This window comes from Paraburkholderia sp. (assembly GCF_035501035.1).
In the GTDB taxonomy this organism is placed as follows: domain Bacteria; phylum Pseudomonadota; class Gammaproteobacteria; order Burkholderiales; family Burkholderiaceae; genus Paraburkholderia.
Genome location: NZ_DATJWR010000325.1, coordinates 1 through 55,463 on the forward strand (window position 1 = coordinate 1; position 55,463 = coordinate 55,463).

General features: G+C 65.3%; 53 protein-coding genes and 3 pseudogenes (1 of these 56 running past the window's edge). 31 read left to right on the top strand and 25 right to left on the bottom strand.

From position 1 onward, the window contains the following. A partial coding sequence (locus VMJ11_RS23905) for an AraC family ligand binding domain-containing protein (RefSeq protein ID WP_325622405.1) occupies positions 1-218 on the bottom strand: 218 nt, incomplete at its 3' end. A 253-nt stretch (positions 219-471) separates the two neighbouring features. Here VMJ11_RS23905 and VMJ11_RS23910 point away from each other — a divergent pair. Then, the gene (locus tag VMJ11_RS23910; RefSeq protein WP_414694461.1) at positions 472-1,101 is read left to right on the top strand and encodes a YceI family protein; all 630 of its coding nucleotides are present in this window, start codon (positions 472-474) and stop codon (positions 1,099-1,101) included. A 13-nt stretch (positions 1,102-1,114) separates the two neighbouring features. Here VMJ11_RS23910 and tdh read toward each other — a convergent pair whose 3' ends face one another. After that, positions 1,115-2,146 (bottom strand): L-threonine 3-dehydrogenase, encoded by a 1,032-nt coding sequence (gene tdh, locus VMJ11_RS23915; protein WP_325622409.1) that lies wholly within the window; start codon positions 2,144-2,146, stop codon positions 1,115-1,117. A gap of 17 nt (positions 2,147-2,163) precedes the next feature. Beyond that, entirely contained in the window at positions 2,164-3,363 is a 1,200-nt protein-coding gene (locus VMJ11_RS23920) for a glycine C-acetyltransferase (protein WP_325622411.1), read from the bottom strand. 279 nt (positions 3,364-3,642) lie between these two features. On the opposite strand from VMJ11_RS23920, the gene VMJ11_RS23925 reads away from it, so the two are divergent. From VMJ11_RS23925 to VMJ11_RS23935, 3 genes are all read left to right on the top strand, one after another. Next, positions 3,643-4,293: an XRE family transcriptional regulator gene (locus VMJ11_RS23925; protein WP_325622413.1), complete on the top strand. Its 651-nt coding sequence runs from the start codon at positions 3,643-3,645 to the stop codon at positions 4,291-4,293. A 98-nt stretch (positions 4,294-4,391) separates the two neighbouring features. Next, the gene (locus tag VMJ11_RS23930) at positions 4,392-4,799 is read left to right on the top strand and encodes a DUF2471 family protein (RefSeq protein WP_325622415.1); all 408 of its coding nucleotides are present in this window, start codon (positions 4,392-4,394) and stop codon (positions 4,797-4,799) included. 89 nt (positions 4,800-4,888) lie between these two features. Beyond that, positions 4,889-5,881: a tyrosine-type recombinase/integrase gene (locus VMJ11_RS23935; RefSeq protein ID WP_325622418.1), complete on the top strand. Its 993-nt coding sequence runs from the start codon at positions 4,889-4,891 to the stop codon at positions 5,879-5,881. 99 nt (positions 5,882-5,980) lie between these two features. Here VMJ11_RS23935 and VMJ11_RS23940 read toward each other — a convergent pair whose 3' ends face one another. Both VMJ11_RS23940 and VMJ11_RS23945 read right to left on the bottom strand, forming a co-directional pair. After that, complete coding sequence (locus VMJ11_RS23940; protein WP_325622540.1) at positions 5,981-7,183, bottom strand: DNA-binding protein; 1,203 nt, start codon at positions 7,181-7,183, stop codon at positions 5,981-5,983. Between the two features lie 650 nt (positions 7,184-7,833). Further along, on the bottom strand, positions 7,834-7,989 hold the full coding sequence (locus VMJ11_RS23945; RefSeq protein WP_325622420.1) for a hypothetical protein: 156 nt from the start codon (positions 7,987-7,989) through the stop codon (positions 7,834-7,836). Positions 7,990-9,069: 1,080 nt separating this feature from the next. On the opposite strand from VMJ11_RS23945, the gene VMJ11_RS23950 reads away from it, so the two are divergent. Beyond that, on the top strand, positions 9,070-10,428 hold the full coding sequence (locus tag VMJ11_RS23950; RefSeq protein ID WP_325622422.1) for a replication initiation protein: 1,359 nt from the start codon (positions 9,070-9,072) through the stop codon (positions 10,426-10,428). Positions 10,429-10,531: 103 nt separating this feature from the next. Here the strand turns inward: VMJ11_RS23950 and VMJ11_RS23955 are convergent. The 3 genes and pseudogenes from VMJ11_RS23955 to parA all read right to left on the bottom strand — a co-directional run. Then, a pseudogene (locus VMJ11_RS23955) lies at positions 10,532-11,401 on the bottom strand (ParB/RepB/Spo0J family partition protein); the annotation flags it as partial. 89 nt (positions 11,402-11,490) lie between these two features. Then, positions 11,491-11,599: pseudogene (locus VMJ11_RS34535) on the bottom strand (chromosome partitioning protein ParB); the annotation flags it as partial. A 24-nt stretch (positions 11,600-11,623) separates the two neighbouring features. Then, positions 11,624-12,286: a ParA family partition ATPase gene (gene parA, locus VMJ11_RS23960; protein WP_325622426.1), complete on the bottom strand. Its 663-nt coding sequence runs from the start codon at positions 12,284-12,286 to the stop codon at positions 11,624-11,626. A 482-nt stretch (positions 12,287-12,768) separates the two neighbouring features. Here parA and arsC point away from each other — a divergent pair, with 482 nt between their 5' ends. After that, positions 12,769-13,122, top strand: coding sequence for an arsenate reductase (glutaredoxin) (arsC, locus tag VMJ11_RS23965; RefSeq protein WP_325622428.1), 354 nt, complete (start codon positions 12,769-12,771; stop codon positions 13,120-13,122). 345 nt (positions 13,123-13,467) lie between these two features. Here the strand turns inward: arsC and VMJ11_RS23970 are convergent, their stop codons facing one another. The 3 genes from VMJ11_RS23970 to VMJ11_RS23980 form a co-directional block, all read right to left on the bottom strand. After that, positions 13,468-14,175, bottom strand: a complete 708-nt coding sequence (locus VMJ11_RS23970; protein WP_325622430.1) for a hypothetical protein — start codon at positions 14,173-14,175, stop codon at positions 13,468-13,470. Between the two features lie 138 nt (positions 14,176-14,313). Continuing rightward, the gene (locus VMJ11_RS23975; RefSeq protein ID WP_325622432.1) at positions 14,314-16,599 is read right to left on the bottom strand and encodes a hybrid sensor histidine kinase/response regulator; all 2,286 of its coding nucleotides are present in this window, start codon (positions 16,597-16,599) and stop codon (positions 14,314-14,316) included. A 39-nt stretch (positions 16,600-16,638) separates the two neighbouring features. Continuing rightward, complete coding sequence (locus tag VMJ11_RS23980) at positions 16,639-16,884, bottom strand: hypothetical protein (protein WP_325622434.1); 246 nt, start codon at positions 16,882-16,884, stop codon at positions 16,639-16,641. Positions 16,885-17,208: 324 nt separating this feature from the next. Between VMJ11_RS23980 and VMJ11_RS23985 the strand changes: the two genes are divergently transcribed. The 8 genes from VMJ11_RS23985 to VMJ11_RS24020 all read left to right on the top strand — a co-directional run bounded on the left by VMJ11_RS23985 (position 17,209) and on the right by VMJ11_RS24020 (position 24,877). Next, positions 17,209-17,577, top strand: a complete 369-nt coding sequence (locus VMJ11_RS23985) for a response regulator (protein WP_325622436.1) — start codon at positions 17,209-17,211, stop codon at positions 17,575-17,577. Continuing rightward, positions 17,570-18,193, top strand: coding sequence for a chemotaxis protein CheC (locus VMJ11_RS23990; RefSeq protein ID WP_325622438.1), 624 nt, complete (start codon positions 17,570-17,572; stop codon positions 18,191-18,193). Before VMJ11_RS23985 ends, VMJ11_RS23990 begins: the two co-directional genes overlap by 8 nt. Next, positions 18,190-19,134 (top strand): diguanylate cyclase, encoded by a 945-nt coding sequence (locus VMJ11_RS23995; protein WP_325622440.1) that lies wholly within the window; start codon positions 18,190-18,192, stop codon positions 19,132-19,134. The genes VMJ11_RS23990 and VMJ11_RS23995 overlap by 4 nt, the downstream gene beginning before the upstream one ends. A gap of 206 nt (positions 19,135-19,340) precedes the next feature. Next, positions 19,341-20,192, top strand: coding sequence for a presqualene diphosphate synthase HpnD (hpnD, locus tag VMJ11_RS24000; RefSeq protein WP_325622442.1), 852 nt, complete (start codon positions 19,341-19,343; stop codon positions 20,190-20,192). After that, positions 20,192-21,457, top strand: a complete 1,266-nt coding sequence (gene hpnE, locus VMJ11_RS24005; protein ID WP_325622444.1) for a hydroxysqualene dehydroxylase HpnE — start codon at positions 20,192-20,194, stop codon at positions 21,455-21,457. The genes hpnD and hpnE overlap by 1 nt, the downstream gene beginning before the upstream one ends. Beyond that, complete coding sequence (gene shc, locus VMJ11_RS24010) at positions 21,457-23,559, top strand: squalene--hopene cyclase (protein WP_325622446.1); 2,103 nt, start codon at positions 21,457-21,459, stop codon at positions 23,557-23,559. Before hpnE ends, shc begins: the two co-directional genes overlap by 1 nt. Positions 23,560-23,573: 14 nt before the next feature. Then, entirely contained in the window at positions 23,574-24,278 is a 705-nt protein-coding gene (locus tag VMJ11_RS24015) for a phosphorylase (protein WP_414694460.1), read from the top strand. A 119-nt stretch (positions 24,279-24,397) separates the two neighbouring features. Further along, complete coding sequence (locus VMJ11_RS24020) at positions 24,398-24,877, top strand: acyl-CoA thioesterase (RefSeq protein ID WP_325622448.1); 480 nt, start codon at positions 24,398-24,400, stop codon at positions 24,875-24,877. Positions 24,878-25,141: 264 nt separating this feature from the next. Here VMJ11_RS24020 and VMJ11_RS24025 read toward each other — a convergent pair. From VMJ11_RS24025 to VMJ11_RS24035, 3 genes and pseudogenes are all read right to left on the bottom strand, one after another. After that, positions 25,142-26,171 (bottom strand): annotated as a pseudogene (locus VMJ11_RS24025) (IS110 family transposase). A 169-nt stretch (positions 26,172-26,340) separates the two neighbouring features. Further along, positions 26,341-27,408: a VacJ family lipoprotein gene (locus tag VMJ11_RS24030; protein ID WP_325622450.1), complete on the bottom strand. Its 1,068-nt coding sequence runs from the start codon at positions 27,406-27,408 to the stop codon at positions 26,341-26,343. Continuing rightward, entirely contained in the window at positions 27,405-30,032 is a 2,628-nt protein-coding gene (locus VMJ11_RS24035) for an MMPL family transporter (RefSeq protein ID WP_325622452.1), read from the bottom strand. Before VMJ11_RS24035 ends, VMJ11_RS24030 begins: the two co-directional genes overlap by 4 nt. 213 nt (positions 30,033-30,245) lie before the next feature. Here VMJ11_RS24035 and VMJ11_RS24040 point away from each other — a divergent pair, with 213 nt between their 5' ends. Then, positions 30,246-30,854, top strand: coding sequence for an ABC transporter substrate-binding protein (locus VMJ11_RS24040; RefSeq protein ID WP_325622454.1), 609 nt, complete (start codon positions 30,246-30,248; stop codon positions 30,852-30,854). Between the two features lie 118 nt (positions 30,855-30,972). Here VMJ11_RS24040 and VMJ11_RS24045 read toward each other — a convergent pair whose 3' ends face one another. Continuing rightward, on the bottom strand, positions 30,973-31,617 hold the full coding sequence (locus tag VMJ11_RS24045) for a response regulator transcription factor (protein ID WP_325622456.1): 645 nt from the start codon (positions 31,615-31,617) through the stop codon (positions 30,973-30,975). Further along, positions 31,614-33,086, bottom strand: coding sequence for a cache domain-containing protein (locus VMJ11_RS24050; protein ID WP_325622458.1), 1,473 nt, complete (start codon positions 33,084-33,086; stop codon positions 31,614-31,616). The genes VMJ11_RS24045 and VMJ11_RS24050 overlap by 4 nt, the downstream gene beginning before the upstream one ends. A 158-nt stretch (positions 33,087-33,244) precedes the next feature. On the opposite strand from VMJ11_RS24050, the gene VMJ11_RS24055 reads away from it, so the two are divergent. The 3 genes from VMJ11_RS24055 (at position 33,245) to VMJ11_RS24065 (ending at position 35,996) form a co-directional block, all read left to right on the top strand. Then, positions 33,245-33,466 carry a hypothetical protein gene (locus VMJ11_RS24055; protein ID WP_325622460.1) on the top strand — a complete coding sequence of 74 codons (222 nt, stop codon included), beginning with the start codon at positions 33,245-33,247 and terminating at the stop codon, positions 33,464-33,466. A gap of 205 nt (positions 33,467-33,671) precedes the next feature. Next, positions 33,672-35,759: a carbon starvation CstA family protein gene (locus VMJ11_RS24060; protein WP_325622462.1), complete on the top strand. Its 2,088-nt coding sequence runs from the start codon at positions 33,672-33,674 to the stop codon at positions 35,757-35,759. Between the two features lie 30 nt (positions 35,760-35,789). Then, positions 35,790-35,996 (top strand): YbdD/YjiX family protein, encoded by a 207-nt coding sequence (locus VMJ11_RS24065; RefSeq protein ID WP_325622464.1) that lies wholly within the window; start codon positions 35,790-35,792, stop codon positions 35,994-35,996. A gap of 199 nt (positions 35,997-36,195) precedes the next feature. Here the strand turns inward: VMJ11_RS24065 and hpnH are convergent, their stop codons facing one another. Further along, entirely contained in the window at positions 36,196-37,347 is a 1,152-nt protein-coding gene (gene hpnH, locus VMJ11_RS24070; RefSeq protein WP_325622466.1) for an adenosyl-hopene transferase HpnH, read from the bottom strand. Between the two features lie 12 nt (positions 37,348-37,359). Further along, positions 37,360-38,298: a 4-hydroxy-3-methylbut-2-enyl diphosphate reductase gene (gene ispH, locus VMJ11_RS24075; protein ID WP_325622544.1), complete on the bottom strand. Its 939-nt coding sequence runs from the start codon at positions 38,296-38,298 to the stop codon at positions 37,360-37,362. Between ispH and VMJ11_RS24080 the strand changes: the two genes are divergently transcribed. The 3 genes from VMJ11_RS24080 to VMJ11_RS24090 all read left to right on the top strand — a co-directional run bounded on the left by VMJ11_RS24080 (position 38,194) and on the right by VMJ11_RS24090 (position 40,766). Continuing rightward, a complete protein-coding gene (locus tag VMJ11_RS24080; protein ID WP_325622550.1) occupies positions 38,194-38,418 on the top strand; it encodes a hypothetical protein in 225 nt (74 codons plus the stop codon). The genes ispH and VMJ11_RS24080 overlap by 105 nt on opposite strands. Before the next feature lie 303 nt (positions 38,419-38,721). Next, the gene (gene hpnC, locus VMJ11_RS24085) at positions 38,722-39,591 is read left to right on the top strand and encodes a squalene synthase HpnC (protein WP_325622468.1); all 870 of its coding nucleotides are present in this window, start codon (positions 38,722-38,724) and stop codon (positions 39,589-39,591) included. After that, positions 39,588-40,766, top strand: coding sequence for a glycosyltransferase (locus VMJ11_RS24090; protein WP_325622470.1), 1,179 nt, complete (start codon positions 39,588-39,590; stop codon positions 40,764-40,766). Before hpnC ends, VMJ11_RS24090 begins: the two co-directional genes overlap by 4 nt. A 187-nt stretch (positions 40,767-40,953) precedes the next feature. On the opposite strand, the gene VMJ11_RS24095 is transcribed toward VMJ11_RS24090, so the two are convergent. Both VMJ11_RS24095 and hpnA read right to left on the bottom strand, forming a co-directional pair. Beyond that, positions 40,954-41,622, bottom strand: coding sequence for a hypothetical protein (locus VMJ11_RS24095; RefSeq protein ID WP_325622472.1), 669 nt, complete (start codon positions 41,620-41,622; stop codon positions 40,954-40,956). A 112-nt stretch (positions 41,623-41,734) separates the two neighbouring features. Further along, positions 41,735-42,772 carry a hopanoid-associated sugar epimerase gene (hpnA, locus tag VMJ11_RS24100; RefSeq protein WP_325622474.1) on the bottom strand — a complete coding sequence of 346 codons (1,038 nt, stop codon included), beginning with the start codon at positions 42,770-42,772 and terminating at the stop codon, positions 41,735-41,737. A gap of 167 nt (positions 42,773-42,939) precedes the next feature. Between hpnA and VMJ11_RS24105 the strand changes: the two genes are divergently transcribed. After that, positions 42,940-43,236: an acylphosphatase gene (locus VMJ11_RS24105; protein WP_325622476.1), complete on the top strand. Its 297-nt coding sequence runs from the start codon at positions 42,940-42,942 to the stop codon at positions 43,234-43,236. A gap of 99 nt (positions 43,237-43,335) precedes the next feature. Here VMJ11_RS24105 and egtD read toward each other — a convergent pair whose 3' ends face one another. Further along, positions 43,336-44,340, bottom strand: a complete 1,005-nt coding sequence (gene egtD, locus VMJ11_RS24110) for an L-histidine N(alpha)-methyltransferase (protein ID WP_325622478.1) — start codon at positions 44,338-44,340, stop codon at positions 43,336-43,338. Between the two features lie 452 nt (positions 44,341-44,792). On the opposite strand from egtD, the gene rarD reads away from it, so the two are divergent. Further along, positions 44,793-45,686: an EamA family transporter RarD gene (rarD, locus tag VMJ11_RS24115; protein ID WP_325622480.1), complete on the top strand. Its 894-nt coding sequence runs from the start codon at positions 44,793-44,795 to the stop codon at positions 45,684-45,686. 144 nt (positions 45,687-45,830) lie between these two features. Here the strand turns inward: rarD and VMJ11_RS24120 are convergent, their stop codons facing one another. Further along, on the bottom strand, positions 45,831-46,388 hold the full coding sequence (locus VMJ11_RS24120; RefSeq protein ID WP_325622482.1) for a DUF962 domain-containing protein: 558 nt from the start codon (positions 46,386-46,388) through the stop codon (positions 45,831-45,833). 144 nt (positions 46,389-46,532) lie between these two features. Between VMJ11_RS24120 and VMJ11_RS24125 the strand changes: the two genes are divergently transcribed. The 3 genes from VMJ11_RS24125 (at position 46,533) to VMJ11_RS24135 (ending at position 49,429) form a co-directional block, all read left to right on the top strand. Further along, a complete protein-coding gene (locus tag VMJ11_RS24125) occupies positions 46,533-47,267 on the top strand; it encodes a Crp/Fnr family transcriptional regulator (RefSeq protein ID WP_325622484.1) in 735 nt (244 codons plus the stop codon). Between the two features lie 174 nt (positions 47,268-47,441). Beyond that, on the top strand, positions 47,442-48,083 hold the full coding sequence (locus tag VMJ11_RS24130; protein ID WP_325622486.1) for an HAD family hydrolase: 642 nt from the start codon (positions 47,442-47,444) through the stop codon (positions 48,081-48,083). 104 nt (positions 48,084-48,187) lie between these two features. Further along, positions 48,188-49,429, top strand: a complete 1,242-nt coding sequence (locus VMJ11_RS24135; RefSeq protein WP_325622488.1) for a dienelactone hydrolase family protein — start codon at positions 48,188-48,190, stop codon at positions 49,427-49,429. A gap of 33 nt (positions 49,430-49,462) precedes the next feature. Here the strand turns inward: VMJ11_RS24135 and VMJ11_RS24140 are convergent, their stop codons facing one another. Next, positions 49,463-49,723, bottom strand: coding sequence for a hypothetical protein (locus VMJ11_RS24140; protein WP_325622490.1), 261 nt, complete (start codon positions 49,721-49,723; stop codon positions 49,463-49,465). Between the two features lie 319 nt (positions 49,724-50,042). On the opposite strand from VMJ11_RS24140, the gene VMJ11_RS24145 reads away from it, so the two are divergent. The 3 genes from VMJ11_RS24145 to VMJ11_RS24155 are packed head-to-tail and all read left to right on the top strand — an operon-like array spanning position 50,043 to position 51,823. Further along, complete coding sequence (locus VMJ11_RS24145) at positions 50,043-50,246, top strand: hypothetical protein (protein ID WP_325622492.1); 204 nt, start codon at positions 50,043-50,045, stop codon at positions 50,244-50,246. A 2-nt stretch (positions 50,247-50,248) separates the two neighbouring features. Further along, positions 50,249-51,193, top strand: a complete 945-nt coding sequence (locus VMJ11_RS24150; protein WP_325622493.1) for a LysM peptidoglycan-binding domain-containing M23 family metallopeptidase — start codon at positions 50,249-50,251, stop codon at positions 51,191-51,193. 39 nt (positions 51,194-51,232) lie between these two features. Then, positions 51,233-51,823 (top strand): BPSL1445 family SYLF domain-containing lipoprotein, encoded by a 591-nt coding sequence (locus tag VMJ11_RS24155; protein WP_325622495.1) that lies wholly within the window; start codon positions 51,233-51,235, stop codon positions 51,821-51,823. A gap of 16 nt (positions 51,824-51,839) precedes the next feature. Here the strand turns inward: VMJ11_RS24155 and VMJ11_RS24160 are convergent, their stop codons facing one another. Together VMJ11_RS24160 and VMJ11_RS24165 are read right to left on the bottom strand one after the other, a co-directional pair. Continuing rightward, a complete protein-coding gene (locus tag VMJ11_RS24160) occupies positions 51,840-52,628 on the bottom strand; it encodes a DNA/RNA non-specific endonuclease (RefSeq protein ID WP_325622497.1) in 789 nt (262 codons plus the stop codon). 366 nt (positions 52,629-52,994) lie between these two features. Beyond that, entirely contained in the window at positions 52,995-53,354 is a 360-nt protein-coding gene (locus VMJ11_RS24165; RefSeq protein ID WP_325622499.1) for a DUF3564 domain-containing protein, read from the bottom strand. 304 nt (positions 53,355-53,658) lie between these two features. Between VMJ11_RS24165 and VMJ11_RS24170 the strand changes: the two genes are divergently transcribed. After that, on the top strand, positions 53,659-54,081 hold the full coding sequence (locus VMJ11_RS24170) for a rubrerythrin family protein (protein ID WP_325622500.1): 423 nt from the start codon (positions 53,659-53,661) through the stop codon (positions 54,079-54,081). A gap of 160 nt (positions 54,082-54,241) precedes the next feature. Then, positions 54,242-55,463, top strand: the 5' portion of a protein-coding gene (locus tag VMJ11_RS24175) for a heterodisulfide reductase-related iron-sulfur binding cluster (RefSeq protein WP_325622501.1). Its footprint extends 116 nt past the window's final position; the window shows 1,222 of its 1,338 coding nt (coding positions 1-1,222); it begins with the start codon at positions 54,242-54,244; its stop codon lies beyond the right edge, outside the window.

Consider the following 55,463-nt stretch of genomic DNA (forward strand, 5'->3'; position numbering starts at 1 on the left):
TCATGCACCTCGCCGGGATTGACGAGGATGAGATCTCCGGGCACGGCCTCGACCTGGCCTGCGTCGCTCAGCGACACATGGCCGCCGCGATCGATCACGCCAATGCCGTACTGATCGTGCGTGTGGCGCCCGAACGAGCGCGCCGTGGCAGCCGTAATCGCATCGACGTCGGGCACGAGCGTGGCGTGAAAACGCACGGCGTGGTTCGCGGCTGGCATGGGACGGTACTCCCGGGGTTTTCGGCTCCGATCCGCGCATCAAACCCGACTTTCGCGTGGCGCGCAACGGGCGTGCACCTATAGCGACAGGACAACGATCCGGCCCCGGCGCGCTATGCTGCCAGACCACGATGGAAGAAACGCGGGCCGCCGAACGTTCTGGAACGTAGCAGCCAATTGGTTTTGCATGGGAGAAGAGATGAATGACCGGCCACTTGCGCCCTTCGTTCGCGGCTCGCGCCGCGCTGTCTGCATGGCGCTATGCGCGCTCTGCCTCGCCGCGTGCACGCCGCTGCGCGTCGTCACGCACAGCGTAAGCCGCACCGAATCCGACGTGCCGACGGAGCGCTACGTGCTAGACGCGCACCACTGGAGCATCGTGTTCGACGTCGATCACCTGCATTACTCGCGCTTCGTCATGCGCTTCGATCGCGCCGAGGCCCAGCTCGACTGGCGCGCGGGCGGCCTCGAAGCAGCAACGGTCGAGGCGAACATCGACGCGACGAGCCTCGACACCAACGTCCCCGTGCTCAACGCCATGGTGAAAGGCCCGCAGATGCTCGACGTCGAACGCTACCCGCAGATCCGCTTCGTGAGCACGCATTTCGAGCGCACGGGAGAGGGGCGCGGCACGCTCACGGGCAATCTCACGATACGCGGCGCGACACAACCGGTCACACTCGCGGTGACCCTGAACGGCTATGCGCCGAATCCGCTCACGGAGCAGCCCACGCTCGGATTCACGGCCTCCGGCCATTTCAGCCGCGCAGCGTTTGGGCTCACGACCTGGTATCCGGCAGTGGGCGACGAAATCGACGTGCGCATCGAGGCCGAATTCGAACAGCCCGCGCCGGGCGGTGATGCGCAATCAGACACGCAGTGAAAGCGAGGCGCGCTCAGGCCGTGGTCCAGTCCAGGATTACCTTGCCGCTCTCGCCCGAGAGCATGGCTGCGAAGCCCTTCTCGTAGTCGTCCACGTTGAAGCGATGTGTGATGATCGGCGAAAGATCGAGGCCGCTTTGCAGCATCGCCACCATCTTGTACCAGGTCTCGAACATCTCGCGGCCGTAAATGCCCTTGATTTCCAGACCCTTGAAGATCACCTGGTTCCAGTCGATGGCGGTTTGCGCGGGCGGAATGCCGAGCAGCGCGACCTTGCCGCCATGGTTCATCGACTCGAGCAACGCCGTGAACGCGCTCGGCACGCCCGACATTTCGAGGCCCACGTCGAAGCCTTCGGTCATGTGGAGGTCGGCCATCACGTCGCGCAGCGACTCGCGCGAAACGTTCACGGCGCGCGTCGCGCCCATCTTGCGCGCGAGTTCGAGACGATAGTCGTTGACATCTGTGATGACGACGTTGCGCGCGCCCACGTGCTTGGCAATGGCCACGGCCATGATGCCAATCGGCCCCGCGCCCGTGATGAGCACGTCCTCGCCGACGAGGTTGAACGACAGCGCCGTGTGCGTGGCATTGCCGAACGGATCGAAGATCGCGGCGAGATCGTCGGAGATCTCAGGCGGAATCTTGAACGCGTTGAAGGCCGGAATCACGAGGTATTCCGCGAACGCCCCTTCGCGGTTCACGCCCACGCCCGTCGTGTTGCGGCACAAATGACGCCGCCCCGCGCGACAGTTGCGGCAAAAGCCGCAGGTAATGTGCCCTTCGCCCGAAACGCGGTCGCCAATCTGGAAGCCGCGCACCTCCTGGCCCATCTCGACGATTTCGCCCACGTATTCGTGGCCCACGTGCATCGGCACCGGAATGGTCTTCTGCGCCCAGTCGTCCCATTTCCAGATGTGGATGTCCGTGCCGCAGATCGCCGTCTTGCGGATTTTGATCATCACGTCGTTATGGCCGACTTCGGGCTTCTTCACGCGCGTGAGCGTGAGGCCGGGCGCGCTTTCGAGTTTGGCGAGTGCTTTCATTTGATTCGCAATCCTTGTTAAATCACGCCGAGGCTCTTGCCGACGCGAGCAAACGCGGCCACTGCGCGTTCGATCTGCTCGGGCGTGTGCGCGGCGCTCATCTGCGTGCGAATGCGCGCACGGCCCTTGGGCACGACCGGATACGAGAAGCCGATTACGTAGACGCCCTCGTACAGCAGCGCATCGGCCATCCTGGAGGCGACCTGCGCGTCGCCGAGCATCACGGGAATGATCGGGTGCTCGCCCGGCACGAGCGTGAAGCCGAGTGCGCTCATTTCGCGGCGAAACTGTGCGCCGTTCTCGCGCACGCGCTTGCGAAGTTGCGCGCCTTCGTCGCTCGCAATCAGTTCGAGCACCGTGAGCGAAGCGGCCGCGATGCTCGGCGTGAGCGTGTTCGAGAAGAGATACGGACGCGAGCGCTGGCGCAGCAGGTCGACCACTTCCTGCCTGGCCGCGATATAGCCGCCCGAAGCGCCGCCGAGCGCCTTGCCGAGCGTGCCGGTGATGATGTCCACGCGCTCTGCGACACCGCAGTGCTCGGGCGTGCCGCGCCCATGCTCGCCGATGAAACCGACTGCGTGCGAGTCGTCGACCATCACGAGCGCGTCGTAGCGGTCGGCAAGCTCGCAGATGCCCTTGAGGTCGGCGATGATGCCATCCATCGAGAACACGCCGTCGGTGGCGATAAGCTTGTAGCGCGCGCCGGCTTCGTCGGCTTCGCGCAGCTTCGCTTCGAGATCGGCGAGATCGTTGTTCTTGTAGCGGTAGCGGCGCGCCCTCGAAAGACGCACGCCGTCGATGATGCTCGCGTGATTGAGCTCGTCGCTGATGATGGCGTCTTCTTCGCCGAGCAGCGTTTCGAACAGGCCACCGTTCGCGTCGAAGCAACTCGAGTAGAGAATGCAGTCCTCGGTTTGCAGGAACGCGGCGAGCGCGCTTTCGAGTTGCTTGTGCACGGTTTGCGTGCCGCAGATGAAACGCACCGACGCCATGCCAAAGCCATCGCGATCGAGCCCGTCTTTCGCGGCGGCGATGAGGCGCGCGTCGTTGGCGAGACCGAGATAATTGTTGGCGCAGAAGTTGAGCACGTCGCTGCCGTCGGCGAGCCGGATGTCGGCGGACTGTGGCGTCGCGATCACGCGCTCGCGCTTGTAGAAGCCGTCCGCGCGAATCTGGTCGAGCGTTGCGCGCAGGTGGTCAATGTACGGGGTTCGCATGAATCGTGCTCCTGGCAATCCTGCATGGGACCGGAGTAAGTGCTCTGCACGGGCCCGGAGTCAAGTGCTGAAGCACTAACTCCGGCCGACAGCTAAAGCGCCAACTCTGGTCGACCGCCTTTTCAGGCATGGGACCAGCTTAAGGCGCTAACGCGCCAGTTCGGGTCGACACATAGCGGCTACGGCCTGCTATAGTCGCCGTCAGCCGCTGTCGAAAATATTCTTTATTTCGAACGTAATTTCGATATGTCGAACGCACTCTAAACGATGAGACCTTAAATGGCAAGCACCCGCAAATCGCGCGCCACACCGGCAGGCAAGCTTTCGGACGCAACCGCAACGCCGGGCGTCCCGGCCGTATCAACAGCGGCTGCCGCCGTTGCGCCACCGCGCGTCGGCGAGCAGATCCAGCGGCTGCGCAGCGAGCGAAAAATGACACTCGACGCCCTCTCACGTGCGGCTGGCGTCTCGAAATCCATGCTATCGGAAATCGAGCGCGACAAGGCGAATCCGACCATTGCGGTGGCCTGGCGGCTCACAAACGCACTGGGCGTCAAGCTCGACTCGCTGTTCGCCGCGCCGAAGGCGCCCGAGGCGATCGCCGTCGCCGGGCCGCACGACATCCCGACGTTGCTCGGCCACGAGGCCGGTTACCAGTTGCGCGTGTGGGGGCCGATCGAGCTCGCCGGCCATTTCGAATGGTATGAGCTGACGCTCAAGCCAGGCGGCGCGCTGGTATCGAGCCCGCACGAACCCGGCACGCGCGAGCATCTGACGGTGCTGCAGGGGAGCGTCGAGGTCGAGGCGGCCGGCGCGACGCAGCGTCTCAAGGCAGCGGACACGGCGCGTTACATTGCCGACCAGCCCCATGCGATCCGCAATGTGGGCAAGGGCGAAGCCCGCGCGTTGATGGTGGTGATTCACGGCTGAACGTACGCCTCACCGCGAAACCTGGCCGAACGGATGAGGCTGCGCGATCGGCTCGACTACTGTATATTTATACAGTGAAAGTCCGATCGGAGCCGTTGATGTCCCTCCCAACCGAACTACCGCTCGAGCACGACCTGGCGGCCTTGCGCTTTCAGGCCGCCGCACGCGACCTCGAACATATCGTCCGCAACATCGCGCAGCGCTATCTCGCGAAGCAGGTGCCGCTCACGTGGCGGCTGCTGCACGCAATCGAGGCTGAGGCGCTCGCGGACCTTGGCTTCGCCAGCCGCCACGACGCGCTCATGCTCGGCCTCTTTCAGCGGCCGGGCGACCTCACCTGGCCGGAAACAGACGAGACCGTCGACTTCGGGCAGTCGAATGCGCTGCCTGCGGTGTTCGCCTTCGCGGTCTCAGCCTATGAACGCGCCGCGCAAAGCGCCGAAGAGGCGCGCCGGCAGGCACGGCGCAACGAGGCCGTGCGGCGCGCGCGGGCCTGGGGCGGCTGAGTGCCCCGAAGGAACCCGGCACGCGCACCGGTCGCCCGGCAACGAACTCGCTATAATGCTTCCGCAATGCAACTAACGGAATGAGAGAGATGGCGTCTTCAACGACCTCACGCGACCTCTTCGACCAGCAACGTCAAGACTGGCAACGCGATCCTGTCGCCGCGTTCGATGCCTGGCTCGCCTCGCAAGATCTACGCCGTTCCTCTGCAGAGGTGTATCGCGTGCAATGGGGGCGCTTCCTCGAATGGCTTGCGCTCAAGCGCAAAACGATCATGACCGTGGACACCGGCACGATCGCCGAATTCGTCGCGGGCCTGGAAGTGAAGAAGCCACAGCGGCTTCGCTACCTGCGACTCATCGAGCGCGTACTCGATCACGTGCGGGAAATCGAACTCGCTTCCACGAATCCGGCGCGCTTCATCGCTCAGGACGGTGAAGCCGCGTGGCGCAATGCGCGCGAAAACGAGCCGACCGGCTTCCTCACTCCAGCCGAACGCGCCGCGATCATCGGGCAGTTGTTCTCACCCCTCGTCGATCAGTCGGCTGCGAAGCAATGGCGGGAACGCCGCGACCGCGCACTCGTCGCAATCTTTCTGGGCGGCGGCCTGAAAACGGGGGATGCCATCGCGCTGACGCTGGACTGCGTAGCGCTCGGCTCGGAATGGGTCACGATCGAAGCCGCCAATCCGGCTTTCACGCGCGTGACCCGTCTCGCGCCATATGCAGTCGATGTGCTCGGCGCCTGGCTCGAAGCCCGCCGGCTCGCCGGACTACCGGGGCAACTCGTGTTTCCGGGCTCCCCCTCGGGACGCCCGATGCACAAGGCCACGGTGTTGCGCGCCATCGACGCCTTGATGGAAGCAGCCGGTGTGGCCGAAACCCGCGCCGAGCGCGCGAGTCCGCAAACCTTGCGCAACACGTTCGCGGCTGATCTGTTCGAGCGCGGGGTAGATTCGGATCAGGTAGGGGAGTGGCTCGGTTTTCTGCAGCCGATTTCCGCCGGGCGGCTCCATCGAGCGTGGAAAACCTGGGCCGACCGGCAAGCGTCATTGGGCACTTCTACACAGAACGACAACGCTTGAAACATCGCACGGGCTTGCGATCGGCTGAAACGTACTATCGGCGCGATTCCCGTAAAGGCTCACGACAGAAAACCCCGCACGCTCCCGTAAACGCTCACCTCAAGCCTGCTCGCGCGAATGCTTGCCCGCCATGAAGCGGGCAAAAGCCTCCAGCTTCGATCCCCTCGCGCCCGAGGTGTAGTCGCACTCCGGGCAAGTGAACTCGAATCCATCATCCACTTTGGACAGTTCCGGCTCCCCCTCGTGACAACTCGGGCAACGCGCCGGCAGGGTGATATGGCCATCGGCCACCGTACCGAGGCGCGCCAGTTCGGCTTCTCCCAGTCGGCCCGCTTCGGCGAGGGAACACAACACGGCCGCCACGGACGCATCGAGCCCCTGCTGGCTGCGTAGCACCGACACCTGGCGCGTCAGCACATCGACTTCGTCGGAACGTTCGCGGACCAGCGCGTCGAGCCGGTCCGCGCGAGCCTTCGCGGTTGCCAACTGCTGGATGAATTCGAATTCCTTCTTGCTTGCGTCGCGCTGGGCCGCCTGCCAGGTGGACGACATCGAGCGCAACGAGTCAAGTTCGACCAGCATCGGCTTGACACGCCGTTCGGCTTCGGCGAGCGCATCCTTGATCTGCTGAGCGTAGTGCTCGGTACGCTTGCGCAACTCTTCATGCAAGCCGTCGATGCGGTCGCGCAATCCCGCATTGGTGGTCTGCTCTGCCTCGACCCGCTTGCGCAGCGATTCGTTTTCGGCCTCGATACGCTGGAGTCGCACCTCGCGGTTGCCCTGCGCAAGCGCGTCCTGGGCAGAAGCCGCTGCAAGCTGACTCTCGAGCTCACGCACCCGCGCATAGGCTGCCTCGATGCGTGCCTCGCCGCGTTGCAGCAGTTCGTCGGCCGCTGCGCGACGGGCTTCGGCATCACGCGCAGCCTGCTCTGCATCGAGGCGACCTGCCTCGAATTCTGCACGTTCGGTCTGCAATGCATCACGGGCGAGCGTCAAGGCGTTCTCGAAGAGCGCGCCGAGCAACTCGCCAGCGCGTTCTTCGAGCGCAGGTGGAATGGCCCCGGCGCCAACGCGCACTTTCGAAGCCGTACGGATGCGCTGCCAGAAAAGCTCGATGTCTTTGGGAATGTCGCTCGCACTACCTGTCTGCGTCAGCTCGCGGACGGCGGCCATCGACGGCTTGATCTCGAAATCGAAGAACAAGCGCTTGCAGGCGTGCAGGGATAGCTCCTGCCTCCGTGCACCGTTTTTGCGCAAATTATCGAGTTCTTCACGGATAACCTGGCGGTCCTGGTCTCTCATGTTCGTCTTCTCGGCAGGGGAGTGGACGAATAATAACAAATTACGTTTTATTTGCTACGTTTTTGCGTTCCAGGGAGATTCGCGCTATGGGATTGGGCTTCTAGGGGCATTTCGGGCGATGTGGACGGGGCTTGGCGACTGTTTTCCCGTGAAACAAATTGAATTTTGTTTCATAAGCCCTTGTAAACGCGCGATTTTTCCTGTGAATTTTACCGCGAAGTTTTGTTCCACGCGAGGCGCGACGGTAACCCGCGGCGGTTCGGTAGATTCAATTGTGGATATCCTGGAGAACTCGCGGGGGTAATCGTGCTTGAGAGTCATAAAAGTAAACACCCTTGATACCCGTTAAAAACGTTAACGCCACGGCAAATCCTTGCCTGGCGTGGCTTTGGGGCCGATCAGGTGAAGCTTTACGGGACCCTGGGTGAGGCCCTGCGGGAGGATTGGGTGACGGGCTTCGGGAAAGCCGGTGAGCCATTGCAGGAAAGGACGTGAGCGGGTTCGGGATCGGGGTGATTCTTGACTTCTCGGCAAGGGTGAGACGATACGGGAGTCGGTTGCCGGGTGGGTCCCAGTCTCCCGGGAGAGGGTGTGCTGTTACGCGAAATGCAACGGTGAGCGGATTCGGGACCGCGAATTCGCGCCGTTTTTCACGTAAATCGAGTGGCTGGAACGGCTTTGGTGAGAAGAATCGGGAAAAAATGCGGGTCGAAGGTGAAGTTTTTCGGGAGCCAAAGGCGGAAATCGGCAGAAATGAGCGCATCCAGGGCTTTCAGGTGAGGCTTTTCGGGAGTGGAAGTGCCCATCGATGTCGCCGGCTGGCCGACGTCAGTGGTTTTCGTGAGGGCTTACGCTGCTAAAGGTGAGCTTTTTCGGGGGATTTCCGCGATGCCGCGACACCGGATGCTCGCGTGGACCCATAAACTCCCAAGGTGAGCCTTTTCAGGATATGTTTTTGGCGAATCCAGGGCCTAAGGTGAGCTAATACGGGAGCAAGTTGGCGTTCACTGCGCCGGAGCCAGCGAAATTGCGTGGATGTGAACGGAGAACCGTGGCCTCAGAATTTCGCTTTGGTGAGGATATTCGGGAGTGCTTTTGCGGCAAGCGCGCGCTCATCCAATTTTCTCTACGTCATTTGAGGTGAGGTTATCCGGGAACGGGGCGCGCATTTGCCGCACTGCGGACGTGTGGATAAGTCACGGAATTTATTGATTTTTTCATTCCGGCATTGACTGGAGTGAGGTTTTTCGGGAGCAGGCGTGGCGGTGCAGTTGAGCGCTGGATCGACATTAAAGGTGAGTATTCTCGGGAGCAATTCTGCGCCGACCGGCGTAGGGACGGCCTTTCGAGGCCTATCGATTGGAGCGGCCAGGACGACCAAAGGTGAGAGCTTACGGGAGCGGCGACTGAGTTCTCAGTGTTGTACTGAAAGATTGGGACCTTCTACCCCCGAAAGCTTCGGACTTTGCTCCATTGACGGGGGCATTTCCGGCTCTTTTGAGCATTGCAGCGATGAGCGCACCTGAAGTTTTGGCGCACGACGGAGCCGGATCGAGATTTTCATGATTGCCTCGCTTCAGGAGGCCGCACGACCTCCTTTTCGGCGGCACTTTTCGCTGGCCAGCCGAAAATTTTTAAGGTGAGTCGATACAGGAGCTAACAAGGACCGTAGATACAAGAGGAAAAACGGCCGCCCGGGCCAGATCGCGCGATACATAAAGCGCCCCGCGTGACGGGCGTCTGGCGGGAGGTGAGCCGATACGGGAGAGCACCGTGGTGAGGGGCGTGTGCAATGCGCGCATCACCGGCAACGGTGAGCGACGCCCTATAGACGCCTATCACCACAGGCGGTATCCTTTCGCGAAAATCTCTCCTCGACCCGACGCATGGCCACGAAGCGCGTGAAAAAAACGGATGTGGTAAGTCCCAGTTCGGCGGAATTGCGCAAGGCCGTCGAGGCGATCGCAATCCAGCCGAAAAGCGGCAAGATCACCCTGCTGACCCGCAAGCTGTTTAACGTCCTGCTCGCTGTTGCCCAGCAAGCGGACGAATCCGGCGATACCTACCGGGCGCTGCTTTCCGACATCGTTGCCAATTCGGCGTTCGATTCGAACGATACCGCACTCGTGAAGGAGCATTTGCGCCGCATGGTGTCGGTGCAGGTCGAATGGAGCCAGGGCACGTCGAGCCAGAAGCCTGGGCGTAAGTGGGGCATCTCGACGCTGATCGCGGATGCCGAAATTCTCGAAGATCCGGCGACCCGTCGCGTCTGGGTGGAATTCTCGTTCGCACCGAAGATCAAGAAGAAGCTGCTGGACCCGGTCCAGTACGCGCGCTTGAGCCTGCAATTCCAGAGCCAGTTGCGCAGCAGCGCAGGCCTCGCGCTCTATGAAATCTGCGTGCGCTATCTGACGAACCCCAGTCATCTGACGATGCGCGAGACCTGGGAGTGGTGGCGCCCGATCCTCTCCGGTACGCCGGATACCGAAGCGGGCGACGAGGCCAAGCGCGAATACAAATATTTCAAGCGCGATTATCTGCGGCCTGCGATTGCCGAAGTCAACGCGGTCACGAACATCTTCGTCGAGTTGATCGAGCATCGCGAAGGGCGGCGTGTTGCCGAAATCCAGTTTCGGGTAACCGAGCGCAAGCAGCCGATGCTCGCGCTCGACGAGCATCCGAATGTCTTCGACAGCACGCTCGTCGACCGGATGGTGAAGATCGGCATTCCGCTCAAGGAAGCGCAATCGCTTTACGCCGATAGCGAGGAAAACCGCATTCGCGCCGCATTGCAGTTGACCGAGCAGCGCATGCGCAGCACGAGCCTGCCGCCGGTACGCAGTGCCGCCGCGCTATTCAAGGACGCGTTGAAGAAGGGCTATGCGCCGCCGGTTGAAACGGCGGCGGGTACTGCGCCGGCCGCTGTGCGCGGTGCTGCTGCGGCGGTTGCGGCCGATGATCCGAAGGCGCGTCTGCTCGACGAGTACGCAGCTTATCGGCGCAAGGAAGCGCGCTCACTTTATGAGGAGCAGGGCGACATGGAGCGGGAGCTTGCGCGTCAGTCGTTCGAGGCCGATGAACTGCCTGGACTCGGCACGCATTTGCGCGACGACTGGCGCCGGCGCGGGCTGGAGTCGAAGCTTGCGGACACGGCATTTTTTGACTGGCTCGCACGCAAGACTTGGGGCGAACCGACCGACGGCGATTTGCTGGCGTTCACGCTGAGTCAGTCGCGCGCAGCCTGATAGCGACAGGCCTCCAGCTCCGTGCAATGCGGTGCGGAGGCGCCGGGGCGGCGGCCGCGAGCGGTCCGCCCCCCGATGGCAACTACTGAAGCATTTTCCGAACTTATTTCGTTTTCAGGATCTGTTCGATCTGTTGAAGGATCGAATCGCGGCGATCCTTGCTGAGCCCTTTCAGGCGTAGTTCGAGTCGGTCGTCGCCATATGACTTCAGGTCGCCGACGGCTACTCCATCCAGCTTGATCTCCATCCTTTGCGCATAGCGCTGTCGCCCCGCCGGCTTGGGGCTCTCTTGCACGCTTGCCCGGCCTTTCACGATATCCGCGACCTGGCGCGTGCTCAGGTCGTCGGCAATGATGCGGTTGATGAGGCGCAGCGTAGCGTCGGTTCCTCGAGCCCCGTGATACCGGCCAACCTGATAGGCCATGTTCGAACCGAACCGCTCAGGGCGCACCACCATTTCCTGCATCACCGATTCAGGTAGCTTGCCGATTGATAGTGCGACGGCAACCGTCGATTCGTCGAGGCCGAGATGGTCAGCAAGCTCGCGCTGGCTCTGAAAGTGCTTTTCGTCGATGAATCGCTTCCACACCACCGCATTGTCGAAGACGGTTTGCGAATCGCGCTGAACGTTCAGGTCGTAACCCAGTTTGTAGCTCTGGATGCCAATCGGCAGATCGACGACGATCGCCTTCACGACCTCCTTATTGGCCTCCTTCAGCGCCCGCACGCGGCGGCCGCCGTCGCTTACGTAGTAGCTGCCGGGGGCCGTATAGTCGGGGATCACGTGAATCGCCTGCTGCTGCCCCTGCTTTGCGAGATTGACAGCAAGTTCTGCAATCGATGTCTTCAGATAGAAGTGACGCGGATTGAAGGGGCTCGGCTTGATGTCCTTGAGCGGCAAATCGATGATCTGTCCGGGCCGGTAGCCGTGTTCGATGCGCCAGGCACGGTATTCCGCGGATTCGTTTTCTGCGCCTGGCGCTGAATCCAGAACTGGCTCGACAACAGGCTCGAAAGGAGGCTGGCTCGCGCGCCCCGCAACGTCTCGCGCCTTTGGCTTGTCCTGGACGAGTCCGTCGATGGCGTTGAGGCGGTCGAGTGCAGTGCGCTTTTCGCTGCTCGTCGTATCAGGGCGTGCCTGAAAGCCTTTGGCGAATTGGGAGGGTTTCATTCAGGGTCCTTTATGCGCATAAAGTCAGGGAAGCATGGCCGCGATCTCGTCGGCGCATGCGCGGACTTCGATAGCGGCGAGGCGTGCGCCGCGGTCGTTCATCTGCAAAACCGTCTGGCCTAGCGCCATGGCCTGCTTGTACGCTTCGCGCGTGGGAATTTGCGTTCGGAGTAGCGGAAAACCGAGTTCTTCGAGAGCGCGCTTCAGTTCACGCGTGAGCATGCGCTTCTCTTCCGTCTTGTTCAGCAGGAATACCGCGCGCAAGTCTTCATTCATGACCTGGGCTTGCTGGATTAGTTTGACCAGGCCCACGCTTGACCAGTAATCAGCTGGGGAAGACGAAGTGGGAATCACTGCAACCGTGGCGGCTAGCAAGACGACGCCAGAGACTTTCTCTGTGATCGACGGCGGGCAGTCGACGACGATGATGTCGTAGTCGTTGATGAATTTCTTGATCTCGCGATGGATCTGGCCGCCGGCTTCGGAGAGGTTGACCACCGGGAACGGGATGCCGGCTTCGCCATCGGTTGACGCGCTGGCCCAGTGGACGAGCGTGTTTTGGCCATCGGCATCCACGACGAGAACCCGCTTTCCCTTCTCGTGGAATGCGGCGCCGAGATGCATCGCGATCGTGCTCTTGCCGACCCCGCCCTTTTGCTGCGTGACTGCGATTATCTCTGCTGCCAATTGATATTCTCCTTTTTGCTATTAGATTGGGATTTTACCTGGAATGTTTTTCGATTCAATGTTTTTTGGCGTGATTCGCTGTTGAATTAGCCATTTGGACAAGCTTTATGCGCATAAAGCTCGGTGGACGACTGCTGGACGCGACATGTCGGCAGGAGCCAGTTGTGGAATCAGCGGAGATGTCGGTATTGGTCTCGCGGCGTGTGTCGACAGAAGGCATCGCTCGCTGCCCGAGGCACGCAAAGCGCGGCTCCAAACCTTTATGCGCATAAAGTGCGTCCGCGGCAATGAACATTATGTATCGCGCCAATGCATGGGCCGGGCCGCTATCGCCCACCAGCCACCCCTCGGCACGACGCCCCCGATAGCCTGATCGCGTCGAGCCCACGCTTCATACTGCGCACGCGCGCCCGGTAAAATCGCAGATCCGCACGAGCCTCCTCAAAGGCCGCCAGCCACTCCCCTCTTGCACGCCAGAAATCATGATCACGATCTACCACAACCCCTGCTGCTCCAAATCCCGCGCTGCCTGCGACCTTGTGTCGAACGCCAATGCGAACGAGCCTGTCGAGATAATCGAGTATCTGAAGCAGCCACCCACCGTCGAACAGCTCAAGGCCCTGCATGCCATGCTCGGTGGTCCGCTGCGCGACATGATTCGCACCGGCGAGACCGAGTACGCAGAGCTGGGCCTCGACGCCGCCAGCGTCACTGATAATCAGTTATACGAAGCAATTGTGCGACATCCGATTCTGCTGCAGCGACCCATCGTGGTACACAACGGCCGGGCCGCGATCGGTCGCCCGACGGAAAACATCGAAGCATTGTTCGACTGAAGCGGACGCCCGCAGGCGATCGCTTCGGTTGATCAGTACATCCTGATGCTTTCGCGCGAACACATCCGCGCACCCAGATCGGCACAACGGCAACGTGCATGGCCGGCGTACACACGCCCCCCACGCACGCGCTAAAGCTGCATCTTTGCTAACGTGGGGCCGAATCCCACGGAAGCCCCGGAAATATCGGCTTTCGAGGCAAGTTGTCCACAAGCTTGTGCACGAAAATTGTGGATAAGATCGCGAGGCGTCCGGTTATCCACAGCAGAAGTTCAAAGCCCCTTCGCTTGCGCATCGTCGAGATAGCCGATCCGGACCAACGTCACACGCGCCGCGCGCCCCGGCTCAGTGCAACGTGCGCTGCTGCCCCGGCATGTCTTTGTGATGCTCGGGCGAGTCCTCTTCGTACTCGAGGAATTCGTCCGGAATCTGCGGTGCGACACCGGCGGTGGGACGCGTCGCCTCGGGCGCGGCAGGCACGTCCACATGAGGGGCGCCCATTACCGCACCTGCGCCCGGCACGCTTGCCGAAGTGAGCACGGTCGTCTCGGCCTCGCTCGTTGGCCGCGTGGGCGCGGCGGGAACTGCCTCCCGCGCAGCTTCCTGGGTTTCCGCTGTCTGCGTGGTGCGGCGGCGCATGGCCTCAGCGATGTCGGCGAGGCCCAGTTCATCGAGCGCCGAATGCTCGCGTGCGACCGGGCGGTTCGTCGCGGGCCATGCCCACGGCGAGCCACGCAGGGCAACTTCCATCGCATGCTCGCCGCGCAGTGTCTCGCGCGCAAGGTCGGCGTGCGCCTCGTCGCTCACGTGCACGCCAATGCGCACCGCTTCGCCCGGCGGCGGCGTCATGCCGGACTGGGCCTCGGTGGTTCGGCGCGCGTCGCCGGTCGTCGAGAAAAAGCTCGTCACAAGACGCTCGATGCCAGCCAGGACACCCTCGGTGTGCGCGGGCAGTTCGATGTCGCTTGCCGCGAAGCCGCGTTGCAGCAGCGCTTCCTGCGCGTGGCGCGCTTCGTCGTAGGTCTTGAAAAGGCCGGTCACGGTGTGTTTCATGGCACCCTCCTTCGCCAGGTGGCTACGCCCGCGTACATGATGCGCCGAATGACGCACGCTGTGCGCCGCACTCGAATGCCCGTTTTTGCGGGCGCGCGACATCAAGCGCAAGCTTCGTGCCCCGCCCCGCCGTGAGGGTCATGCTTGATCGCGGTCCGCCGGCAGCGTCACGTCGCGTTCTTGCTTGGCGCGCGCCTGCCGGTCCTCCCGGATCGCTTCGAGCGTTTTCTCCAGGAGCGCGATGTCGAACGGCTTCGAGAGCACGCGCACATCCACGTGACGCGCGCGATCGAGTTCCTCCGCGTAGCCGGTCACGAGGATCACGGGCAGCGCCGGTTCGAGCCCCTGCAGCGCTTCGGCCAGATCGATGCCGTTCATCGTCCCCGGCATGTGGATGTCCGATAGCACGAGATCGAAGCGCGGCGTGTGCGCGCCGTCGGCGCGCGGGGCCTCGATGAGTTGTAGCGCACTCGCCGCGTCGCTCGCGCAGGTCACGCGGTGGCCCATCATCTGCAGCAGCGCCTCGGTGCCGGCGGCGACCTCGTCGTTGTCCTCGACGAGCAGCACGTTCAGGCCTTGCTGCACCTGGGCGCTCTCCGGGCGTGGCTCGCTCGGGCGCTGCGCGGGCGGCTCGGCGAGCGAGCGCGGCAGATACAGATGCACAGTCGTGCCCGCGCCGATCGCGCTGTCGATCGCGGCGAGTCCGCCCGAGCGCTCGCAGAATGCGAACACCTGCGGCAGCCCGAGGCCGGTGCCAGTGCCTTTCGACTTGGTCGTGTAGAGCGGCTCGAACGCGCGCGCGAGCACGTCCGGCGGCATGCCGGAGCCGGTGTCCTCGAGCGTGACGTGTACGAAATCGCCATCGAGCGGAAAGCCTTCGTCGGGCCGGAAGCTGATGTTGCGCGCACGCACGGTGAAGCGGCCGCCATTGGGCATCGCGTCTCGCGCGTTGACGGCGAGATTGATGAGCGCAAGCTCGAATTCGGCCACATCGACGAGCACGGGCCACACACCGTCCCCCACGTCGACGACGAGCGACACCTTCGCGCCCAACGACGCGCGTAGCAACTCGCGGCACGCGGGCAGCCAGCGCCCGACGTGGATCGTCTCGTTGCGCAGCGGCTGCTTGCGCGCGACGCCGAGCAACTGGCGCGTGAGCGACTGGCCGCTCTTGAGCGCGCGCTCGACCGCCGACAGCTCACGCTCGAAGCCCGTCACGCCACGCCGCCGCGCGATCTGCACGTTGGCCGAGACGATCATCAGCAGGTTGTTGAAGTCGTGCGCGACGCTGCCCACGAGGTTGCCGAGCGCTTCCATCTTGCGCGATTGCCGGTAGGCGGACTCGATCGAGCGGCGCATCGAGGCTTCGGCATGCCAGCGCTCCCAGGCTTCCTCTTCGGCGGCGAGGCGCCGCAGTGAGAGCCAGATCACGCACCACAGCGCAATCGACGGCGTGAACATCGAGATGAGAAGCACGCTCAGGTGCCGGTACCAGGCCGCCCAGATCGCGTGCGTGCGGTAGGCGCAGGTCACGTAGACGGGGTACCCGCCCACGCGCCGGAACGCGAGGATCACGTTGCTGCCGAGCAGTTCCGAATGCATGCGCACGACGCCGGATTCGCTGCCGCGCGCGAGCGCCACGCCGAGCGGCGAGCCTGGCGTGACGCTGGAGGCGAGTGCGCGCGGTGGCGGATCGAAGGCGAGGATCGCACCGTCGCTGCGCACGAGGCCGAGCGCCATCGGCGAATCGGGGCCGAGCAGGTCGCGGTAGAACGCGCTGAAATAGCCGGGACGCAGCGCGACCGAGACGAGGCCCGCGAACTCGCCGGCGTCGTCGCGGCGCGCCACGCCCATGTTGAACACCGTCTCGCCGCTCACCTGGCCCTGCATCACGCGCGAGACGTGGTCGATCACGCGGCCGCCGCGGATGCCGGTGAAGTCGTCGCGCGCGACGATCGACACCGACGGCGGCGGCGAGTAGCGGCTGCTCGCGAGCAGCTCGCCGTCGCGCCCGAAGATCGAGACTGCCGCCACCTGCGGATAGCCGCCGCCGATGGCGTCGAGCTTCTCGTGGATCTGCGCCTCGCTGGCGCGCACGCCGTCGTCGTTGAGCCCCTGCACGAGGTCGATGACGCGCGTGTCGAGCGCATCGTTCATGTCGAATACCTTGAGCGCGTGCTCTTCGGCCACGCGCACGGTGCGCAGCGTGATGTCGGTGGCGTCGGCCTCGCGCGCGCGCAGGTCGTTGTATGCCATGGCGGCCACGTACACGCACGGCAACACGATCGCCGCGACGAGCAGCGCGAGCAGCGTGCGCCGGCGCACCGTGAAGTCGTGTCCCGGCGCAGCCGGAAACGGCGCGTCGTCGGTGGGGGGCTGCGGGGAAGTGCGTTCGTCTGGCCGCTCGGGCCTGTCAGCAATCATCGTACGAAAAAGCAGGAAAAGGCGGCAGGGCTTCCGACATCATAAACGACCGCGATGACGCGCCGCCGGCCAACCGGTAGTGGAAGCACGAGGCGAATATTTGCGCAGGCATTCCATCCAGGGAATTTCCTCTTCCCTCGCGCCGAATTCGCGAAAATCGGCGAAGCGCAAACGTACCACAAAGCGATAATCGACGGTCTTTATTTCAGGGATGGATCGTTTATTTCGATAAATTAGCCAATGTGAGTCGATTTTGTTCGCTGATTGATTATCGGCGAGTTGCATTTGATTCAAATTGATTCGAGAATCGCATGCACGAAAAATAACGCGTTCGCATGAAAGCCGCGCCGCCGGATCGGGCGTACGGCCATGCTACGGGGTGGCTGCAGGCATGCAGATGAAGGTCTACAGGGCCGGCGCTCGGGGCGTCGGCAATCCGTCGAGCGACGGCGCGGCCGCCCGCCTTGCGTTGGCGTGGGCCGCTGCGCTGGCCCGTTCATGCGTCGTGCATCGTCTGGCGCATGTGCATTTTTCCCTAAAGTAATCGCGCGCGCGGCCGTTAATCCGTCAAAGCGCACTCCGTCCAACGCACACTCATTCAGCATACCCATGCCCTTGCCCATCGTGATCGCCGATGATTCGCTGCTAGCCCGCAAGGTGCTCACGAAGGCGTTGCCCGAGGACTGGGACGTCAATATTTCGTACGCGTCGAACGGCCACGAAGCGCTGGAGCATTACCGCGCCGGTCGCGCAGAGGTCATGTTTCTCGACCTCACGATGCCCGACATGACGGGTTTCCAGGTCCTCGAAGCCTTGCAGCACGAGGACCTGAACACGTTCGTGATCGTCGTTTCCGCGGACGTCCAGCCACGAGCCCGCGAGCGCGTGCAGGCGCTCGGCGCAGCGGCGTTCGTCGCAAAACCGGTAACCCAGGAGGCGCTGCTACCCATCCTGAAGGAGTACGGGTTGTATGCCTGATCGAGTGTTCACGGAACTCCAGCGCGACGCGCTGCAGGAGATCGCCAATCTCGGCATGGGGCAGGCGGCCACGCGGCTGTCGGGGTTGCTCAATGCCTTTATTGAGCTTTCGGTGCCGCGCGTGCGCGTGGTCGACGTATCCGAGACTGCGGCGGCGTTGCGAGAGATGACCGGCATCGACGGTCCGGTTGCGGCCGTGCGCCAGGGCTTTCGCTCGGAGATCAAGGGCGAGGCGCTGGTGATCTGCCGCAGCGGCGAGATTGCCGAGCTCGGCAGCCTGGTCGGCGGTCCCTACGCGCAGAGCGCGACCGATTCGATCACCGAGGAAGAGCTGATGTTCGACGTCGCCAACGCGCTGACGGGCGCCTGCGTGTCGTCGATGCTCGACCAGCTCGGGCGCATGCCGGTGTTTTCGCAGCCGGGCCTGCTCGGCGAGGCGATCATGCTCGACGAAGTGTTCCAGCCGGGACTGCTCGCCTGGGACGTCGCGCTGCTCGTCGAGGTCAATTTCGCGCTGGAAGACCAGCGCTTTCGCGCCCACCTCGTCATGCTGATGGCCGAGGAGTCGATCCATGTCGTGAGCCGGGCCATCGACGCGCTGTTGCATAGCCTATGAACGAGCCAGCCGGGTTGCCAACGCTTTCGGACCTCGTCGTCGAACGGGTGGGTTTCGGCATTTTCGTGGTCGACCGCGACATGAACGTGCTGATGTGGAACCGCTTCATGCAGGACCACAGCGGCATTTCGGCTGAAGACGTGATCGGCCGCCCGATCTTCGAACGCTTCCCCGACCTGCCGCGCGCGTGGCTCACGCGCAAGGTGGAAAGCGTGTTCCAGCTCGGCAGCTTCGCGTTCAGCTCGTGGGAGCAGCGCCCGTATCTGTTCCAGTTCGACCACGACCGGCCGATCACGGGCGGCGTCGACTACATGCAGCAGGACTGCACCTTCATGCCGCTCATGCGCGGGCGCGAGGTGATCGCCGTGTGCGTGACGATATGCGACGTCACGCACGTGAGCGTCATGCAGCGCGAGCGCGAAGAAGCGGTGACCAAGCTGCGCGAATACGCCGACCGCGATGGGCTCACCGGCATCGCCAACCGGCGCTATTTCGAGGCGCGCCTCGCCGACGAGTTCTTGCGCTGGCAGCGCTATGGCGGCGACCTCTCGATGCTGCTGTTCGACCTCGACCACTTCAAGCGCATCAACGACGAGTTCGGCCACATGGCCGGCGACACCGTGCTGCGCTCGATGGCGCAGCGCGTATCCAGCGTCGTGCGCAAGCAGGACGTGTTCGGCCGCTTCGGCGGCGAGGAATTCGCGCTGCTTCTGCCGTGCACGCCGCTCGACGACGCGTTGTTCGTGGCGGAGAAGATCCGCCGCACGATCGCCGACGAGCCGATCGAAGTGCAGGGCGTGATCGTGCCGGTGACGGCGAGCGTGGGCGCCGCCGCCGCACGCACGGGTGCGCCCGATTACGAGGGCATGATCAACGAGGCGGACGCCGCCCTCTACACCGCGAAGCGCCAGGGGCGCAACCGCTCGGTCGCGCTCGCCTGAGCGCGCATCCCCCGACCGCGTTCCCCGCCCCGACTGCGGCAGGTCCCAAAGGTTGCTATACTTTTGCCCGTTTCCGGCCGTGCGCGCCTGCTGTCAGGCGATTTGAGGGCCGGTGCCTCGCGCGTGTCCGCGCGCGCGGGCGACCCGCGGCAATGCGGGCCCGAATAGTCGAAAGCCCCGTTGCGGGCACCCCAGCGGAGATCGTCTTGGCCGTTTCCAACCTCGTCGTGGACGATACACAACAAACCGACGCCGCCGCCGCTTCTTCGGGCAGCTCGTTTTATCTGGCGATGCGGATCCTGCCTCCCGCGCAGCGCGACGCCATGTATCAGGTCTACGCCTTTTGCCGCGCTGTCGACGACATCGCGGACAGCGACCTGCCGCGCGCCGAGCGTGCGGCGGGGCTCGACCAATGGCGCGCCGACATCGACGCGTGCTATGCCGGCACGCCGCGCGCCTCGCTTGCGGCGCTCACGCGCCATATCCATACGTTCGGGCTCAAGCGCGAGGACTTCCACGCGATGATCGACGGCATGGCCATGGACGCCGCCGAGGACATCTGCGCACCCGACGAGGCCACGCTCGACCTGTACTGCGACCGTGTCGCAAGCGCGGCGGGCCGTCTGTCGGTGAGGATTTTCGGGATGCAGGAGGAACCGGGCCGCACGCTGTCGCACCATCTGGGGCGCGCGCTGCAGCTCACGAACATCCTGCGCGACATCGACGAGGATGCGGACATCAACCGCTGCTATCTGCCGCGCGAGCTGCTCGCGCGCGAAGGGATTGCGGCGGGCGATCCGCGCACGATCGCCGCCGACGCGTCGCTGCCGCGCGTGTGCGAGACGCTCGTTCAGCGGGCGCTCGCCCATTTTGCGCAAGCCGACGCGATCATGGACGCCGCGCCGCGTGCGCAGGTGAAGGCGCCGCGCATCATGTCGGGCGTCTACCGCGTGCTGCTCGATCGCACCGTGGAACGCGGCTTCGACCTGCCGCGCACGAAAATCAGCAAGCCGCGCGCGCGGCTGATGTGGATCGTCGCGCGTTACGCCTTGTTCTGATGCCTCGGCTCGTCCACGTCATCGGCGCGGGGCTTGCGGGCCTCGCGACGGCCGTGCGTTTGCAGCGGCGTGGCGTGCAGGTGGCGATCTACGAGGCCGCCGGCCAGGCAGGGGGACGCTGCCGCTCGTACTATGACCGCACGCTCTCGGCGACGCTCGACACCGGCAATCATCTGGTGCTGGCCGGCCATGCGCGCACGCTCGAATACGTGCGCGCGATCGGCGCCGCCGACGCGCTCGCCGGCCCCACCGAGCCGGGCTTCGCGTTCATGGACCTCGCCGCGCGCTCGCGCTGGACGGTGCGCTTTTCGCGCTCGCGCATGCCGTTCTGGATAGGCGATGCGCGCGCCCGCGTGCCGGGCACGCGGGCCGCGGACTATCTGGCAGTGCTGCCGCTGCTGTTCGCGAAGCCCGGCCGCACGATGGCGCAGACCATGCGCTGCGACGGCGTACTGTGGGACCGGTTGCTGCGGCCGTTCTTCCTCACCGCGCTCAATGTCGAGCCGCGCGAGGGCAGCGCGCAGCTGGCGGGCGCGATGCTTTACGAGGCGCTTGCCGCGGGCGGCGAGTCGTTCCGGCCGCTGGCGGCGCGCAGCGGCCTTTCGAGCGCGTTCGTCGATCCGGCGCTGCGCATGCTTCAGCACGGCGGCGCGGCCATCCGGCTCGATACGCCGCTCAGGGAGATCGTGTACGACGACGCGGCGCGCCGCGTCGTCGCCCTCGATTTTCCGGACGGGCGTATCACGCTCGCTCACGACGAAGCCGCGGTGCTGGCCATACCCGGCGCAGCCGCTGCGCCGCTCGTGCCGTCGCTGCAGGCGCCACGGCGCCACACCGCGATCGTCACGGTGCACTATGCGGCAGAAGCGCCGCCCGGCCTCGTTACGCCGATGGCGCTCCTCAACGGCACGGCCCACTGGCTGTGCGCCGCGGAGGGGCGCCTCAGCGCGACGATTCACGACGCAGGTGGCACGCTCGACCTCGACCCCGAGGAGATCGCGCGCCGGGTCTGGGCGGATGTGGCCGCAGCCGCGTCGCTGCCGCTCGCGCCGCTGCCCGCCTGGCGGGTCACGGCCGATGCGCGCGCGACCTTCGCGGCCGTGCCCGAAGAGGAATGGCGTCGCCCCGCGACGCGCACTCGCTGGAACAATTTGATGCTTGCGGGCGACTGGACGGCTACCGGTCTGCCCGCAACGATCGAAGGGGCGATCCGCTCCGGCCGCAAGGCCGCGGATCTGCTCCTGACAGAGAACCTGGAACGCTGATGAACGATTTATCCCACGCCATGCCGACCGAAGACCTCGACAGCCGCCCTACCGGCGCTGACGTCGCGGCCGTGCCGGGCGCCGCCACGCCGGACGTCGCCACGCCGGCACACACGTTTGCCGAGGAAGCCCGCGCGCCGAACGTTGCGACGCCGGGCGGTGATTCGCCGGCCGTCGCTACGCTCGACACCGCCGTCGCTCGTGCGACCGATGCGATCCTCGCCGACCAGCGCGCCGACGGCCACTGGGTCTACGAACTCGAGGCGGACGCCACGATTCCGGCCGAATACGTGCTGCTCGTGCATTATCTCGGCGAGACCGCGAACGTCGAGCTCGAACAGAAGATCGCGCGCTATCTGCGCCGCATCCAGCTGCCGGGCGGCGGCTGGCCGCTCTTCACCGACGGCGCCATGGACGTGAGCGCAAGCGTGAAGGCCTATTTCGCGCTCAAGATGATCGGCGATCCTGAGGATGCCGCGCACATGGTTCGCGCGCGCGAGGCGATTCTGGCAGCGGGCGGTGCGGAGCAGGTCAACGTGTTCACGCGCATCCTGCTCGCGCTGTTTGGCGTGGTGACGTGGTACGCAGTCCCGATGATGCCCGTCGAGATCATGCTGCTGCCGCAGTGGTTCCCGTTCCATCTTTCGAAGGTCTCGTACTGGGCGCGCACCGTGATCGTGCCGCTGCTCGTGCTCAATGCGAAGCGGCCGGTGGCGCGCAACCCGCGCGGTGTGCGCATCGACGAGCTGTTCCGCGGCGCGCCCGTGAGCGTGGGCCTCAATGCCCGCGCCCCGCACCAGAGCAAGGGCTGGTTCGGCCTGTTCCGCGCGGCGGACGGCGTGCTGCGCGTGACCGATCCGCTCTTCCCGAACTACCTGCGCCAGCGCGCGATCAATGCGGCCGTGGCGTTCGTGGACGAACGCCTGAACGGCGAGGACGGCTTGGGCGCGATTTTCCCGGCCATGGCCAACGCCGTGATGATGTACGACGTGCTCGGCTATCCCGCTGACCATCCGCACCGTGCGATTGCGCGCCAGTCGCTCGAGAAGCTCGTCACGATCCACGCCGAGGAAGCGTATGTCCAGCCCTGCCTCTCGCCGGTGTGGGACACGTCGCTCGCGGCGCACGCGCTGCTTGAAACGGGCGACGCGCGCGCCGAGGAAGCGGCGCGCCGCGGCCTCGAGTGGCTGCGCCCGCTGCAGATCCTCGACGTGCGCGGCGACTGGATCTCGCGCCGCCCTGACGTGCGTCCGGGCGGCTGGGCGTTCCAGTACGCGAACCCGCACTACCCCGACGTCGACGACACGGCCGTCGTTGTGGCCGCGATGGATCGCGTCGACAAGCTCGACAAGACGAAGGCCTACGACGAGCCGATCGAACGCGCGCGCGAATGGGTGGTCGGCATGCAGAGTAGCAACGGCGGCTGGGGCGCGTTCGAGCCGGAGAACACGCAGTACTACCTGAACAACATCCCGTTCTCGGACCACGGCGCATTGCTCGACCCGCCGACCGCCGACGTCTCGGGCCGCTGCCTGTCGATGCTCGCGCAGCTCGGCGAGCTGCCGGCCGCGAGCGAGCCGGCGCGCCGCGCCTACCACTACCTGCTCGAAGAGCAGGAAGCCGACGGCAGCTGGTACGGCCGGTGGGGCATGAACTACATCTACGGCACGTGGACGGCGCTGTGCGCGCTCAACGCGGCCGGCCTCGAACACGGCGACGCGCGCATGCAGCGCGCGGTGCAATGGCTCGTGCAGATCCAGAACGACGACGGCGGCTGGGGCGAAGACGGCACGAGCTACAAGCTCGAATACCGTGGTTACGAACCGGCGTCGAGCACGGCCTCGCAGACGGCCTGGGCATTGCTCGGCCTGATGGCGGCGGGCGCGGTCGATCACCCGGCGGTCGCGCGCGGTATCGCCTGGCTGCAGGCCACGCAGCGCGAGCACGGCCTGTGGGATGAAACGCGCTTCACGGCGACGGGCTTTCCGCGCGTGTTCTATCTGCGTTACCACGGCTATCGCAAGTTCTTCCCGTTGTGGGCGCTCGCGCGCTATCGCAACCTCAAGCGCGCGGGCGTGAAGCGCGTCGCGTTCGGCCTGTGAGCGGGGCGGCTCGTTTGAACGCGCGCGCGCTGCCCGTGATCGCGGTGACGGGCATGGCCTTCGAAGCGGGCATCGCAACGGGGAAGGGGCATGACGGCGTGCGCGCCGTCTACGCCGCGCGCGCCGATCTGCTGCAAGCCGCACTCGCGGCGGCGCTCGCGGACGGCGCGGCGGGGATCGTCAGCTTTGGTACGGCGGGCGGTCTCGCGCCGGATCTCGAGCCGGGCACCGTGGTGATCGCCGAGGCCATCGACGGGCCGTTTGGCCGCATCGCCACCGACGCCGCCTGGAGCGCACGCATGGCCGACGCGTTCTTGAACTCGCCGCTTGCCGCGCAAACGCGGCGTGGCGTCGAGGCGGCCGTTGCCGCGCCGCTCACCGGCGCAGCCGACAAGGCTGCGCTGTTCCGCTCGTGTGGCGCGCTTGCCGTGGACATGGAATCGCACCTTGCGGCCGCTGCGGCGCAGGCCCACGGCGTGCCATTCGCGGTGTGCCGCGCGATCGTCGACCCGGCCTGGCGCAGCTTGCCGAAGGCCGCAATGGCCGGCCTGCGCGACGACGGCACGACCGTCGTGCTCCCTGTCTTGCGCGAACTGGCGCGCGACCCGGCGCAATTGGGCGGCCTGCTGCGCGTGGCCGCGGACGCCCGTGCGGCGCGCCAGGCGCTGAGCGCCGCACGGCGAGTGTTGATGACTACGGGCGCCTTTTTCCCTGTATGACCCGCTCGGGGTGTTGAATTCCTAGGGAAAACCCTAATCTCTGGTAGCATCTCAGTGTTAACCCTAGATTCGCCTCTGCGTACTGGGGGCGGATCACATTTCACGGGGGAGTACCAGTCATGAATTTTCACACTCGCAAGTGGGTCAAGCCGGAAGACCTGAACCCGAACGGCACGCTCTTCGGCGGCAGCCTGCTGCGCTGGATCGACGAGGAAGCGGCGATCTACGCGATCTGCCAGCTCGACAACCAGCGCGTCGTGACCAAGTTCATGTCGGAGATCAACTTCGTTAGCTCAGCGCGCCAGGGCGACATCATCGAGCTCGGCATGACCGCCACGCATTTCGGCCGCACGTCGATCACGCTGCGCGCGGAAGTGCGCAACAAGATCACGCGCAAGAGCATCCTGACGATCGAGAAAATGGTGTTCGTGAACCTCGGTCCGGACGGCGCGCCCGCTCCGCACGGCCGCGAGCGCATTCGTTACGCCGACGAGGCCTATGAACGCTATCGCCAGACAGTGCACTCGGCGGCCGACGCCACGGCGCTGGCTGCCGCGAAGGAAGTGGAGCGCGAGGCCGAGAGCGAGGACGTCTCCTGAGCAGCACGATCGGGCAAACAAAATGTATGGTCAGCCTGATTTTTGCAACCTGACTTGTGACCTAAGATAGAAGGGCTTGCGCAAATGTATCCGGGCTCGAAGTGGGCGCGGATCGCGCCCGGCCCTCGATGAGAAGCCGCGCCCGGCAGTCCTCAAAAGCCCCTCAGTCTGCAGGACTGAATTTATTTCCAGGTTTTCTGCCGGGCCGTGAGCCGATTATCTTCATCACGGGTCAGTGGTCGCAAAAGCAGGCAGCCAAGTCGATCAGGCGATGGCCGGATGCGCCCGATACTCGCCGCCCCTGGCCAGGATCGCCCATGCGATTCTGGCCATTTTATTTGCCAGCGCGCAGGCGATGACGTTGCTGTGGCGGCGGCGCTGCAGGCCTTGCAGCCAGATCCCCAGGGCATCGGGTGCGGCGTTCGGCATAGCGCATCACGGCCCGCGCGCCCTGCACGAACAGGCATCGCAGTTGTTTGTCGCCGCGCTTGCTGATACCCAGCAACGTTGCCTTGCCTCCTGTCGAGTGCTGCCGTGGGACGAGTCCCAGCGAAGCGGCGAAATCCCGTCCTCGCCGAAAACCATGCATGTCGCCCGCCATTGCGAGCAGGCTGCTGGCCGTCATCGGGCCGATACCGGGAATCGTCATCCGCCGCTGGGCCGCCTCGTCTTCAGCAAGCTGGCGCTTGAGTTCGCCTTCGAGCTGCGCGATCTCGTCGGTAAGCTGGCCATGGCGCCGATGCAGCCGCAGCAGGACTGAAACGAGTCGCGGTGGTAACGCCCTGGCTGGATCGTCCAGCAAGGCTGGCAGCTGGGTGATGGCAAGTGTGCCCACGGGCAGGCCTACGCCGAATGCGAGCAGGAAGCTGTGAATCTGGTTCGCCGTGGCCGTACGCTCGGTCACCAGCGCCTGACGCACGCGATGCAGTGCGAGCAGCGTTTGCTGCTCGGGCGTCTTTACGGCCACGAAGCGCATGGACGGTCGCGACGCCGCTTCGCAGATCGCCTGGGCATCAGCGAAATCGGTCTTGTTGCCCTTCACGAAGGGGCGTACGAACTGCGGCGCGATCAGCCGCACCTCATGCCCGAACGTCTGGAGCTTGCGCGCAAGCCAGTGCGCGCCCGCGCAGGCTTCCATGGCAACTGTGCACGCGGGGTAGCTTACAAGCGATGTCAGCAGTTGGGCGCGCGTGAACTTCTTGCGCCACACCTCATGACCGTGACTGTCGTGCGCGTGCAGGAAGAAGCAATGCTTGCCCAGATCGATTCCGATCAACGTGACGGCGCCCCTGATGATCTCCCGAAAGAGGAAATGGCCCGATCAGCGTAAGCCGATCGGGCCATTTCGGTCAGACTGACCATCTCATTAGACCCGGCAGCCAGTCAAGGCTGCCGGGTCTTTTTGCGTCTACGCTCTGCGCCCCGCTCGCCTGCCGTGCGACGAAAGCGAGCCGAGCAGCCGGTCAGGGCGCCGAGGCCGGCTTTGCCGGCACGGCCATGGCGCCCGCAGCCGACGCCGCAACGGGCGCCGAAGCCGTAGCAGGCGCGGAAGCTGCGGCCGCCACGCCTGCGATGCCCACGGCGGCCGCCGCAGCGGCACCCGTGCCGGCAGCGGCTGCACCCGTCGTCGCCGCGCCGCTCGCTGCTGCTGCTGCGCTGGAATCGCCCGGGTCCTCATAGTTCGGCAGGCCGTTGTTCGAAGCGCCCGAACCGCCAGCGCCGCCCTTCGCCCCCGCGCCACCCGATTCACCCGGATCCTCGTAATTCGGTGCGCCGTCGTTCGGTTTGCCGGCGCCGTCCGCCCCGCCTGGTTCGTCATAGTTGGGCAGCGGCGCAGTGTTGCCCTGCGAGCCGCGAATCAGCGCTTCGCGCTGCTGGCGGTATGCGTCGCGCACGAACGAATACGGGTCGAGCGCCGCCTGCTTCAACAGGTCGGTCGCGCCAAGCAGGTCCGAACGCGCGCTGATGAACTGCGCGATATACATCGGATTGCGTACGGCCGGCTCCATGTAGTGGATGACGCCCAAATACACGTCCGCGCCCATGCCGATGCCGTCGCGCACCGAGCTCGGCCCGAACAGCGGCAGCACGAGATACGGGCCGGCCGGCACGCCGTAATGGCCCATCGTGAGGCCGAAATCCTGGTGATGCTTGGGTAGCCCCGCCGGGGTCGCAAAGTCGATCAGGCCGCCCAGGCCGAAGACCGTATTCATGGCGATGCGCATGAGGTCTTCGGTGGCGTCGGTGATCTTCAGCTGCAGCAGGTTGTTGGCGAGATTGCCGACATCGCCGATGTTCGAGAAGAAGTTCGTGATCGCCTGGCGCAGCGGCTGCGGCGTCACCTTCTGGTACCCCTTCGCGATTGGCTGCGCGAAGTAGGTATCGAGTTTGTCGTTGAACGTGAAGATCGCACGATTCGCAGGCTCGAACGGGTCGCCCGGGTGGCGGTCGGGGCCCGTGGCGCAACCCGAAGTCACGAGGAGCGCCAGGCTCGCCGCCGTCAGGGTGAGCGCGACTTGATTCTTCTTCATTGATCGATCCCCTGAATTTGCTTTCTGGCGCGCTTCGCGCGCGGCTTGCCCATCAGCACCGGCTGGAACACCACGGCGCCAATCAGCGTACAAACGAGAGACAGTGCGAGCAGCTTGCCCATGCTCGACGTGCCCGGATGATGCGAAAGCCACAGGCTGCCGAACGCCGTGCCGGTGGTCGCGGCCGAAAAAAGCACCGCGTGTGTGAGGCTCGAATGCAAGAGGCCGGTCTGCCCCGCGCGCCAGGCCATCACAAAATAGATTTTGAACGCGACGCCGACGCCGAGCATCAGGGGAAGCGCGATGATGTTCGCGAAATTGAGCTGAATGCCGAACACGACGCACAGCTCCAGCGTCACGAGCGCCGATACCAGCAGAGGAATCAGCGTGCGCAGCACGTCGCCGAAATTGCGCAGCGTGATCCACAGTAGCATGGTAATGAGCAGCACCGACCACGCGGCGGCCTCCAGGAACGCGAGGATGATCACGTTGGCCGAGTGCAGGATCGAGATCGGACCGCCGATCGCCCTCGGCTCCGCCGCCTTCACGGCGTGCGCGAAGCGCGCGAGCATCACGTCGTCGTTAGGGTCGACGCCCGGCGGCACGAGCGGCGCGATGTCCACGATCGCCTGGCCGGTCGGCGCCACCCAGTCGCGCACCATCTCGGGCGGCAGGTTCTCGCGCGTGATCCTGGTTGGCTGCAGGAGGCGCGCGAGCTGCGCGAAAGCGAGCGTGAGCGGCTGGCTGAAGGCGGCTTCCGCGCGATCGCGCGTGGCCGGGCTCGAGTTGGCGAGCTTCGCGAGCGAGTCAGACAAGTGCTTCGCCTCGGCCGCGCCCGGCCCCGGATGGTCGCTGGCGGCGAGCTCGAGCTGGTTGGCCGCGCGCTTGAGCGTCTGGACGCGCACCTCGTCGGTGACGGGCGTGGCCGGCTGCTGCGTGAGCGCGGGCAGGAGCTGCTGCGCGGCGCTCGAGATCAGCATGAGCTTTTGCTGCTGGTCGTCGGGGATCAGCGAGCTGAGCGTGGTCGCGCGCGCCACCTCCGGCAGCTTCGAGAGCTTCGCGGCAATCTTGTCGGCCTCTTCGAGCGAGGGCGCGAGCACGCTCACGTCGTTGATCGAGATGACGGGCGAGTTCTTGAGCGCGAGCAGCGTCGCCATCGACTCGGTATGCGGATCCTTCAAGTGCAGCGGATTGAAGTCGAAGCGCAGGTGCAGCAGCAAGGGCGTCGCGCCGACCACGACGATGAGCGTGCCGATCAGCACGGGGTTGCGATGCTCCGCGAGCCATTTGTCGACGGGCGCGAGGAACGCGAAGCCGGGTGAGGCGCGCTCACCCCTCGGCTTGAATACCCTGATGAGCGCGGGCAGCACGGTCATGTTGGTGATGTACGCCACGAACATGCCCACACCCGCGATCTGGCCGAGTTCCGAGAGACCGCGGTAGGCGGTCGGCAGAAAGGAAAAGAAACTTTCCGCCACGGCGATCGCCGCGAGCGTGAGCGGCACGCCGATCGTGCGCGCGGTCTTGAGGAGCGCGGCGTCGAGCCGTTCGTCCTGATAGCGCTCCTCGCGATACTTCACGCCGAACTGCACGCCGAAATCCACGCCTAGCCCCACGAACAAGACCATGAACGCGACCGACAGCATGTTGAACGAGCCGATCATCCAGAGGCCGAGCGCGGCTGTAATGACGAGGCCGATCACGAGCGTGACGAGCACCGCGCCGATCAGCTTGCCCGAGCGCAGCGCGAGCCAGAGGATCACGAGCACGACGATGAACGTGATCGCGCCGTTGAGCGCCGCGCCGTCCTGGACCGAGGCGAATTCCTCGTCGGCGAGCGGCTGTTCGCCGGTCAGGCGCACGCGCGCGCCGAATTCGGTGTCGAGATGGAGCGAGGCGGCGGTCGCGCGAACCGCCTCCGAGGCGCTTGCGCCCGCCCGCAGCGCGGCGAAGTTGAGCACCGGCTGCACGGTGATGAACGCGAACGCGGGCTTGGCAGCCGAGTCCTTGTCGACGAGCGCGCGCCACGAGAACGCGGCGCGCTTGCCCGCCAGCACCTGGTCGACGACGTCGGCGGCGCTGCCGAGCAGAGGCGCCATTTGCGACAGCTTCACCTGGCCGATCGTGAGCGGCAGCTGCAACGTGGTCGTGAGCGTGCCGGCGAGGCCCGCGAGGCTCGGGTCGCGGGCGAGCTGGTTGATGAGCGGGCGCGCCTGGACGAGCTGCCCCGTGGTCGAGAGCACGGTGGCCGTGGGCGGAAAGAGCAGGCCGTTGTGCTCGAAGAACGGACCGCCCGCGGGCTGCGAGACCGCGCTGAACTCGCGCGAATCGGCCTGGAGCGCATGGGTGAGCTTGCTGGCGGCGGCGTCGGCGAGCTCGGGAGCGTCGGCTTCGACGACCACGAGCAGCGTACTCGCGCGCTGCGGGAACGCCTTGTCCTTGGCTTCGAGGAGCGCGGCCCATTCTGCCTTGTTCTCGACGAGACCGCTGACGTCGGTATTGATCTTGAAATGCTTCGCGACGTACACGCCGCTCAGCACGGCGAGCACGATCGCAATTGCGATAACCCAAGCCGCGCGGCGTACCGACCAGGCGACGAGTTGGATGATGAATGGCTTCAGCATAAAGGCGAGGGGGCCTTGTCAATCAGGTTTTTTGATGCGAAGCGCTCAAGTATACCGGCCCCGCCCATCCCGGCGCGGCTCTTGCGCATATCTGCACGAGGCGCCGCCAGGGCAACGTATGCGCTAAAGCCGTTATACTGGCCCAGCCGGGAGTGTGGGCGTGGATAGACCGCACTGTACCCGTGCCTGAATTTCACTGTTCCAGAAGAGCGTATGAAACGTTACTTGACCGCATTTCTCGCCGCCGCCTGTTTCACGGGCGTTTCGAGCGCCGCGTTCGCGCAGTCCTCGCCGGACGCTACCGTCAGGGCCGCCGTGGAAGGCACCGTGAAGGCGATGCAGGCCGACCCGCAGGCCCGTGGCGGCGACATGAGCAAGATCACGCAGGTGGTCCAGACCCATTTCGTCCCCGCCACCGACTTTCAGCGCACCACGCGCATCGCCGTCGGCAAGCCGTGGGCGACGGCCACGCCCGAGCAGCAGCAGAAACTGTATGAGCAATTCCAACTCCTGCTCGTGAAGACCTACGCATCGTCGCTCTCGCAACTGCGCGATACCCAGGTGAGCTTCAAGTTCCTGCCCTCGAGCACGTCCGCGGGCGCGAAGGACACCGTGGTGCAGTCGCATGTCCTCAGCAACGGCGGCGACGACGCGATCGACTACCGTCTCACGCAGACGCCCACTGGCTGGAAGATCTACGACATCAACATGATGGGCGCGTGGCTGATCCAGGTCTACCAGACGCAGTTCGCCGAACAGATCGCCAAGGGCGGCATCGACGGGCTCATCAAGTTCCTTACCGAGCACAACGCGCGCAGCTGATCCGCAACGGGTCTTCAATCGCTGGTTGCACACGCATCCTGCCACTTCGTGCCGCCCCGTGCGCTCGGGCAGAACGCCAGAGCGCACGCCATGGTTCGCGGCACGCCGCGTGACCGCCTCACTTCCTGCGGTGTTCTACCGCGAACTTGATCAATTCCGCCTGGCCTTCGATCTCGAGCTTGCGCTTGAGATTGAGCCGGTGCGTTTCCACCGTGCGCACGGAAAGCCCCTCGCGCTGCGCGATCTGCTTGCTCGATAGCCCCTCGGCCAGCGCATCGAGTATGTCACGCTCGCGCGGCGTGAGTCGCTCGACAGGCATGCCGCGCGCGGACGCCTCGATCATGCGCGCCCCGAGGCCGGCGCTAAAGTACGTTTTCCCGGCCAGCACCGCCTCGATCGCGCGGATGATCTCGGTGGCCGGCGAGTCCTTGAGCACGTAGCCGCTCGCGCCCGCGCGCACGGCCTCGGTCACGTATTCGACGTTGTCGTGCATGGAGAGCATCAGCACGCGGATGCCGGGAAAGCGCTCGTGGAAGATGCCCGCGAGCGCGATGCCGTTGACGCCGGCCATGCCCACGTCCATCAGCACGAGATCCGGTTCGAGCGAAGCCGCAAGCGCAATGGCCTCGTCGGCATTGCCGGCTTCGCCCGCGACTTCGAAACACGGCACGGCTTCGAGCCGCGCGCGCAGGCCGTCGCGCACGAGCGGGTGGTCGTCGACGAGCACGAGGCGCGCGGGTTTGACGGGTTCGTTCACATTCATGATGTCGGTATTCCGGGGACGGCGGCGATCGGGGCCGCGCCGATCGGCACCCAGGCCGTGACGAGCGTGTGGCCGGGCTGCGAGGCGACGTCGAGGCGTCCGCCGAGTGACTCCAGCCGCTCGCGCATGTTGCGCAGGCCGATGCCTGCGCGCGGGTCGGCGAGGGCGTGCGCGACGTCGAAGCCACGGCCATTGTCGGTGATGCTGAGCGTGACGCCGTTGGCCGCGACCTCGAGCGTGAGCGCGGCGCGCGCCGCATGTGCATGGCGCACGATATTGGTCAGCGCTTCCTGGGCGATGCGAAACAGCACGGTGTTGACGGCGTCGGGCAACGCTGCCGCGTGCGCTTTCGTGCGCGGCTTCGGCGCCGTTTGCGTGAAGGCGATCTCGATGCCCGACTGATCGGCGAGTTCGCGTGCGAGCTGGTCGAGCGCGGCGGCAAGGCCGAGATCGTCGAGCATCGAGGGGCGCAGCGCGTGCGAGATGCGGCGCACTTCGCGCAGCGTGTCGGAGAGACGCGACAGCCCGGTGGCGAGCGAGGCCTCGGCGGCGCTCACGCGTGTCTCGCCGCGCTCGAAGCGCGCGAGCGCCGATTCGAGCAACAGCTTCACCGACACGAGCATCTGGCTGATGCCGTCGTGCAGTTCGCGCGAGAGCCGTGCGCGCTCCTGCTCCTGCGATTCGACCACTTGCTGCGCGAGGCGCTTGAGCTTGGCGTCGGCGCTGCGGTGCTCGCTCACGTTGAGCACGAGCGCGCCGATCGCGATCACGAGCACGCCCGCGAGCGCGATCACGCTGAGCCATTGCATGGTGCGCTCGATATTCGCGGACGCGCGTTCGTCGATGCGCGCGAGCGTCGAATCGACATCGTCGAGATAGATGCCGGTGCCGACCATCCAGCCCCAGCGCGGCAGCGGCACGACATAGCCGAGCTTGGGCGCGAGCTTGCCCGTGGACGGCCGCGTCCACATGTAGCGCACGAAGCCGCCGCCTTGCTGGGCCGCGGAGATCAGTTGCTGGATCGTGAGCGAACCTTGCGGGTCGCGCAGATTCCACAGGTCCTGGCCAACGAGCCCCGGCTCGCGCGGATGCATGAGCGAGCGGCCGTGCAGGTCATAGACGAAGAAATAGCCGTCGCGCCCGAAGTCCATCTTCTGCAGCACGGCGAGCGCGGCGCGCTGACGCGCTGCTTCGTCGGCGGGCACCGGCAGCCCCTCGCTCGCGTTCGCCTGCGGCGCGTAGAGCGGCGCGATGGCGCTCGTGGCCAGATCCACGTAATGACGCAGCTCGATTTCCTTGCTCGACAGGTAGGCGCTTTGCATCGTCGTATGCTGCGTTCGCGCGAGCAGCGTGGCCTGATGAAGCACGCCAATCCCGATGCCAGCAATGGCGGCGAGGAAAGGCACGACCGCGAGCAGGAAGATTTTCGTCTTCAGGCGCCGGTCGGTTGGGAAAAATGGGGCGGGCATGGCGGTGTTCGGGTGCTGAGTCTGCAAGCATAACCGGGCGCGGGCGGCGGGCCGGCAATCCACATCGCACTCGATGACCGGCCGCATGCGGATTCGGAGTATCAAGCTTGTGAAGCCACGATGATATCGGCTCTCCAGCTGGTTCCCTGGGGCCGTCCATGATCCAGCCGATGCCGATCCTGTCGATCCTGTGGCGCTCGCAGGCACAAAACGGTGCGATCGCAACGAATACCGCAGACGTATTCGACGCATATTGGCACGGGCGGCCGGTTCGCATCGCAGTGCGGCGATCGGCCGAGAAGACTATCGACAGCGCCGCTCACCAGTTCGCATTCCTACGTTTGCTGATGCGCTGGCCGCCATTCCAATACAACCCTTGAACGCACGGCCACCTACGTAGTTGTACGTAGATTGCTTACGTAGTTATCCGGTTGTGCCTTGCGGATTGAAAGCGAATACTACCGGCCACAGCATGGCGCAATGCGTCATGCCAAGCGCCCCGATCGGCATCCATGCCAGCGGACGGCGCGCCAGGGCCCGGTCCCGATGCCGGGTGCACAGCCAAAACCATAAACGGGAGACGCCATGAGTCGGGCATCCAGTTTTGTCGTCTGGACGATCGTCGCGCTGCTTGGCGCGTTCGCGTTCGGCACCATTGCGCTCGCGCACGGCGAGCGAATCAGCGCATTGTGGATCGTGATCTGCGCCGTGTGCGTCTATCTGATCGCGTATCGCTTCTATAGCCGCTTCATCGCGAGCGCCGTCCTGCAGCTGGACGGCTTGCGCATGACGCCGGCCGTGCGCCACAACGACGGGCTCGACTTCGTGCCCACCAACAAGTACGTGCTGTTCGGCCATCACTTCGCGGCGATCGCGGGCGCGGGTCCGCTCGTCGGCCCCGTGCTTGCCGCGCAGATGGGCTACATGCCCGGCATGCTCTGGATTCTCGCGGGCGTGGTGTTCGCGGGTGCGGTGCAGGATTGCGTGGTGCTGTTCCTCTCCACGCGCCGCGACGGCCGCTCGCTGGGCGACCTCGTGAAGATGGAGCTCGGACCGGTGCCGGGCGTGATCGCCCTCTTCGGCACCTTCCTCATCATGGTCATCATTCTCGCAGTGCTCGCGCTGATCGTGGTGAAGGCGCTCACGAACTCGCCGTGGGGTACGTTCACCGTGGCCGCGACGATTCCCATCGCGCTCTTCATGGGCATTTACGTGCGTTACATTCGCCCGGGCAAGATCGGCGAGATCTCGATCATTGGCTTCATCCTGCTGATGGCGTCGATCGCGTTCGGCCAGCACGTGCACGATTCGCCCATGCTCGCCGCTTGGTTCACGTTCACGGGCACGCAGCTCACGTGGATCCTGATCGGCTATGGCTTCGTCGCTTCGGTGCTGCCGGTGTGGCTGCTGCTCGCGCCGCGCGATTACCTCTCGACGTTCCTGAAAATCGGCACGATCCTCGCGCTCGCGATCGGCATCCTGATCGTCGCGCCGGAACTCAAGATGCCGGCGTTCACGAGGTTCATCGACGGCACGGGTCCGGTGTGGTCGGGCAACCTCTTCCCGTTCCTCTTCATCACGATCGCTTGTGGAGCGGTCTCGGGCTTCCACGCGTTGATCTCTTCGGGCACGACGCCGAAGCTGCTCGATAACGAAACCAACGTGCGCTTCATCGGGTACGGCGCAATGCTGATGGAGTCGTTCGTCGCCATCATGGCGCTCGTGGCCGCCTCGGTGATCGAGCCGGGCGTGTACTTCGCGATGAACGCGCCGCTTGCCGTGCTCGGCACGACGCCGGACGCCGTTGCGCACACCGTCGGCCAGTGGGGTTTCGTGCTCACGCCCGAGATGCTGACGCAAACCGCGCAGGCCGTGGGCGAGACGACCATCGTCGCGCGCGCGGGCGGCGCACCGACGCTGGCCGTGGGCATGGCGCACATCCTGCACCAGGTGGTGGGCGGCGAAGGGATGATGGCGTTCTGGTATCACTTCGCAATCCTGTTCGAAGCGCTGTTCATCCTGACCGCCGTCGACGCGGGCACGCGTGCGGGTCGCTTCATGCTGCAGGACCTGCTCGGCACGTTCCATCCTTCGCTCAAGCGCACGGAATCGCTGCCGGCCAACCTGATCGCCACGGCACTGTGCGTGGCGGCCTGGGGCTACTTCCTCTATCAAGGCGTGGTCGATCCGCTCGGCGGCATCAACACGCTGTGGCCGCTCTTCGGCATCTCGAACCAGATGCTTGCCGGCATCGCGCTGATGCTCGCCACCGTCGTGCTGTTCAAGATGAAGCGTGAGAAGTTCGCATGGGTCACTGCCCTGCCTACGCTGTGGCTGCTCATTTGCACGCTCACCGCGGGCTGGCAGAAGATCTTCGACAGCAACCCGAAGGTGAGCTTCGTCGCGCATGCGCAGAAGCTTTCGGCCGCGATTGCGGAAGGCAAGATCGTCGCGCCTGCGAAGTCAATCGAGCAGATGCAGCGCATGGTGTTCAACGACTACGTGGATGCCGCGCTCTCGGGCCTCTTTATCTTCGTGGTGGTGAGCATCGTCGTGTACGGGCTGATCGCGATTGCGCGCGCACGCCGCATCGACCGCCCGACCGCGCAGGAAACGCCTTACGAGGCGATGCCGGCCGGCGGCGCGGCCGTCGCGGCGCAACGCGTGCATTGAACCGGCCTCAACAACTGAACGGAGCGCATCATGTTCTCGGGACTTCGCGACAACGTGCAGACGGCCGGGCGCTATCTGGGCCAGGCCATGCGTTTGATGGTCGGTCTGCCGGATTACGAGGGCTACGTCGCGCACATGCGCGCGACGCATCCCGACCAGCCGGTGATGACCTACGAAGCGTTTTTCCGCGAGCGGCAAAACGCGCGATATGGGGCGGGCGCGGGGAAGTGCTGCTGAGGCTTTTTCCCCGGCCGTTTCGGCAGGACGCACGCGCGTGAGTGTCCACGCAAGGAGCGCAACGGTTCGATAGCCGTTGCGCTCTTTTTCGTTGCGGCCGCGCTTGCGCTTTCGCCGTTCTCGTCGACAGAAAACACAAAGGGCGCAACGGCCATCACCGTTGCGCCCTTTCTGACCAACCGCTTGAAGCGGAACTGCCTCAGCCCGCCGCGACCGTTGCCGGCTTCTTCGTCTTGGCTGCGTTCTTGATCTCTTCGAGCTTGATCTCGACGTGACGCGAGAACACGTACTCAGCCGGACGCTGGCCATCCAGCGAAATATCCTTCGCGAACGCGCCTTGCGTGCGCGGACCCGAAAGGGCGACGCGCGCCGCCTTGAGCGGGTGCGCGACCGTGTCCATCACGGCGGTCGCCTCGAAGCCGCAGTGGACCATGCAGTCCGCGCACTTCTCGTACTTGCCCGTGCCGTACTTGTCCCAGTCGGTGGTTTCCATTAGTTCCTTGAAGGTCTTCACATAACCTTCGCCGACCAGATAGCACGGCTTTTGCCAGCCGAACACCGTGCGCGCCGGGTTGCCCCACGGCGTGCACTGGTACGTCTGGTTGCCCGCCAGGAAGTCGAGGAACAGGCTCGACTGGCTGAACGACCACTTCTTGCCATTGTTGCCGCGCTTGAAGATCTCGCGGAACAGGTTCTTCGTCTTTTCGCGGTTCAGGAAGTGCTGCTGGTCCGGTGCGCGCTCATAGGCATAGCCCGGCGAAACCGTAATGCCGTCGACGCCGATCTCGCCGACCGTGTCGAAGAACTTCGCCACGCGCTCGGGCACGGCGTCGTTGAACAGCGTGCAATTGATGTTCACGCGGAATCCGCGGCGCTTCGCTTCCTTGATGGCCGCGACGGCCTTGTCGTAGACGCCTTCCTGCGAGACCGAGTGGTCGTGCGCTTCGCGGTCGCCGTCGAGGTGCACCGACCAGACGAAGTACGGGTTCGGCTCGTAGTCGTCCATCTTCTTTTCCATGAGCAGCGCGTTCGTGCATAGATACACGAACTTCTTGCGCGCCATGATGCCCTTCACGATCTCCGGCATTTCCTTGTGCAGCAGCGGCTCGCCGCCCGCGATGGAAACGACCGGCGCGCCGCACTCGTCCACGGCTTCGAGGCATTCCGCGAGCGACAGGCGCTGGTTCAGGATGGGATCCGGATAGTCGATCTTGCCGCAGCCATTGCAGGCAAGGTTGCAGCGGAACAGCGGCTCGAGCATGAGCGCGAGCGGGTAGCGTTTGTTGCCGCTGAAATGCTGGCGGAAGATGTACGCCCCAACGCGGACTTTTTGTAGCAGCGGAATAGACAAAGCGTGTCCTCCTTAAACTTCGCGCGCGACGAGCGGTTGCAACAGCTTCGACGGCAGCTTGAATTCGACTTTTTCTTCACGGCCCGCCATCGTCGACACCTCGACAGGCCCTAACGCGCGCAGCGCGTCAATCACGTTCTCAACCATCTCTTCGGGCGCCGATGCGCCGGCCGTGATGCCAACCGTTTGCGCATTGGCGAACCATTCGGCCTTCACTTCCGAGCCGTCCGCGACGAGGTAGCTCTGCACGCCCGTTTCGCTGCCGATCTCGCGCAGGCGATTCGAGTTCGAGCTGTTCGTCGCGCCCACCACGAGCAGCACTTCCACCAGCTCCGACAGCTCGCGTACCGCCGCCTGGCGGTTCTGCGTCGCGTAGCAGATGTCGCGCGTGTCCGGGCCGACGATGTCGGTGAACCGCGCGAGCAGCGCGTCGATGATGCCGCGCGTGTCGTCCACCGAAAGCGTGGTTTGCGTCACGTACGCGAGCGGCTTGTCGAGCGGCAGGTCGAGCTTCGCAACATCGGCCTCGCTCTGCACGAGCAGCACGGTGCCGGGAATCTGGCCAATCGTGCCTTCCACTTCAGGGTGACCGGCATGGCCGATCAGGATCAGCGTGCGGCCCGCCGCGACATATTGGCGGCCCTGCACGTGAACCTTCGTGACGAGCGGGCAGGTGGCGTCGAGCACGTCGAGCTCGCGTTCCTCGGCAGCGCGCTCTACGGTCTTCGCCACGCCGTGCGCGCTGAAGATCGCCACGGCGCCTTCGGGCACCTCGTCAAGCTCTTCCACGAAACGCGCGCCCTTGTTGCGCAGGTTTTCGACCACATGACGGTTGTGGACGATTTCATGGCGCACGTAGACCGGCGCGCCGTGCTTCTGCAGTGCGCGATCAACGATTTCGATAGCGCGGACAACCCCCGCACAAAAGCCGCGGGGTTGGGCAAGGATCACTCGCATAAGGTGGCGAACTCCAACTACCGCATATGCGAACGAATCGGTAAAAATGACCTGATCGCCGCGGCTGTCTATTTATTAAGGATGCAAAAAATCCGCCAGAAGATGACGGAGTAAAAACCAGACGCGCATTTTAACCCCTTCGCCGGTCGTTTGCTGCGCGGCGCGCGCCAAGGTGCGGCGCGCACGCGACGGTCGTGCCCGCGCGACTGCCGGTTGGCGCGAGAAAGCCCGCGGCATGGCGCCTGGCGGAGCCCGGGCCACGAGGCGCGAAACGCGTGCGGCATGGCCAGAACGAACGTGCTCGAGGCGGGGTGCTTGACGTTGCGCGGTGCAGCATAACGCCGGAACCCTTAAAATATCGCGTTCTGCGGCCGCCGGGCTGGCGCCGGAGGATACGACCCCATTCTGGACGCCTTGATGGAACCCGACCACTACGACGATTTTCCGGTAGCGCGCGTGTTGCTGCCGAAGGCGCTGCGCGCGCCTGTCGGCGTGATCTACCACGTCGCGCGCACGCTCGACGACATCGCGGACGAAGGCGACTGGAGCCCCGAGGAGCGCCACACGCGCCTCGCCGATTTCCGCGACGGCCTCGACGCCGTGGCTGAAGGCCGCCCGGCGCCTGTGCACCCCATGCTGTTCGCGAAGCTCGCGGAGGTGGTGCGCGAATGCCGGCTGCCGCTGGCGCCGTTTTACGATCTCGTCGCGGCGTTCGATCAGGACATCGACACGACGCGCTATGCCGACCGCTTCGAGCTGCTGGACTTCTGCCGGCGCTCGGCGAATCCGGTTGGCCGCTTGATGCTGCATCTGATCGACGAGGCGACGCCTGGCAATCTCGCCGATTCCGACGCGATCTGTACCGCCTTGCAGCTCATCACCTTCTTGCAGGACGTGGGCGCCGACTGGCGGCGCGGCCGCATCTACCTGCCGCTCGCAGACCGCGAGCGCTTCGGCGTGACCGAGCCGAAGATCGCCGCGGGCATGGTGGACGACGCCTGGCGCGCGCTGATGGCGCACGAAGTGGCGCGCGCGCGTGCGCTCATGGTGAGCGGTGCGCCGCTCGCGCTGCGCGTGCCCGGGCGCTTCGGCCTTGAGCTTTGCAGCGTGGTGCATGGCGGGCTGCGCATGCTCGAGGTCATCGAGCGCAGCGGCTACGATGTTTTCCGTGCGCGCCCCGCGCTGCGCGCGCCCGACTGGGCCGTGGTGCTCGGGCGCACGGCGGCCATGTGGCTGTCGCGCCGCGTGGGCGTGAGCGCACCTTCGATCGAGAGTAACAACGCATGACGACGACCATTCTGTTTGCCCTCTCCTGCCTTTCGCTGCTGATCTGGCTCGTCTTGCTGTTCGGCCGTGGCGGCTTCTGGCGCGCGCGGCCTGCGAGCGCGCTGCCGCTCGTCGAGCCGGCGGCCGGCTGGCCGGCCGTGTGCGCCGTGGTGCCGGCGCGCAACGAGGCGGATGCGATCGGCGAGGCTATAAGCTCGCTGCTCCAGCAGGACTATGGCGGCGATTTTCACGTGATCGTGATCGACGACCACAGCACCGACGGCACCGCCGAAGCCGCGCGCGCCGCGGCGCTCGCGCTGCAGTGCCCGGAAAAGCTCAGCGTGATTGCCGCGAAGCCGCTGCCCGCGGGCTGGTCGGGCAAGGTATGGGCGCAGTCGCAGGGCATCGAGGCGGTGCGCACGCTCAAGCTGCCCGCCGACTACCTGCTGCTCACCGACGCCGACATTGGCCATCCCCCCGAAGCCGTGGCGCAACTCGTGGTGCGCGCGCAGGCGGAAGGCCGCGACCTCGTCTCGCTGATGGTGCGGCTGCGTTGCGACTCGTTCTGGGAGAAGGCGCTGATCCCGGCTTTCGTGTTCTTCTTCGCGAAGCTGTACCCATTCTCGTGGGTCAACAACCCGAAGAACCGCACGGCGGCGGCGGCCGGCGGCTGCATGCTGGTGCGCCGCCAGGCGCTCGAAGAAGCGGGTGGCATCGAGTCTATCCGTGCCGAGCTGATCGACGATTGCAGCCTTGCCGCGCGCATCAAGCACCGTGGCGAGGGGCATCATCCGATCCGGCTCGACGTCGCGGCGAAGAGCGTATCGCTGCGCCCGTACGACTCGTGGAAGGACATCTGGAACATGATCGCGCGCACGGCGTTCACGCAGCTGCACTATTCGGCTTGGCAGCTCGCGGGCACGATTCTCGGCATGACGGTCATCTATCTCGCGCCGCCCGTGGTCGCGCTCGTGCTCGGCGCGGCGGGCTGGCCCGCGTGGATCGCCTGGGCGCTGATGTGTTGCGCCTATTCGCCCATGCTCGCCTACTATCGGCGCTCGCCGCTGTGGGCGCCGTTTCTGCCGCTCGTTGCGCTGTTCTATGTGGGCGCGACGTTCGCCTCGGCGTGGCGGTTCTGGCGCGGCAAGGGCGGGCAGTGGAAGGCGCGTGTGCAGGCGCCGGTGCAGGGGCGCTGAGCGCGCCTGAGCGTGTCCGCTGGCGGTTTTGGCATTTTCTTGTATTCGCGTCGGTGTGCAAGCGTTGCCCCGCACAGGGGCAACCCAGGCAGACCGACGCGAAAACAAGAAAAGGCCAACAAGAAAACCCCAAAGCGCCACGCCCAGCGACAAAAAAACCCGCCCCGAGAAAACCTCAACCCGCCACTTACCGCTGCGTCAGCAGCATATACATCTGCACGACGATATCCGGCGAGAACGTAAACGGCACCCAGCCGTGCCCCGTGTGACGCAGCACGAGCAGGCGGTCGCCGTTGGACTGCTTCTGCACGGCCATCATCGGGTTTTTCGTCGACGCGAAACGCCAGCCGGGCGGAATGCCGGGCGGTGGCTCGGGCTGCATCGAGGCGCGCGCGTTCGAAAGCTCCTCGATCATCTGGCCGACCTGCAATGCGTTGAGCGTCACCGTCTGGCCGCCAACCGTCAGCGTGATCTCGTTCTGCGACGGGCGCGCCACGAGGAGTTCGGGCTGCGCTTGTTCAGGGCGGGCGGCCTCGACGGCGGCCGGTTCGGCGATCTCGACGGCGTTCACAGATTCAGCGGTTTCAATGGTTTCAGCAGCTTCTACCACTTCAGTGGCTTCGACTTGCGGCTGCTCTGCGGCCACCGGCGCCGCGGCGACATGTGCAACTGCTGCGATGTCGGCATCGATGGTTTGAGCTTCGACGGTTTGCACTTCGCCGGCTGCCACGGGTGACACCTGGCAGGGTTCCGCGGCTGCGCGTTCGTCGGCGAGCAAGGCTTGCGCGGCGGCGGCAGCTTTGATGAGCTGATCGACGCCAGCTTCGAGCACGCCAATCTGGTCTTGAAGATTCATGCGAGGCTTCTCAGGTAAGACCCGCGATTTTACCCATAGCGCGCCTGCACTGCCTCGCGGGCGTTGTACGCATGTTGCAACAAAAGTTGTAACAATTTGCTCGGCTTGCGCCCTATTTCGCACTCAGATAGCCGGCCTCGCGGAACCACGCGAGCGCATCTTTCAAGCCCTCGCGATACGGCCGCGCGCGATAGCCGAGTTCGCGCTCCGCCTTCGCCGACGTGAAATACATCTTGTTCTTCGACATTTTGAGCGCATCGACGGTCACGAACGGCTCGCGTTTCGTGAAGCGCGCCACGGCCTCCGCGCCCATCGCGAGCGGATACAGCGGCCAGCGCGGCAGCGCGATCGTGGGAGGCTTGCGGCCCACCATGCCGGCGATGTCGGCGAGCATCTGCTGCAGCGACAGGTTCTCGCCGCCGAGGATATAGCGCTCGCCAATACGCCCCCGCTCGAGCGCGAGGAAGTGGCCGTTGGCCACGTCGTCCACGTGCACGAGGTTCAGGCCCGTGTCGACGAAGGCGGGAATCTTGCCGGTGGCGGCCTCGACGATGATGCGACCCGTGGGCGTGGGCTTCACGTCGCGCGGGCCGATCGGCGTGGACGGATTGACGATCACGGCGGGCAGGCCCTCGTGCTCGATCATGCGTTCGACGGCGCGCTCGGAGAGCACCTTGCTGCGCTTGTACACGCCAATAGCCTGTTCGGCCGTGAGCGGCGAGGTTTCGTCGGCGCTCGCGCCCGAGCTCGTGACCTTGAGCGTCGCCACGCTGCTCGTGTAGACGACGCGCTCCACGCCCGCTTCGAGCGCGGCGCGCATGGTCGCCTCGGCGCCTTCGAGATTGGCGCGTTCGATCTCGTGCGGATCGGGCGCCCACAGGCGGTAGTCGGCGGCCACGTGGAACAGGTAGCGCACGCCGTCGAGCGCGCGGCGCATCGAGGCGGCGTCGCGCATGTCGCCGGTGACGATCTCGGCGTCGAGCGCTTCGAGGTTCTTGCGCGGGCTGGTAGCGCGCACCAGCACGCGCACGGCATAGCCCTTTTCCTGCGCGATGCGGGCGACGGCCGAGCCGACGAAGCCAGACGCGCCGGTGATCAGCACGAGATCCCGGTTGGCTCGGGACGTGTTGGCTCGGGAGGTGTCGGTCATTGCGGGTTCGCTTCCATGTTCGGGTGTCGGCGCCGCGTGCGCGGCGTGGCACGGATTGTACGCGGCGCGCAATTGTAAATGCGCGCGTGCCAACGTGCCCGCCGCGCGGCGGCGATGGCGTCTACAATGCCGACCGTGAAGGACGCAAGGCAAGAGGAGATCGAACAATGAGCGAACCGGATCTGGATACGCGTTTCGAAACGTACTACGTGCGCGTGCGCGGGACGGTGCAGGGCGTGGGTTTTCGTCATGCGACGGTGCGTCAGGCGCACGCGCTGCGCATTCGCGGTTACGTCGCGAACATGGAGGACGGTTCGGTGGAAGCCGTGATCCAGGGCACGGCAAACCAGGTGGACCGCATGCTTTCGTGGCTGCGCCATGGGCCGCCCGCGGCGCGCGTGAGTTCGGTGGAGAGCGAGGAGCGTCTCACGGAAAAGCGCTACGAACGTTTCGAGCAACACTGAAAGCAGATCGCTCAATGTAAAAAAAGCGGTGCGCCATACAAAAGGCGCACCGCTTTTTCGTTTCCGCTTCCGTTTCGGTTTTCCTTCGATCGATGCCGCTCACTTCACGGCAAGCAGGCTCTCAGCGAATCCCCATTCTTTCTCGACCCACTGGTGCGTGCACTCGAAGCCCGCATCGGCGGCGATCGCGGGAACTTCGTCGGCGTGGTACTTGTGGCTGCTCTCGGTCCAGATCGTCTCGCCCGCGCCGATGTCGACGGCCAGACGCGCCGCGCGCACCTCGGCATGTACATCGCGCCTCGCGCGCAGATGCATCTCGATGCTGCGCACGTCGGGATTGAAGCGCGCGACGTGCTCGAAGTCGCGCAGGTCGAAGTTGGCGTCGAGCTCGCGATTCACACGCGAGAGCAGGTTCAGGTTGAAGGCGGCCGTGGCGCCGATGGCGTCGTCGTAGGCGGCGATCAGCGTCGGCACGGGCTTCACGAGGTCGGTGCCGAGCAGGAGCGTGTCGCCGGGACGCAGCATCGCGCGGATGTCGCGCAAGAAGCGCGTGGCCGCGAGGCGCGCGAAGTTGCCGATCGTGCTGCCGAGAAAGAGCACGAGCAATTGCTCGCCGGCGTTGCGCTGGCGGCTCACTTCGGCGAGTCCGGCAAGATAGTCGCGCTCGTAGCCGACGATCGAAATGCGCTCGATATCGCCGAGTTCGCGCCGGCACAACTGCAGCGCGGTGCGCGAAATCTCGATCGGATAGTACGAGGTGGGACGCTTGCGGCACAGCGCCTCGAGAATGCGACGCGTCTTGCGGCCACTGCCGCTGCCGAGTTCGGCGACCTTGACGTCGGAGGGCAGCGCCTCGACGATTTCGGCCGCGTAGCGCGTGAGCAGACGCTCCTCGGCGCGCGTGACGCCGTATTCGGGGAGCACGGTGATCACTTCGAACAGGGCCGAACCGACTTCGTCATACAGATACTTCGACGGCAGTTCCTTCTGAGGCGCGCGCGTGAGGCCCGCGCGCACATCGGCGGCGAATTCGACGGCGGCGGGAGAAAGGGCGGATGAGCGGGCTGGGTCGGCAACGGCGGGGCGGGGCGCAGGAAGTGTCATGCGGGCTCCAGGATGCGTTGGACGTTGGGGACGGCGTTGTGGTCGCGGCTGCCGGCAATGGTGCGGCGCGCGCCGGGAAACGCAAGGCGCGGCCGGCGGCTCCGCTGGAATCCAACCGCTTGCGGCGGATTCCAGCCGGTTGAAGCGATAGCCGGCTGGCGCAGCGAGACTTCCGTTCTAGTCCATCGTTGCGCGATCTGCACGGACTAAATTGCGCTGCCCGCCGCGAGCCAAGGAGGTAGCACGGCGCGTGCCCGCCTTGCCCGGCGCGGGTTTGCGGCGCCTCAGGGCGCACAAACGCGACTAGAATGCGGTCTCGCCGCCGCTTTCGCCGGCTCGAGTCTTATTCAATAGCCAATTCAAATGACAATGCCATTACCCGTGTGCGCGAAATTTACGCGCCGCGCCTCGCGCCGCTCCTCCGTTTCCTCATTCCAATTGCGCGCATCGCGATGAATCAGTACGAACCCGGGCGCGGCATCGCGCTTTCCGTGGGCGCTTCGGCGCTGTTCGCGCTGATGTCGGCATACACGCTGCTGCTCGCACCGCTCGATGGCCTCGACATTTTCGCGTGGCGCGTGATCTGGACCGCCCCCGGCGCGCTGGCATTGCTGGTGCTGCGCAAGCGCGCGCCGCAGTTGCGCGTGCTCTTCGCGCGCATGCTGAGCGAGCCCCGCACTGCGCTCGCGCTGGTGGCGAGCGCCGCGCTGCTCGGCTCGCAGCTGTGGGTGTTCCTGTGGGCGCCGCTGCATGGGCGCATGCTGGAGGTTTCGCTCGGCTACTTCCTGCTGCCGCTCATCATGGTGCTGGTTGGGCGCTTCTACTATCACGAGCGCCTCGAGCCGCTGCAATGGCTCGCCGTGGCTTGCGCGGCTGTGGGCGTCGCGCATGAGCTGTGGGCCACGCACGCGTTCTCGTGGCCGACGCTGCTCGTCGCGTTCGGTTACCCGCCGTATTTCGTGCTGCGCCGCAAGATCCACGCGGATTCGCTCGTCATCTTCGCCGTGGAGATGCTACTGCTCGTGCCGGTGGCGGCCATCGAGGTGCGCGCCGGCGGCTCGCTCGCGCTGCTCGACGCACACCGGCTCCTCGCCTTCGTGCTGCTGCCCGGCCTCGGCGTGCTCAGCACGGTGGCGCTCGCGTCGTACCTGAAGGCGAGCCGGCTGCTGCCGATGGCGCTCTTCGGCATCCTCGGCTATGTCGAGCCGGTGCTGCTCGTGATCGTTTCGGTGACGCTGCTCGGCGAGCATCTCGGCATGCGCCAGCTCGCGACTTACGTGCCGATCTGGATTGCCGTCGCGCTCACGGCGGTGCACAGCGCGCGGCTCGTGCGGCTCGGACGCTGAACGCTGCTCGCGCCGCGCTTGCTGTACTCACCGCATTTACGGCCCTTGCAAAACCTGCGGCACCAACGGCACTTGCGGCACCAACGGCACTAACCGCATTCACTGAACCCGCCGCAGCCATCGCACCAACCGCACCAACCGCACTTACCGCGCCGAGTGCCTCGCTTCCTGCCGATGCGGCGGATTGATGCGTGTGGGGCCGACCTTGTCTTCGATCGCCGCGCGCAGTTCGGGGCGCCAGCCCACGCTGAACAGCGCCTCGGCCAGCACGAAGAGCGGGCCGATCACGAGACCGATGAGATCGTCGACGAAAGCCGGCTTGCGATGCTCCCACGCAATGTGCCCGACGAACTGGAAGATCCAGCCGATCACGAACAGCGCCACGCCGCCGCCCAGCCACGCGGCGGTGTTGAGTTGCGCGAGCCATGCGCCGAACGCCACGCACGCGGCGGACACGATTGCCATCATCAGGCCGAGCGGCACGTCGAGCACGAGGTAGTAGAGCGTTGCGGCGCCGAACAGCAGCCACGCGGGCGAGAGGGGAACCGGCAGCGCCAGCGCTGCGGGCACGAAGGACGGACGCGAGAGCAGCACGGCGAGCGCCACCACGATGAGCGGAATGCCGATGAAATGCGTGCCGATGTTGCGCGTGTCGCGGTGATAGGCCGCGTACTGGGTGAGTTGCTCGGTCAGGTTTCTCATGGGTGCCCCTCTGTCTTCAAAATGATTATGATCGTCGGGCACCTGAGCGCAAACCATCGGCTAGCCGACAATTGCGCCGCTTCCTGCCCGCGCGTGTCCCGCGCGGGCCGCCTCGCCGCCGGGCCGCCCGGCACCCAAGCGCCCATGACTGCACGCTCCGCCTTGCCGCTCGCCGCTGTTTCTCGACCGTCCGCCGCTGCCGCGCTCGATCGCAGCGCATGGTTTCGCAGCGCGCCCGAGCCGTTGCGCGAGGCCCTGCGCGCGGCGGGGCGCGAGCGCACGCTCGGGGCCGGCGAACGCCTCTTCATGCGCGGCGATGCCAACGACGGCCTCTACTGCGTGCTCGAAGGCGCGGTGCGCATTGGGGCCGCGAGCGTGGGCGGGCGCGAGGCGCTTCTGGCCGTGGTCGGGCCCGCGCAGTGGTTCGGCGAGATCGCGCTTTTCGACGGCGGCGTGCGCACACACGACGCCTACGCCGAGCGCGATTCCACGCTCTTTCACGTGCCGCGCGCGGCGCTCGTGGCGCTGCTCGACGCGACGCCCGCCTACTGGCACGCGTTCGGGCTGCTGCTGGCGCAAAAGCTGCGTCTTGCGTTCGATGCCATCGAGGAAACCGCGCTCCTGCCCGCCGCCGCACGCGTGGCGCGGCGCCTGCTGCTGCTTTCGCACGAATACGGTGGAGCGACGCCCGCGCAAGGCTCGCCGTGCTCGCGCCGCGTGATCAGCGTGCCGCAGGAGGATCTCGCGCTGATGCTGGCGCTCTCGCGGCAGACTGTGAACCAGATCCTGCGCCAGTTCGAGCGCGAGGGGTTGCTGGCGCTGCGCTATGGCGAGATCGAGATTGTCGATGCCATGCGGCTGGCGGCACAGGCACAGTGAGACGACTCATTCAGCATGAATGTGCATTCGCAACGATCCATATTGATCAATTGCATCAACATAGAAGCCGAGTCCCGCCGCGTTGCAGCCGCTTCCCGTTTGCGCGGACAATGACGCCGGTCCGTCGCGCCAAGCCGCGTCGCTTTCCCTTTCCACGTTTGCCCATACCGCTTCATGAACGACCGCGTCGTCGCCGCATTCGACTTTGATGGCACCATCACCACGTCCGACAGCTTTCGCGCCTTCATGCTCGACGCCGCCGGCCCCGCGCGTTTCGTCGCCGCTGCGCTGCGCTGCCTGCCCTGGCTCATCGGCATCGCGCCGGGCTGGTCGCAGCGCGGGCCGACCAAGGCGCGCTTCCTCTATGCCGCGCTCGGCCCCGTGCGGCGCGAGGCGCTCGAAGGTGCCGCGCAGCGCTTCGTCGAGCGCCGCTTGCCCGCGTTGCTGCGCCCCGAGATGCTCGCGCGCGTGGCCGAGCATCAGGCGCTCGGCCACGAAGTCGTGCTCGTGAGCGCGTCGCCGTCCATTTATCTGCGCAAGTGGGCGCAGACCATCGGCATCGGCACCGTGCTGGCCAGCGAGCTCGAATGGCGCGACGGCGTTTATACCGGCCATCTCGCGGGCCGCAATTGCTGGGGCCCGGAGAAAGTCGCGCGGCTGCGCGCGTGGTGGGGGGAGAACGCGCCCGCCACGCTCTACGCGTATGGCGACAGCCGTGGCGACCGCGAAATGGCGGAGCTTGCGCAGTACGCCTGGATACGCGGTGAGTCGACGCTGCCGCCGCTTGCGGCGGCGGGCGGCTTCGGCGTGGCGTGATGCTTCCGAGGGGCGCGGCGGCGAAGCATCGACGGTAAGCCTCGGTAACCAATCTGGACGAACCCGCAACCATCCCGCATGGGACAAGAACAGGAGACACCCCGATGAACGGACAATGGACTCAGGTGAAGTCGCACGACGGCGGCGAATTCCGTGCCTACACGGCGCTGCCGCCCGAGGGCAGCGGCCCCGGCCTCGTGCTGCTGCAGGAGATCTTCGGCGTCAACGCCTACATGCGTGCGCTGGCCGACCGTTATGCCGAGGAAGGCTATGTCGTCATGGTGCCGGACCTGTTCTGGCGTCTCGAGCCGAACGTCGATCTCGGCTACGAGGGCGACGACGCGCAGAAGGCGTTCTCGCTCTACGAGCGCTTCGACGTCGATCTGGCGATGCAGGACGTGGCGCAGACGCTCGCGGCGCTGCGCGCGCATGCGCAGCATCGCGGCAAGGTGGGGGTGGTGGGCTTCTGCCTCGGCGGCAAGCTCGCTTACCTGAGCGCGACGCGCACTGACGTCGACTGCGCGATCGGCTATTACGCCGTCGGGCTCGAGAACCATCTGGACGAAGCCTCGCGCATCCAGTGCCCGCTCATGCTGCACTTCGGCGCCGACGACGCGTATTGCGATGCGGCCACGCGCGAGCGCATCGCGCAGGCGCTCGCGGGCAAGCCGGGCATCGAGCTCTATACGTACCCGGGCTGCGACCACGCATTCGCTTCGCCGGCGCGGCCTCAGTACGACAAGCCCGCCACGATGATGGCGTATTCGCGCACGCTCGCCATGCTGCGCCGCGTGCTCGGCCCGATCTACGACTTCAACGCGCTGTGGGAGGAGCACTGCTACCACGAGTTCGTGGCACGCAATCCCGACGACGTCATGCCGACGATGGTCGCCGAACCCTACGTCAACCACATTCCGACGATGACGGGCGGCGTGGGGCACGACGAACTCAAGCGCTTCTACACGCACCACTTCGTGCACGCGAACCCCGAAGACACGCGCCTGATTCCGATCTCGCGCACGATCGGTTCGGACCGCGTGGTGGACGAGTTCATCTTCTGCTGCACGCACGACCGCGAGATCGACTGGCTGCTGCCGGGCTTGGCGCCCACGGGCAAATACTTCGAAGTGCCCATGCTCGCCGTGATCTGCTTTCGCGGCAACAAGCTCTACAACGAGCACATCTACTGGGATCAGGCCTCGGTGCTCGCGCAGATCGGCGCCATCGATCCCACGGGCCTGCCGATCGCGGGCGCGCAGAGCGCAAAGAAGCTGCTCGACGAAACGCTGCCATCGAATACGCTCATGCCGCGCGCGTGGAGCGAGAGCGAAGGCAAGCCGTTCTGAGGCTGGCGCTTCGCGCTTCGTTCTCAAGTTCGTTCAATTGAACGGATTGTCGACGACGCCGGGCTTCTGGTCCGGCTCGTCGGCGACTTTGGCGGGCAGGTGCGGGTCGGCCTGCAGTTTCTTCACGACGTCGTCCAGCGCCGCCTTCAGCGCCAATGCGGCGGCGAGCCCGCGCTTGTCGCGCGTCAGTTCGAGCGTGCCTGCGATCGTCACGCGTGTCGTGCCGTTCGTGAGCGTGAGCGCGTCGCCCTGCACGTTCAGGACATCGTCGTCGTTTGCGTATGCGTCGAACACCTTTTGATCCTCCTTCTGCGTCACGGGGGCCGTGCGGCGAAAGCCTGACGTGCCCGATGGTGCGGCCCGAATTATAGGGAGCCGCGCGTCGCGCGAGGCAATCCGCTTCATCGATTCCTGCCGGTCGATTCCTCTTTTCTGCCTCAATTTGCGATGGTTTTGTCATGCCAATGTCAGAGCCGCGCACTGGCGTGGCGCGCACGCTGACACAGGTCAAATCGCTCGCGCGAAACCGCGGCGCCCGCGGGCAAACCGACGATGATGACGCACCGGCGCCCCGCGGCGCCAATGGTCTCTAAAGGCAAGCAAGGAATCATCGATGGAAATTCTGGATAAGGTAGCCGAAATCGCAGGCGCGGTCGCTGCGGTGGAAGCGGAGAAAAGGACGCGGCGCGGCGCGGCGCTGCTGGCGGAAGGGGTGGCCGCCGTGATGGGCTGCGAGGGTGGCGGCGCGCTCGCGGCGCTTGCGCAAGATGAACTGGGCAGCGCGGGTGCGGCGGACAACGCCGGTCTGCAAGCGTGACAATGCGCGGCCTGTATCAGGGAGACGCGCGCCGCGCCACGGCTGGGCGCTTCGCAATCGGGGCGGCGCTTGCGCTCGCATTGGGCGCCTGCACGATCACGCCGTGGCATACCGCCGAAACCGGCGAAGCGGAGCCGGCAGCGCCTGCGAGCGCCACTGCCGGCGCGGCGCAGGCGCCAGCTGGCGCCGCCTCGACGTTGCCCGCGCCCGGGGCTGCGACCGACGCCCCGCCTGGCTTCTATCGCGTGAAGCCAGGCGACACGCTTTACCGGGTCGCGAAGTCGCATCGCCAACGCGCCGCCGATCTCGTGAGCTGGAACAAGCTGCCCGCCGACGGGAAGATCCAGGCGGGCCAGCTTCTGCGCGTCGCGCCGCCCGTGAAGGGGCCTGCGCCTGCCGCCGCGATCCCGCCCGCCCCGCCACAAGCCACGGCCCCAACTGCCCCAACTGCCCCAACTGCCCCAACTGCCCCAACCGCCCCAACCGTCGCTGCGCCGGGCACAAGCGCGCCATCGGCGACGAGCACCTCGAAATCTGCCGCTCCGAAAGCCGCTGCCCAGCAGCCCGCGGCTGCGCATCACGACGCCCGCTTTGTCTGGCCGATCGAAGGTAGGGTCGGCCAGCCGTTCAAGGCGAAGTCGAAGGGCGTCGTGATCGCGGGTCCGGCGGGGCAACAGGTGAAAGCGACGGCGTCGGGCCGCGTGGTCTATGCGGGAAGCGGTATGAACTCATACGGCAGGCTCGTCATCGTGAGACACGATGCGCATCTGATCACGGTCTATGGGCGCAACGGCAAGTTGCTCGTGAAGGAAGGCGAAACGGTGAAGCAGGGCCAGCCGATCGCGGTGAGCGCCACGGACAGCGCCGGCAACGCCTCGCTCGTGTTCGAAGTGCGCGAGAACGGCAAGCCTGTCGATCCACTCGCGCGATTGCCGAAGGAACAGTAGTTGCCAGCCAGCCGCAATGATCATGGAAACAGAAGCAAGATGAAAAAAAGGGATTTTCTCGCCGGCGGGTCGCTGGCCGTGGCCGGCTGGCTCGCTGCAACGGCCGGTTGCACCACCACGGGTTCCGCCACCGCCGACCCCGCCATCGAACACGCGGCCGCGCGCCGCGAGATCGAAGCGGGCGTGGACGAAGTGCTCGCGCGCCTCTATCGCACGATACCGGGCTCGCGCGAACTGGTCGCCAAGGCGCGCGGCGTGCTCGTGTTTCCGGATGTGACGGGCGTGGGCTTCGTGGTAGGCGCCGAGTATGGGCGCGGCGCGCTGCGCGTGGAGGGCAACACGCTCGGCTACTTCACGACCATGGGCGGCTCGTTCGGGGCTCAGTTCGGCGCGCAGTCGCGGGCCGTCGTCTATGCGTTTATGACGCGCACCTCGCTTGATCGCTTCAAGCGCAGCAGCGGCTGGAACGTGGGCGCGGACGCTACCGTCGCGCTCGTGAAAATGGGCGCCAACGGCAAGATCGACACCACGACGGCGATCAACCCCATCGAAGCCTTCGTGCTGACCAACGCCGGTCTCATGGCAGGTGTTTCGCTGGAGGGCTCGAAGGTTTCGCGGCTCGACATCTAGCGCGCCGGTCGCACGCTCACCAGCCCCACTTGCTCACGGCGAAGCCGTGGCCGTTGAACGACACCTTCTGTTTGGCGGCCACGTTCGCCGGAATGCCCGGAAACGCAATGCCGCTCTGCGCTTCGAGATCGCGCACCGAACGCACGTCGTAGCGATCGACGGCGGTGTTGTCCGCGACGATGGCGAACGCGAGCTGCTGCGAAGGCACATACACGACCTTGAAGATCTGTGTGGGCACGAGCACGCGCGTGGCGCCGATCGTCTGCAACTGCGCGCCGGTAAAGAGCGGGCCGGTCACGACATAGGCGTCGCCATATTTCATTGCGAGCTTGCGCACCGCGCTTTCGATGTGCGACCACAGGCGCTGGTTGTTTTCGCGGTTCTGGGGCACCACGTTCGCGAGTGAAAACGATTCCGCCATGGCCTGCGCGTTCCAGCGGTTGCCGGCGGGGCTCATATGACCGCGATCGAAACCGCTGCGCTTGTAGTCGGCGAGCGTCGCGCCTTCGCCCTCGGGCAGGCGGTCGTCCTCGAAGAAGCGGTTCGTGCGCGTCATGTCTTTTGCGGCTTCGAGGTGATCGCGCGTGAGATGCTCCGCCGACCACAGCGGGCCGTGCGTGATGCCCGAATGCAGGACGACGAAATCCGAATAGCAGAGCATGCGCGTCTTCGGCGCCATGCGCGCATTCGTGAGCGTCGGGAACTGGCCGTCGGGGACGAATTGCGAACAGTCCGGCGCGGCGTAGGCATGACTCGCGGCGGCGAGCAGCAGGGAGGAAATCAGCGAGGCAAACAGCTTCTTCATCGAAAGGACTGACTGGACTGGGGGAGGATCAGGCGGGCTGAAAGTATAGCGGGCACGATGCGGCGCGGCCATCGGCTTTCGGCCATCAGCCATCAGCCATCAGCCATCAGCCATCGGCCATCGGCCATCGGCTCTCGGTGCGGTCGGCGTGGTGGGTGCGGTGGATGGGTGCCCGGCGCGATGACGCTGCCGGAGCGCGACGGCGAAGCGAACGCAAAGAAACGCGCGCCCGTCGAAAGAGCGGGCGAAGCGCGATGTGAAGCAGATGCAATGAGCGCGGCAGCGTTGCGTTGCGGCGCGAGAAGCGAGGCGGCAAATGAGCCGCCTGCAGTCAATCGGTCAACTCAGGGCCAAGTCAGCGTCAACTCAGCCTGCAAAAATTGAATGCTCGGCGCGGACCACCTGGCGGTCCACGGCCTGGAGGCGCCATTGGCCCTCCATATGCGCGTGCGATGATTCGCACGCCCACGTCGCGTCGCCGTGTGCGGAACTGATTTCCTGACGGCGGTTCACATGCAGGCCACGCAGCGTGCACAGCGGCTTGTTCTCGAGCGGCGCGCAAAGCGACGTGACACCATTCACGTCGCGCATTTCACCCCATTCTGGCAGGTCGATCCCTTCGTGAGACTCGCGGGACCAGCGTTGCTGGTCGGTGTCGAGCCAGAGCACTGCATAGTCATGATTGACGGTAGGATCGGAACCGTTGATCAGGATCGTAAGTCGCATGGCATCTCCGCAAAAATTTTTGGGCGCGTCGGCAATTAATCAGTCTAGGACGTGTGCGCACACGCGCAAGCGGATCTGCAGGACAAATCGACGCGCGCCGATGTGTGCGTGCCCTGACCCCGCTTGTGACCTGCTTGTGGCCTCGCAGACATGGCCACTATCGACGGGATTGAAAATCACAATTGGGAACACCAGGGCCGCAGCCTAGATTAATAGTGCGGCGGAGTCGCCCACCCATGCTGCACTGCACGTAGGCGAATTGCGTCGCGTCCCCACCAATCAGGTCGAAACGATGGAGGCACAGATGGCACAGCTAAAGGGCTCGAAGACGGAACAGAACCTCAAGGATGCTTTCGCCGGCGAATCGCAGGCCAACCGCCGTTACCTGTATTTCGCGGCCAAGGCCGATGTAGAAGGACAAAACGACGTGGCAGCGCTGTTTCGCTCGACCGCCGAAGGCGAAACCGGCCATGCGCACGGCCACCTCGAATATCTGGAAGCAGTAGGCGACCCGGCAACCGGCCTGCCGTTCGGCACGTCGCGCCAGAATCTGCAAGCGGCAATCGCAGGCGAAACGCACGAATACACCGATATGTACCCCGGCATGGCCAAGGTCGCGCGCGACGAAGGTTTCGACGAAATCGCGAACTGGTTCGAGACGCTCGCCAAGGCCGAGCGCAGCCACGCCAATCGCTACACGAAGGCGCTGGAAGTGCTGGCGGACTGAAGAGACGCCGCGTGCCGCGTGCGTATGCCGGAAAACCCGGTGCCTGGCACGCATGGCACGCGAACGTGACGCGCGCGTCTTTTTCCGCGTGCCGGGCGCGATCCGGCGCGCGCCCGCGCGCGTATCGACGTATGGACGATAAATAAAAGAAGGAGACGTCATGCCCCACAAGGAAGGCAGTCTCGAAGCGCCTACGCGCCATCCGCTCGACTGGCGCTCCGACGCGTTCTACGACCAGGCCCAGCTCGACACGGAGCTCGCGCGCGTATTCGACATCTGCGCGGGCTGCCGGCGCTGCGTGTCGCTATGCGGCGCGTTTCCCGCGCTGTTCGACCTCGTCGACGAAACCGACACCGGCGAGGCGCACGATGTCGACAAGGCGTCTTACGGCAAGGTCGTCGATCAGTGCTATCTGTGCGACCTCTGCTACATGACGAAGTGTCCCTATGTTCCGCCGCATCCGTGGAACGTGGATTTTCCGCATCTGATGCTGCGCGCGAAGGCTGTCCAGTATCGCAACGGCAACGTGAAGCTGCGCGACCGCGTGCTCTCGAACACCGACGCGCTCGGCCAGCTCGCCGGCATTCCCGTCGTCACGCAAACGGTCAACGCCGTCAATCACACGAAGGCGATGCGCGGCGCGATGGAAGACATGTTGGGCGTCGATCGCAAGGCGTGGCTGCCTGATTTCGCCGCGCACAAGTTCCGCAACGTCGCAAAGCGTGCCGCGGCGAGCGAGGTACGCGACGGCGAACGCACGCCGGGCAAGGTCGCGATCTACGCGACCTGTTACGTGAATTTCAATGAGCCGGGCATCGGGCACGATCTGCTCGCGGTGCTCGACCACAACGAAATTCCCTACGTGCTCGTGAAAGCCGAGTGGTGCTGCGGCATGCCTTTGCTGGAGCAGGGCAATCTGGAAGGCGTCGCGCACAAGCAGGCGCAGAACATGCCAATGCTCGCACGCTATGCGCGCGAAGGCTATGCGCTGATCGGCGCGGTGCCGAGCTGCGTGCTCATGTACAAGCACGAATTGCCGCTGATGTTCCCCGACGACGCCAACACACAAGCCGTGAGCGAGGCGTTCTGGGACCCGTTCGAGTATTTCGTGGCGCGCCATCGCGACGGCCTGCTCAAGACCGATTTTCGTGCGCCGCTCGGCAAGGTGTCGTATCACGTGCCGTGTCATGCGCGCGTGCAGAACATTGGCCGCAAGACCTTCGACCTGCTCTCGCTCGTGCCGGACACGAAGGTCACCGTGGTCGAACGTTGCTCCGGCCACGCGGGCACGTTCGGCGTGAAGAAGGAATTCCACGCCATGTCGATGAAGATCGGCACGCCCGTATTCAAGCAGATGGGCCAGGGCGAGCCGGACGTCATTT

Coding starts and splice junctions, on each gene's coding strand:
- tdh (WP_325622409.1), bottom strand. CDS start 2,146: ATGAAAGCACTCGCCAAACTCGAAAGCGCGCCCGGCCTCACGCTCACG.
- rarD (WP_325622480.1), top strand. CDS start 44,793: ATGAATCAGTACGAACCCGGGCGCGGCATCGCGCTTTCCGTGGGCGCT.
- VMJ11_RS24170 (WP_325622500.1), top strand. CDS start 53,659: ATGGCACAGCTAAAGGGCTCGAAGACGGAACAGAACCTCAAGGATGCT.
- VMJ11_RS24125 (WP_325622484.1), top strand. CDS start 46,533: ATGACTGCACGCTCCGCCTTGCCGCTCGCCGCTGTTTCTCGACCGTCC.
- VMJ11_RS24095 (WP_325622472.1), bottom strand. CDS start 41,622: ATGAATCTTCAAGACCAGATTGGCGTGCTCGAAGCTGGCGTCGATCAG.
- VMJ11_RS24105 (WP_325622476.1), top strand. CDS start 42,940: ATGAGCGAACCGGATCTGGATACGCGTTTCGAAACGTACTACGTGCGC.
- VMJ11_RS23935 (WP_325622418.1), top strand. CDS start 4,889: ATGGCGTCTTCAACGACCTCACGCGACCTCTTCGACCAGCAACGTCAA.
- VMJ11_RS23925 (WP_325622413.1), top strand. CDS start 3,643: ATGGCAAGCACCCGCAAATCGCGCGCCACACCGGCAGGCAAGCTTTCG.
- VMJ11_RS23920 (WP_325622411.1), bottom strand. CDS start 3,363: ATGCGAACCCCGTACATTGACCACCTGCGCGCAACGCTCGACCAGATT.
- VMJ11_RS24060 (WP_325622462.1), top strand. CDS start 33,672: ATGAGTCGGGCATCCAGTTTTGTCGTCTGGACGATCGTCGCGCTGCTT.
- VMJ11_RS24065 (WP_325622464.1), top strand. CDS start 35,790: ATGTTCTCGGGACTTCGCGACAACGTGCAGACGGCCGGGCGCTATCTG.
- VMJ11_RS24135 (WP_325622488.1), top strand. CDS start 48,188: ATGAACGGACAATGGACTCAGGTGAAGTCGCACGACGGCGGCGAATTC.
- hpnC (WP_325622468.1), top strand. CDS start 38,722: ATGGAACCCGACCACTACGACGATTTTCCGGTAGCGCGCGTGTTGCTG.
- VMJ11_RS24090 (WP_325622470.1), top strand. CDS start 39,588: ATGACGACGACCATTCTGTTTGCCCTCTCCTGCCTTTCGCTGCTGATC.
- VMJ11_RS24150 (WP_325622493.1), top strand. CDS start 50,249: ATGCGCGGCCTGTATCAGGGAGACGCGCGCCGCGCCACGGCTGGGCGC.
- VMJ11_RS23970 (WP_325622430.1), bottom strand. CDS start 14,175: ATGAAACACACCGTGACCGGCCTTTTCAAGACCTACGACGAAGCGCGC.
- VMJ11_RS24045 (WP_325622456.1), bottom strand. CDS start 31,617: ATGAATGTGAACGAACCCGTCAAACCCGCGCGCCTCGTGCTCGTCGAC.
- VMJ11_RS23930 (WP_325622415.1), top strand. CDS start 4,392: ATGTCCCTCCCAACCGAACTACCGCTCGAGCACGACCTGGCGGCCTTG.
- VMJ11_RS23975 (WP_325622432.1), bottom strand. CDS start 16,599: ATGATTGCTGACAGGCCCGAGCGGCCAGACGAACGCACTTCCCCGCAG.
- VMJ11_RS23940 (WP_325622540.1), bottom strand. CDS start 7,183: ATGAGAGACCAGGACCGCCAGGTTATCCGTGAAGAACTCGATAATTTG.
- VMJ11_RS24020 (WP_325622448.1), top strand. CDS start 24,398: ATGAATTTTCACACTCGCAAGTGGGTCAAGCCGGAAGACCTGAACCCG.
- VMJ11_RS23985 (WP_325622436.1), top strand. CDS start 17,209: ATGCCCTTGCCCATCGTGATCGCCGATGATTCGCTGCTAGCCCGCAAG.
- arsC (WP_325622428.1), top strand. CDS start 12,769: ATGATCACGATCTACCACAACCCCTGCTGCTCCAAATCCCGCGCTGCC.
- hpnA (WP_325622474.1), bottom strand. CDS start 42,772: ATGACCGACACCTCCCGAGCCAACACGTCCCGAGCCAACCGGGATCTC.
- VMJ11_RS24040 (WP_325622454.1), top strand. CDS start 30,246: ATGAAACGTTACTTGACCGCATTTCTCGCCGCCGCCTGTTTCACGGGC.
- VMJ11_RS23990 (WP_325622438.1), top strand. CDS start 17,570: ATGCCTGATCGAGTGTTCACGGAACTCCAGCGCGACGCGCTGCAGGAG.
- shc (WP_325622446.1), top strand. CDS start 21,457: ATGAACGATTTATCCCACGCCATGCCGACCGAAGACCTCGACAGCCGC.
- VMJ11_RS24160 (WP_325622497.1), bottom strand. CDS start 52,628: ATGAAGAAGCTGTTTGCCTCGCTGATTTCCTCCCTGCTGCTCGCCGCC.
- VMJ11_RS24165 (WP_325622499.1), bottom strand. CDS start 53,354: ATGCGACTTACGATCCTGATCAACGGTTCCGATCCTACCGTCAATCAT.
- VMJ11_RS24055 (WP_325622460.1), top strand. CDS start 33,245: ATGATCCAGCCGATGCCGATCCTGTCGATCCTGTGGCGCTCGCAGGCA.
- VMJ11_RS23980 (WP_325622434.1), bottom strand. CDS start 16,884: ATGCAACTCGCCGATAATCAATCAGCGAACAAAATCGACTCACATTGG.
- VMJ11_RS24155 (WP_325622495.1), top strand. CDS start 51,233: ATGAAAAAAAGGGATTTTCTCGCCGGCGGGTCGCTGGCCGTGGCCGGC.
- VMJ11_RS24145 (WP_325622492.1), top strand. CDS start 50,043: ATGGAAATTCTGGATAAGGTAGCCGAAATCGCAGGCGCGGTCGCTGCG.
- egtD (WP_325622478.1), bottom strand. CDS start 44,340: ATGACACTTCCTGCGCCCCGCCCCGCCGTTGCCGACCCAGCCCGCTCA.
- VMJ11_RS23950 (WP_325622422.1), top strand. CDS start 9,070: ATGGCCACGAAGCGCGTGAAAAAAACGGATGTGGTAAGTCCCAGTTCG.
- VMJ11_RS23995 (WP_325622440.1), top strand. CDS start 18,190: ATGAACGAGCCAGCCGGGTTGCCAACGCTTTCGGACCTCGTCGTCGAA.
- VMJ11_RS24035 (WP_325622452.1), bottom strand. CDS start 30,032: ATGCTGAAGCCATTCATCATCCAACTCGTCGCCTGGTCGGTACGCCGC.
- VMJ11_RS24030 (WP_325622450.1), bottom strand. CDS start 27,408: ATGAAGAAGAATCAAGTCGCGCTCACCCTGACGGCGGCGAGCCTGGCG.
- VMJ11_RS24080 (WP_325622550.1), top strand. CDS start 38,194: ATGGCGCACGTAGACCGGCGCGCCGTGCTTCTGCAGTGCGCGATCAAC.
- VMJ11_RS24120 (WP_325622482.1), bottom strand. CDS start 46,388: ATGAGAAACCTGACCGAGCAACTCACCCAGTACGCGGCCTATCACCGC.
- hpnE (WP_325622444.1), top strand. CDS start 20,192: ATGCCTCGGCTCGTCCACGTCATCGGCGCGGGGCTTGCGGGCCTCGCG.
- VMJ11_RS23945 (WP_325622420.1), bottom strand. CDS start 7,989: ATGGGCACTTCCACTCCCGAAAAGCCTCACCTGAAAGCCCTGGATGCG.
- VMJ11_RS23910 (WP_414694461.1), top strand. CDS start 472: ATGGCGCTATGCGCGCTCTGCCTCGCCGCGTGCACGCCGCTGCGCGTC.
- VMJ11_RS24130 (WP_325622486.1), top strand. CDS start 47,442: ATGAACGACCGCGTCGTCGCCGCATTCGACTTTGATGGCACCATCACC.
- VMJ11_RS24050 (WP_325622458.1), bottom strand. CDS start 33,086: ATGCCCGCCCCATTTTTCCCAACCGACCGGCGCCTGAAGACGAAAATC.